Here is a 57,671-nt window from a genome sequence, read left to right as displayed (position 1 = left end):
CCGATATGCACCACCGTGGTATGCGGGTAATAAATCACTTTCCAACCAGCCTGTTTAACGCGTTTGCAGTGGTCAACTTCTTCGTAGTAAAGAAAGTAGCGCGGATCGAACAAGCCAATCTGGTCGATGACTTCACGGCGGATTAGGTAGTAGCACCCAGGCACCCAGTCGCACTCACGTACCGACTCATGATCCCAAGCCATGTCGTCGACCTTCTTCACCCCAGGAAAAAAGCGACCGAGTCCTGTTCGCGCAATGAAGACATTCAACGGAGTCGGAAAATACCGACAGGACGGTTGCAAGTCACCTTCTCGCCCAACTAACCGAACACCCAGGACACCGCAATCCGGATGCGCCTCCATGTATTCGAGGGTCATGCTCAAGGTGTCGGCAGCAATAAAGGCATCGGTATTAAGGAGTAACGCGTATTTACCTTGCAGGTGCTCGACTAATTGATTATTGGCCCGACCAAAGCCGATATTTTTATAATTGGCCACTTGCAATGCCTCTGGACAAATGTTTGCCAGGCATTCGAGAGAATTATCGGAAGAGGCATTGTCTACCACCAAATAGCGCGTGCGATCCGCACTGTTTGTTTGTCTTAACGCATTAAACATCGGCTTTAACAGAGCCGCTGTATTATAGTTAACGACTAGCACATCAAGGGAAACACTAACCATTGGATTGCCCACCCAAAACGTGCTGCACTCTCATTGCTATAAGCTTCGGCTCAACGTTTTGATCGTATACACCGCTGCGCTGCTTGATGAGGTCGATCCACGGATAAGTGGCACAACGCTCTTCGAAAACGACCAATTCCTTGAGCGCAGAACGGTCCCTTTTTAGACGGTTGGACGGGCCCTCAAACCAGAAATGCCCCGGCAGAGTGCTGACCATTGTTGCAACCAGACCTGAAGCCACCAGCGACCAGGTAGACCGGGTGAAGTAACCGAGGGCCAGCAAGACCAGAAGGTCTGCAAGCTTGGACGTAAAAAGGATGACACCGCGCACAATCTGCACGGTCCACACCGTATTAAGGAACACCGCATCGTCGTCATTTGGACTCTGGATGATGTTCTGGCGCAAGCCAACATCGGACAGAATGTGCAGAACCATCGAAACGGTGGCGGCGGCCATGATGCCAAGCATCAGCAGCCGTGCCATCGCCGGGTTGCCACCCAAATCAATGGCTTGAGACGTAACACGTGCGCCAAGATTCCACGCCCTAGCAGATATCGCTCGCTTGTGCAGGTTCAACGATGGCGATAAATCAACTGGCATTACAACTACCCCGGATTCAATGGCACGCACGAAAGGTACTATAGTCGCATTTGGCCATTGCGCTAGCCGCGCTACGCAGGCATGAGCCTTTCGGACGCATCGGGTCTGACAAGTTGTTAGCGGCCAGCCGGCTACTGATGAGCCTGAGTTATCTGCGCGAATCGGGAGTGCAGTATCCGGGATCAGTTAAGTGTTTTGGGGTCTGGACACCGTTAAAGCCATGCCGCGAACTGGACGCCTGACCCCGATTGCCGCAGAGCATTACCCAGTGCTGGCCAAGCGTGGTTCATGCACATCGGATTTTCATCGGGAACGCTTGCCCGACTTCACAATCAGTGCCACCACACTGCGCCACGAGCTGATGTCAAAAGGCATGTGCGTAAGTGCTCGGATTCCCAATGCTATGGCGTCCAATTTATTACCGCTTTGATGAGTGCGCCATGCAGATCCCATTAACATCCCCCCTATCTGTTTTGCTGCACTACTAGCACTGTCGGCGCTACTATCGGGAATTGTTGGCGGCTGATCGCGCTGAAGATCATCTTGGCCATACATCTTGCGCTGAACTTGAAACTTTCTGGCAATATCCTCGAAGAAAATACGCTTTGAATTGGTTTGTGTATGCGTTATCGACGCTTCATGTAATCTGTATTCGTAGGCTATCCGAGGTAAGTACATGACTCGACCGAAATTGGCTAAGCGCAGCTGGTAGTCGATATCCTCACCCGTTTCAAAATAGGGTCTGAATCCGCCGACCCGATCAATTGCACTTTTGCGAACAGCATAGGTACAAAAATGCGTTCTCGTGCACCCTAAATTGAGCTCCTCAGTGATATCTGAGCCGATTTCGCCGGTCTCTAGCTGGGTGACGAGTAGCCCTGATTCATCTAGTGCAGTAAATCCCCCACACACAGCCGCATAATCTTGATTGTTGTCAAGCCACGTTACTTGATGGTCGATTCGGCCAACCGGGTAAAGATCATCTGCATCGCAGCGCATGACTATGTCTCCCCGCGCCAAAGCCAGGCCGATATTTAAGGCTGCGGCAATGCCTTTGCCCGGGCCATCTACGACTTGGATTCGCTCATCCTTGATATTCAACACCAATTCCAATGAGCGGTCGGTAGACTTATCGTTGATGACAACCACTTCTAAGCTAATGGTAACTTCGCGCAATATTGACGCCAGCGCCTGAACAACGAACGGGGCTGCGTTGCGCATGGGGACAAGTACGCTAACCTTCGGGACAGTGTTAGTTTTCAAATTAGGTTCTTCCCCTGCGGCTCAAGTGATTTAAACATTGAAACAAGCAGCAGCTTCCACCCATCGATTGAATCGGCTGGAGCATGACAGCCTTCAATCCGTAGCAAAGTGCCGTCATATGCTGCCGACTATTCCATGCGCCCTGCCATATTGAACTCCAAATTGCTTTTGCAAGGCACGATCATTCCCCGGGCTTGAGTGTAGGCCAAATTCGATGTTTAGCCCCTCTAGGGATTCGCCGAAAAAATTCCCTTTTCGTGCTATATCGACGTTTTCAATCTGATGTTTACAACCCAATGGGCGCGCACTGCTATTCCGGGCCGCTTGCTGCAAGTACCTCTTGGCCAGCAACAGCTTGTCGACCCGCTCACACCCACTATGTTGGTCGCCGTGCCTTCCTTGGGTGGCAGACCACCACTGGCCAAATGGATGCATCCGGTGCTGACTCGCGACTGAGATCGATATCTTCTCTACCGGCCGTTATTCATGAAGAAGAGAGACCGTTTCCTCATCACCCAAACGCAATCCTGCAGGGCCTCCCGATAAAGGTCGACGTGTAACGATCGGCTTTGGGTGGGCTGTCTTCGTAGCTCCGGGGAATGAGCTCCAATGCATACGATGCGTAGAATCGGCAAGATCCTGGCGCTTGCCAGAGACTCATTGTGAACAGTACTTGCGCTTCGAGGCGCAGCTTTTCCATTTCCGTAGGGCTTCGTTCATCTGATTGACGGCTTGGATTTTGAGTTGTTCGGAGTAAAGCGGGTACTCAACGAAAAGTACGTGGTATTAAGAAAATTGAGAACAACAGTTATTAGCATAGTAGGCCAACACGTGAGGCTTGTTTTCAAAACCTACGCTAAGCGTCTAAAAGATAACAATAAAACTATTTGTGGCAGTGCTCATTTGCAGGTACCTGAATCCGGGGCTATTTCATGGGAAAACAGTCCATCCGCTGATAACGGAGTTATTTATTGTGTCGACATTTTGACGCCATCCGCCGTGTTTTTTATTTCTGCGTATTGTTGTGACGAGCTATTGACGTGATGGCTATGTGCTTATACGCTCAACTTAGCTTGGTGAAGATCTCCCCCGCCCGACAATTGAAATAACCTCTGTCAGGAAGGTTGTGCTATGCGTCCACTACTTTTCCTTAAGTCCTTTCTGGTAGTGATGCTCTTTAATGGTGTGGCTGTTTTTAATGCGCAGACGGCCAGTTTTTCCAATGAAAATAGTCACATAAGCAAATCTTGTGATGCTTTAAATTATCAGGTTGACAGGGTTCTCGAAGCACGTTCGGGTAGCGAGCTACTTACTTTTGGACGCAGCCTTTGCGTGCATTCGATGATCAGCGATCTCTACTTCGCCAGCACTCAATCTGCCAAACTCAGCAGTTTCATTCATCAGCCGGACTCAACCTGTGACGACTTAGTGGCGGCGATAACCAATGATCAGGTGATGGTTGATCAAAATGTCCAGGAGACAGGTTTGACCGGCACATCGAATCAGCCGAAGGCCGTAGCGCTTTCTGCTCTTGCATGGCTATTTTTTTCTGCGTTATTTGGTTTTGTTGCCGTAGCCAATCGACGAAAAGTGTAATTGACGTCTTCATGTTTTTGGCGATGCCAGTTGTTCTGGTGGTAATTTTTACTGTCGTTCGAATATATGAATTTCAAATGCTTTTACTTGATGTTCGATTGATTGAAGTTGACGTCGGCTGATTTTCTGACAAAAAGCGCGCGAAGGGGGTGGTTATAGTGGCTGTGGCTGGCGGTGTTTCAGTTGAGCGGAATTTTCGGACGACCATGATGCAGTTAATTTGACGTGGAAAAGCCAGGGGGGAGTATTTAGATTCAAGTCATTGTTAAATATTAAAATTTCGCTATCTGAGGCCATACTAAATGAAATTTACCGCCGACAAGCTTGATGCAGGTGCTGTCTTATGGTTTCTTTGGCATAAAATGGGAGTGAGTGAATTGACTCCGTTTTTGTGTGAGACTCCTTGCATGGCTGCTTAGGCGGAGGGATCCCAATGTTGCGTTTATTGTTATCTGCGCTCTGTGCGCTGGTTGTTTGGCCCAGCATTACCAGTGCCAACGAAAAAAACTCGGTTTACCTGCTAAATCGCGGGGATGTCATTGTTATTACCGTTTGGCGCGAGGAGACTCTAAAAGAGGAAGTGCATGTACTTCCCGATGGCAGCATCACTTTTCCGCTGGTGGGGCGAGTCGAGGTTGCGGGGCTTGATTCCACGGCAGTCGAAAAGGTAATTGCCAAAAAGCTCGAAGCGTTCATACCCGATCCGAACGTGAGCGTTGTCGTCAGGGACCCCAAGGGCAATATCGTCTACGCGCAGGGCAAAGTGCTGAAACCCGGTTCAGTGCAGTTGGCAGGTCCAACTGCAGTACTGCAAGTGTTGAGTATGGCAGGTGGGCTCGACAAATTCGCGGACAAAGACGCCATAAAAATTGTGCGCAACAAACAGGTACTGCCCGTCCATTACAGCGATTTGATCTCCGGACGTGATATGTCCACCAACTATGAACTCCAGGCCGGCGATACGCTGGTCGTGCCTTGATTTTGCGCGAGATATTAGGGTTTAGCTTGCTTGTACTACGAGGGGCCGGGGTTGCGACGGCGATCTTTGTTTTGCCGTGTTCGGGGGCGGCCTATGCTGCCACCTGGCAATCAGCAATCGCACTGCCAACGACTGTAGAACACGATAGCAATCCACTGCTTGTTGGGAACAACGAGAAGGCGGTGACACGGACGATTATTACTCCCGATGTGAGCTTCATGGGAACTTCCGACCAGGATCAGTTGAATATCGGTCTCGGATTGAACATCGTGCGCTCGTCTGATACATCCGTCGTTAGCAACCGTGAAGACCCAAAACTGCTTCTAGGGTGGCAACGTGAGACCGAAACAGGGGCGTATGGACTTACGGCGAGCTATGTCGAGAACTCGACGCTCTCCAGTGTGGTTCAGGAAACGGGTGTGATTGCCGCCGATGGTACGCAAAAGCAATATTCGTTGGGCGGCAATTGGCGCACCGCGCTTAGCGAACGAAGTACCTTGGTCAATAAGACTGAATACACAGACTTCAAATACGATATTAATTCTCTGACCAGCTATGACGAGCTTTCGAACCGCCTAAGCTTGAATTATGACTGGAGCGAACGCGTCGTACTCGTCACGGGTTTTTCCGCGAGTCGCTATGAGCCTGAGTCGGGCTCCGGGCTTGCATCCTCAAACAGCTACACCCCCACTGTAGGTTTGAACTTTAAAATCTCCGAGCAACTGGAGGGGGCCGTGTACGCTGGTGTCAACCAGGTCACGGGTACGGACAGCAATCCCACAGGTCAAGGCGGGTTCACTTTGCACTATGCCGGCGAGCGTTTTGACACAACGCTCGACGCCAGTCGCAGTACGATCGCCAACGGCGATGGCGGGTTCGTCGAGAGTAATAATCTGCGGGGGACATGGAGTTATTCCATCGACGAGCTCAGTCGTACCGGTCTGGATACCTCATGGCAAAAAAACAAAGGCGATACGTCCAATACCCTGCGAAATTTCAATGTCTGGGCCAGTCGAGAATTCTCACCTTTTTGGGTTGCGCGCCTATCCTTCACTTACAAACAACACCAGCAAGATGGCTTGCCGGATGCCAGCGCTAACGTCGTCGGGTTAACCCTGACCTATAGTTACCCCGAACTCTGAAATTCAACGTTGTGAGAACTATGGCCTCTGAATACGAAATGTCGGTCAACGACTACATCGCAATCATCAAGCATCGAGCCGTGTTGGTGGTCGTGAGTATCGCGGCAATACTCGCGGTGAGTGTCTTGGTCGCGATCTCCATCCCTCCCGTCTATGAGTCGTCCAGTACTATTCTGGTTGAGTCCCAGCAGATTTCGCCAGACCTGGTTGCGGCAAACAACAATACCTTTGCCGATGAGCGCATCGAAGTCATTCGCCAGCGCGTGATGACCCGCGAGCACCTGCAAGAGATCATCGACAAATACAATTTATTTTCTTCGCAAAGCCAGCAGTCGAGCGTCACCGAGAAGATCGATGAAATGCGCAATGCGATTGCCGTTTCCCTCGTCAGTGCTGCCGTCAAGGGGCGCGGAGAGGTGACAATTGCTTTCCGCGTTAGCTTTGAACACAGGCAACCAGAGATCGCCAACAAAGTAGCCAACGAGCTGGCGACACTGTTTCTGGATGAGAACATCAGGCAGCGCACCGAACGAGCCAGTGAGACGACGGAGTTCCTGACGCAGGAGGCAGACAAACTCAGGGTTGAACTGGAAACCCTGGAGAACCGGCTGGCGGACTTCAAGCAGGCTCACAGCAACGCGCTGCCTGAGCATCAGAAATTGCGTATGGATATGCTGTCGCGCGCCGAAACCGAGCTTAAGGAAGTCGACCGAGACTACAAGGCTGCCCGTGAGGAATTGCGCTTCAATGAGTTGGAAGTTTCCGCCGCCAGCGCCGGTGTCGCGAGCAAACCCGGGGCGTATGGTGCGGCAGCGGAGAAGCCGCAGGATCTGGGTAGCCTCAAGGCGGAGTACACCAGATTGCTGTCGATCTATACGCAAGCTCACCCTGATGTGCGCGCCGTCAAACGCAAAATTGCTGCACTTGAGGTTGCCCAGGGTACCGGAGCAGGTGCAGTGAGCCCGGTTAGTCTGGATGTTGCCAAGGCGCAGGCCCGGGTCGCGGCTTCAGAAGCGCGCATCAAGTCGCTGGCCGATCAGAAGCGGGAAATACTCGGCAAAATAGAGGCCTACGAGGCGCAGATTCTTGAGACGCCGCAAGTCGAGCGCGGCATGGTCACGCTGATGCGTGACCATGAAAACGCTCGTAAAAAATATGAGGAGATTCGCACCAAGGAGATGGGGGCGAAAATTTCAGAAAGCCTGGAACAGGAAAACAAGGCCGAGCGTTTTGTTCTTCTTGAGTCGCCACTGATGCCCGAGAAGCCAGTCAGGCCCAACCGTAAGAAAGTGGTTGCCATGGGCTTTTTGCTCGCCCCGGTAGGCACTGGAGCACTGGTCATGCTGCTGGAGATGCTGAATCAGCGCGTGCGTGGTGTTGAGGCTCTGGCCAGTGTGTTGGGTCGACGCGTATTGGGCACCATTCCCTACATTCACACCAAGGCGGAACTCGCACACCGCAAGCGGTTGCGAAGGTTTCTGATCCTCTGTGGATTCGTGTTGATCGCGTGCCTATTGATCCTCGTGCACTTCTTCTACATGCCGGTGGACCAGATGGTGTTCAAGGCTCTGGCGCGGTTTGAATAAGGAATATAGTCATGGAAATCATCAAGTCAGCGAGCGATATAGCCGAGCAACAGGCTTCGTCAGGTCTCGTGATCACATCGACAGAGCAGCCTCCAACGCTCAATGCCCTCAGTTATGTGCAAACCAAGGTTGTACCTTTGCGGGCAGACCACCTTGAGCGTCATCGCATTGTGGCTTACAACAAGAATTCGAGTATGAGCGGGGCTTTCGATTTGCTACGTACGCAGGTTTTGAAAGCCATGGAGGAAAATGGCTGGCGCACGCTTGCCATCACCTCACCGACCCCGGACTCAGGTAAAACGGTAGTGGCGATCAACCTGGCGATGAGCATCGCGCATCACACCACCAAGACGGCGTTGCTTGTGGACTTCGACTTGCGTCGTCCGAGGGTGGGGGGCTGCCTGGGTATTCCGATGGAAAAGTCGCTCAATGAGTTGCTCGCCAATGAAGCTGAACTGCAGGACGTGCTGATCAATCCGACCTTGCCGCGGTTTGTAGTCCTGCCGACACGAGAGCCGATTCCTCTCTCAGCAGAGGTGCTGTCATCACCCGCGGTGAGCCTTTTGATTAGCGATCTTCGTGAGCGCTACGACTCGCGTATTGTGATTTTCGACTTGCCACCGGTGTTGAGTTCGGACGAGGTGATTACGGTCTTGCCTAAATTCGATTGCGTCCTGCTTGTGGTCGCCAACGGCATGAACAGCAAGAAAGAGATCGAGGAAAGCCTGCATCACCTGGCGACAGCCAATCTGATCGGCACAGTGCTAAACAAAGCCGAGCCCAGAACCTCTTACTACTAGTAGTACTGCGTCCGCCAGAGGCGCTCGGTGTTTTCGCCAGCACCGACGTTCAATTCCAGGGATACTTCTGCTCCCAGATCCAGGCGTGCGCCACTATCTGTTCAAGTGAGGAAAATCGCGGTTGCCAGCCAAGCAATGTATTGGCCCTCCGGGAATCAGCCACCAGGCGAGGCGGATCCCCGGCCCGTCGCGGCGCTTCGCTCACGCAGATATTTTTCCCGGTCACGTAGCGCGCGGTGTCAATCACTTGCTGTACAGAGAAACCTTGGCCATTGCCGAGGTTGAACGCCGTGCTTGCACCTCCATCGCGCAGGTAATCCACTGCAAGCGCGTGAGCCGCAACGAGATCGACAACGTGGACATAGTCGCGAATGCAGGTACCGTCAGGCGTGTCGTAATCACGGCCATAGACGGTGATTGATGTGCGCCTGCCAGAGGCCGCTTGCAGGATCAGTGGCAGCAGGTGTGTTTCCGGTTCATGACGTTCACCCAGCTGTCCTTCAGGGTCTGCACCGGCGGCATTAAAGTAGCGCAGGCAGACAGATTTGAGCCCGTAGGCGCGGTCGAAGTCTTCAAGCACCTGCTCCACCATCCACTTGCTCCGACCATAGGGGTTGATCGCGGCCTTGGGATGCTTCTCATCGACAGGTACATACACCGGGTCGCCATAGACGGCGGCGCTCGAGGAAAAAATAAAGTTTTTAACTCTGGCGCGAACCATGGCTTTTACCAGCGTCAGGGTGGCGCAAACGTTATTTTGATAATACTTGGCAGGTTCAGTGACGGACTCGCCCACCTGTATAAAAGAGGCGAAGTGGAACACGGCATCAAAGTGGTGTTCCGCAAACAGGGCGTCCAGCGATTGCTCGTCGGCAATGTCCAGTTCGACCAGTTTCCCGCCCATCAACGCGCCGCGATGGCCTGTTGAAAAGTTGTCTGCCACCACCAGTTCGTGACAGGCGCCCAGTAGCTGCTTGACCATGTGAGAGCCGATATAACCCGCGCCACCAATAACCAAAAATTTCATCCCGACCTCCACTCCCCTGAGCAAGCACAGATTGAAACGTCAGTGCGATCCCGCTGACTATCGCGTTAAAAGATTAGTTGGCTATTGAGTCGCCGATGCGCTGGATGATGATTTGTTGACAGGGCTTGGCTGCTTGTTGCTTGAGGCTGTGGCTTGAGTGACGTCTTTTTTCAAAAACAACCAGTTCGACGCCTGTTGGCCGTCGAATTTGATTGTATAGCGGCCATCACGGTAGGTAGCAGGCAGTTTTTTCATTTGCCCAAGAGTGCCGTGGGTGAACAGTGTCAAGTATTGCGGTGCCTGTATGGTCAGCGTTCCTTCGAGGGGCTCTACATAAAAAGGTGTTTTACCCTCGTCCTGGGGGACGGCGCGGGTGCCCAGCGAAATCAGTAAATCCTGCGATAGGTTCACAGGCGCGGCGTCCAGGCTTTGCACTACCACACTGGCATAAGCCGTCTTCACTTGAACCTGGATGTCGCCAAGGCTGATCGACTCACCGCCGATCCAGCCGGTGGCGGCCTGGGTGCGCGGCGTATTGATGGTGTAGATGCCTTGTTTCCAGTTGCGTTTGAGCTCGCCCGTATCTGTCGTGGACTCGTTGGCATTGGCATCTAGTAGCGACTGGTCAGGGTCGTGATACTCCTGCGCATTGCCTGCGATAACGCTCTGTTGCAACCAGGGCAATTCTGGTGTCTGTGGCATGGCAATTTGCAGCTTGCCTTTCTCCATCGCAGTACGCAGCAGAGCAGAGTTAGTCGGTGTGATCAGTTGGTTGAACAGGGTGTCTGGCGTCGGTGCGAAGATATAGGTCGTGCTGGCTTCGCGAACATCAGCGCGGCGATAGAGCAAAGCGGCGGCAGGCATTGTGGCCAGCAGTGCGGGGTCGTTATAGGCGTGCCAGTTGCTGGCAGTCATCCATTCCCCGGATAGCGGTTCCTGACTGTAGGCATATTGCATCAATGCATCCCAGCCTTGGTGGCTGGCGGTGCCGGCGATATACAGTGGCAGCGAGTGGCGGTCGGGTGTCGGGAAGGGTTCATTGTTCCACTCGGTGACGGTCAGAGGTTTGCCCCTGACTTGGCCGGCAGCGATCCAGTTGATCAAGCCGTCGCTGTTGAGCGGGTTTTTCTCCAGCTGCCCAGGGCCACCGTAGCTGTGGGCGTCGATTACGTCGCCGGAAGTAAGGGCCGGCAGGGAGCTGAGGCCATCACCGCCCCAGGTACTGGTCGTGGCGATGGGGACCTTCACTCCCACATCACGCAGGTACTGAATCATGTCAACGTCGAAACGTCGTTCCAAATCATTGAGGAACAGTTTGGAGGGTCCATGCTCCCAGGAACGCCAGGTTTTGCTGGACGATAGATTGTGCTGGTTGGCAAACGCTGCGGCTTCGGCCATGTAAATCTTGTTGTGCTTTGGAACGTTCTTGTCGGGTAGCAGGGCATTTCCAAAGTGATGAGTAATGTCATTTTCGTTGCTAATCAATACTGCGGCGATCCCCGGATCGTCTTTGTAGGCGAGACCGGTATAGGTGTTTACATGGGTCAAATAGGCTTTGGCAAAACGCTTCATCGCCTGTTGAATGGTGATATTTACGTAGGCGTAGCCCTTGAGATCGGCGTGGTTACTGCTGTTTTTTGGCATCTCTTCGAAGCCATAAATGTTGTCTTTTGCAGTAAAGGCTCGCTCGACGTGCATATCGAGCCATACATAAATGCCCTCGTCTTTGAGACACTTGATCCACCAGTCAATTTTTTTCAGCGACTCCGGGCTTAGTTGCTGGGTGTTCCGCGTGAGGTCAGGGTCGCCAAAAATGTTGGGACTGACCCATGGTGAGTCATGGTGGTGTAGTCGCACGAGATTGAAACCAAGTGCGGACAGGCGTTTAGCCTGCTGCTTGATTTCATCGTCTGGCGTGCGGAACAGCGCATAAGACGTGATGTTGGTACCCCAGAAGCGCGCCGGGGTGTTGTCGGCGAATCGCAGTTGCTCGCCGGACGCTTTGACGAAGCCGCGCTTGCCTGCTGGTTTTTCATCAGCGTTGAGAAAGGACAGATCGACCGGTGAGGTTTTCCAATCGAGCTTGCCACTCGGCCAGCTCTTTGGGTCCGCCAGGCCGAAGCGCTCGGTAGTGGTGGGGCCAAGTGCCACATCGCCCGATATGCTTAAGGTAGCTTTGAAATTCTGATGACCGGGCTTGATCGTGTTTTTGTAGAAAAAAGCACGCACTTCAGATCGACTACCCGGTTCAAAGTACACACTCGCCAGTCCAGGCTCAAAACGCATCTCGATATGTCGCCCTTGTGCATTCCCCCATGACCAGCCTCTGTTGTCAGGGAGCAAAACCGGCTCGCCCATTTCTCCCGAGAAAAGGGCTGGGTCGAACTTGAAGACGACCCCCCCGCCCATCACGTCCAACTTCGTGCTATGTGCATCCAGGGTAAAATCCCAAGTCAGTTTCTGCTCGTTTTCCTTCTGGATTTTCGTACCCAGGTCGAAATCCAGTGCTTTGTTCTGGCCTGAGAGGGAGTATCTGTAGGGGGCGTCTATCTTGAACTCGGTTGGAAAACTCACCCAGCCCCAGTTGCCCTCAAAGAAGGTGAATGAAGAGGAAACAACGGGACTACCGCCGTGGATCAGAACTGGCAGGCCGCTTTGATCATCGACACTGGCGACCCAGGCTGACGCCCAGGTGCTAAACGGCCAAACAACAAAAGACAAAAGAACCGGAACCAGCAAACGGGTGTGGCGAAAAAATTTGGCCATGGGGTTACCGGAGTTGAAGGCTGGCACCGGCACTCGCAGTGGCGGCGGTCGAGGAGTGTTTGAGCCTGCGCACCATTTGAGCATAAGCGACGCCTAGTCCGGCCACCGACCAGTACACCACGGGGATCACTGTAATACTGCTAACGGTAATGATGGTGATCAATGCCCCGGCCAGGGTTGCCAGGAGCGCGCGTCCAAGTCGACGTGCTTCTTCGTCTTTGTTGGGGAACGTACGCATTGCCTTGCGGATGCTGAACAGTACAGTGACAAAAAAAGCCACGAACAGCGTCAATCCAATCAGTCCGAACGACAGCGCTACGCCGATATAGGTGTTAACGATATCGATGATTCCGTCTCCCTGAATCATGGATTGCATTTCTGGTGTGTTGCGGTAATCAAAGGAGCCCAGCCACAGGTTGCGCTGGATAACGATCAATGCGTTGTCAATCAAGCGCTGTCGGTATGTGATGTTTTCTACTTCTATCGTGCCGATGAACGGCAGCAGATCAAGCACTTTTTGCCCGCCAGGCACAATAGCCAGCAGGGAAAGGGTAAAGACTCCGGCGACCGCCAGTAGCATCAGGCGTTTGAAAGCGTTCCGGCCGGTGGCGATGAACACCATGATCATCGTGGCTGCGCCAATCCAAGGGCCTCGCGATAGGGGGGCAACCAGTCCACCTGCGAGCAGGAGCGCACCCAGGAGTTGCTGAAATCGGCTGCGTACACCCTTTTGCAAGAACAGGTAAAAACCCATCGCTACACTGATGACAAGTCCCAGCGCAATGGCTTGGCCGGTGGTGGCGCTGGCACGCAGTGAGCCTCCACGGCTCAAGTAGCTAGACATTTCCCAGTGTAGGCCCAAGGCATCGATCAGCGCGTTGTAGAGCAGCCAATTGCGGGAAAATTCGAAGAGACCAATCAGCGACAGCACCATGGCGGCGATTACAAAACCCAATAGGGCGTCCTTGAAGTCGCTGAGTTTCTTGAGGGCCCGACTGGCGACGTAGTAAGGCAAAAAAACATCGATGAAAAGATATAGCGTTTGGCGCAACGTGTCGGTGACCGTGGTTTCGCGCAGGTAAATCAGGCTCATCAGTAGCAGGTTGGCCGCTAACAACTTATCAGGCCAGGTGCGTCCGAAAGAGGCCGTGTCTGCTTGCCTGCGTAGCGCGAAAAAAGCTGGAAGCAACACGCACAATGCCAGCAGACGAATATGGTTAAGGGCAAAAAAATAGTTGATCAGGTCGAAGCCTGGAATTTCTGCCGGAGCCGGCGGGATTAGAAACAGCAGGATAAAAAACAGCGCCACGGGGTTGCGCTCGCTTTTTCGTGCGAAGGTCAAAACGATGGCGGCAATACCCGCATACACCCAGAAACTGTGCGAAACAAAGGCCAGTAGCGTCAACACGAACCAAAGATTGCGGCGACGAGTGAAGTCACGATCAGCCATCAGGTCGGCTGCTGATCGACGTGCGAGGGCAAAAACGATGCCGGCAATAACCAGAATGGCAATTAACGCGCGAAAGTGCTCAGGCATAGTTTTTTGGACTTAGTGATTGATGAGCGACTAGTGGAATGGCCAAATGCGACTATAGTACCTTTTGTGCCATTGAGTCCGGGGTAGTTGTAATGCCTTCAGTTGATTTATCGCCATCGTTGAGCCTGCGCAAGCGTGCGATATCTGCTGGGGCATGGAATCTGGGGGCACTTGTTACCTCTCAAGCCATTCGTTTGGGTGGCAACCTGGTGATGGCGCGGCTGCTGATGCCGGAAATGTTTGGCATCATGGCCATCGCCACCACCGTGTCGCTGGTTCTGCACTTGCTGTCCGATGTCGGCTTGCGCCAGAACATCATCCAGAGTCCAAATGGCGACGATCCGGTGTTCCTTAATACGGTGTGGACCGTGCAGATTGTGCGCGGAGTCATCCTTTTTGCGTCGACACTTCTCATCGCAGGCTTCGCCTGGTTGGCGCAAACCCTCAATCTGTGGTCGATCAACTCCACCTATGCCGCACCGGAGTTGCCTATGGTGTTGGCACTAACAGGTTTCTCGGCAATCTTCTATGGCTTTCAGTCGACGAAAGTGGACTTGGCAGTGCGTGCTTTCCAGCAAAAGAAAGTGGTGTTCGCCGATTTTGCGTCTCAGCTTGCAGGCCTTCTGGTCTTGCTGACCCTCGGTTACTTCACCCGGTCTATCTGGTCGCTGGTGGCTGCAGGTCTAGTAGCAGCGATGGTCAGCACTCTGCTGGGTCATTTCTGGTTTGAGGGCCCGTCCAACCGTCTACACTGGGACCGTTCTGCGCTCAAGGAGTTGGTCGTTTTCGGCCGTTGGATGCTGTTGTCTTCGGCAGTGGGCGTACTGGCCATGCAAGGTGATCGCATCTGGTTCGGCGGCAGCATGTCGGCCACCGAACTGGGTGTCTACTCCATTGCCGTGTTGATTTTGGGCGCTCTTCAAACTGGAATGCAAAGGTTGGTCGGGGCCGTGGCCCTGCCGGCATTCAGTGAAGCCTCAAGAACAAATGACACCGCACGGCTCCACGCTTTGTATTACCGCTTCAAATTGGGGTTCGATCTGGCCTCGCTGTTTTTCTGTGGACTGTTCTGGACCGGCAGTCCGCTGCTGATCAGCATCTTGTACGATCAGCGGTATGCCCAGGCCGGCCACATGCTGGCCATTCTTTCACTTTCTTTTTTCACAATGCGCTTCACAGTGGCGCATCAAGTCTGGCTTGCCTTGGGACTCACAAAGTACCAAGCCATGGACAACATTATTCGCGCAGTCTCCTTATGGGGGCTACTGCCCCTGATGCTGGCGATTGGCGGAGTCGAATATGCGATTTGGGGCGTCGCCTTGCATGCGTTTCCTACACTTATCCTGGTTTTTTATGTCAATTGCCGTTTGGGGTTGTTCAATCTCAAACGCGAACTTGTTGTGCTGCCAATGCTGGTGGTGGGGGCTTTGTGCGGGGAGTTGTTGTCGAGTCTCGCTAAAGCTTTGATTTGATCGATTTCTCTTGTTGTTTCCAAAGTTGTGGCTCGGCGCCGTTATTGGGGTATTGATGGAGGCCTGCAAAACTGTGGCCTTGATGCGTAGTTGAAATTTCCAACGCAATCTTGATGTCGTGGAGCTTTGAATCATGAGAGCACCTGATTTTAAAACATCTGTGATGGGGCGCAGAGGCTTCCTTCAGGCGTTTGCCCTGTTGAGCCTCGGGGGACTCATGTATGGAATTTCCAAAGCCGATGCTCGGCCTCCTGCGGTTAAGTCTGACTTTGTTGTCATCAATGGATGGGTGCTGCCTGCCCAGTATTTTCGGCAAACACAAGCATGATCAAAGACTACCAATCGCAGAAAGAACTCTGCGACTCCTATGATTTCTGCATTGTTGGGGGGGGGCCAGCCGGCATTACGCTGGCCTTGCGTTTGGCCGGCAATGGCCGGAGGGTGCTACTTGTCGAGGGGGGTGGACACGAATATTCACAGAACTCGCAGAGCCTCTACAAGTGCCCATCGTCAGGCCTTGACGTCTACGCCGAGGAAGCGCGCCTGCGGTATCTTGGCGGCACCTCCAATCACTGGGCCGGGCGATGCCGTCCCTTCGAGCGATCTGACTTTACCGTAGGCCCTCCGGTGCATTTACCCGGTTGGCCCATCGCGTTTTCCGAGATCGAGCGTTATCTGCCAGCGGCCATGGATATCCTGGATCTTCCGCCACACTCTGAATTCAAAGCCATCAATGCGACTTTGGATGACACCGAGTTTGAGGCTGATCGTTTCTTACTAAGCCCACCGACACGATTTGCACAAAAATATGCCAAGCAACTCAATGAGACCGAAGGGCTTGATGTGTTCATCAATTGCAACTGTGTCGATCTTGAGTTTGATAACAAGACCGGCAGCATTGCGGCGATAGTCGTGTCGGACTATGAGCTGCATCGGGAGCGAGTCATTGCAAAACAACTCATTCTGGCGACGGGCGCAATCGAGAATGCTAGGCACCTTCTCAATAGTGAGTCCCTGGTAAATGGCGGTATCGTAAGTAAGGATGGTTTCGTTGGTAGATGTTTCATGGAACACCTGAACGTCGAATTGGGTACCTTCATCTTGAAAGACGGGCAGAGTACAGATTCTCGCCAGTACTTCACGACAGATACATTCGTGATGGAACACAGCTCGGGCAAAGGGAACGTGAGTGCCTCGCTTGTATCTGAAGTGAAGTCCTATGGGCGAATGGCCGCAATCAAGGGCTTTTTCGAGAACCTCATCTGCGAAGCAGGAGAGGCGCAAAAGATTGAATTTATTACCAAATTCAATTGTCCCGGGGATGGAGTAATCGGTACGTTGATTGAACAGTTTCCCAACCCGAACAGCCGCATTACATTAATCGAGGATCGAGATGCGTTAGGGATGAGGAAGCCAACGGTTCATTGGGAACTAAGCCCTGCGGACCGGAGTACCATCAAGTCTATAGGGCTCGAAGTGGCGAAATGTTTTGCTAAAGGTGGACTAGGTTTTGTCAAGCTAGAAGCGTGCGTTTATGACGAGGACTTGCCACTGAAGGTAAGTCCCCATGCACATCATATGGGCACCACACGGATGGCAACTTCGCCTGAGTTTGGAGTTGTCGACGAGAACTGCAAAGTGTTTGGTGTAGCGAATCTTTACGTTGCAGGCAGCAGTGTTTTTTCTACAGGCGGTGCCAGCAACCCTACAATGCCGCTTTTGCAACTTACTCTAAGGCTAGCTGAACATTTGAATCGTATGAGTTAGAGCGTCTGAGGCGGAGTATTGGCTTTTGCCTGTTTGATGCTCGTCGAGAGGTAGCTCGATAGCACATCAATTGGCTGGGTGTGTGTTGGTTCTTGATAGACAGCCTCTGATTTTCAGGGGGGGGGGATGTTCTAATGAAAGTGGTTTTTGTATTGCCTGTAGCGAGCATGGCTGGCGGGATTCGCGTCGTTGCAACTTACGCCAAGGCATTATCTGACGCTGGGCATGATGTGACACTTGTTTCTTTGCCATTGCCTCCCATTCCGCTGCGCAGGAAAGTAAAGAGTTTCATCACGGGTAAGGGTTGGCCGATAAACGAGAAGATTCCATCTCATTTAGACGGCCTTGGCCTTGATCACCGAGTGATAGAAAAATATAGGCCGATTTTAGATTCGGATGTTCCAGATGCAGATGTTGTAATTGCGACGTGGTGGGAAACAGCTGAATGGGTGAATTCTCTAAGTCGCTCCAAGGGTGTAAAAGTGTATTTTGTGCAAGCGCATGAAATTTTCCCTTTCTGCCCGATTGATAGAGTTATGGCAACGTATAAAATGCCTTTACATAAAATAACCATTTCTAAATGGTTGGTAGATGTCATGCGTGTGGAGTATGGCGACTCTGATGTTTCTTTGGTGTTGAACGGTGTCGATCATCGGCAATTTTTTTCCGCGCCAAGGGGGAAGCAACATCGCCCAACAATCGGCTTTTTGTACCATGAGGCGCCATTAAAGGGCTTTGATGTTGCGCTCCAGATTGTATCTTTGCTAGAGGAAACATTCCCGACGCTTCGAGTTATAACTTTTGGAAGTTCTCCACCCGGTGATTCTTTTAAGTTGCCAGCGAGTCTTGAGTTTTATCTAGCCCCCGATCAAGAGCGTATTCGTGATCTTTATGCTCAATGTGATGTCTGGCTATCAGCAAGCCGGAGTGAAGGCTTTAACCTTATGGCGATGGAAGCAATGGCATGTAGGGTTCCGGTAGTTTCAACGCGTACGGGATGGCCGCTAGAGGCAATATCTTGTTTCGAAAACGGTGTGCTGGCAGATATTGATGATAGTGTTGCCTTGGCTCATGCTGTTGAGCAGCTTTTGATTTTGGATGAGTTGAAGTGGCGTACGATTTCAGAGAAGGCATATCAAACCGTGGCTTTAAGTTCTTGGGAGAACTCCGCAAAGTTATTTGAAACTGCTCTTTGCAATGCTTGCGTGAGCAGTTCGTCTTAGTGAGGCGCTTTCCGCTTTTAGGTCGAACTGACAACCTGATCGACATTAGTGGAAAGAAGAAGGAGAGGCAGGAATGAGTGTAATCACCACTGACGATAAGCATCGCCTTGCCCTAGTTGACGCGTTACGATGCTTTGCAGCACTTTGGGTGGTTCTGTTCCATTTATCTGAGGGAAAACATATTCCAACCCTTCTAGCGGCAATTCCGGACTGGTTGAAATATATAGTTTTTGACGCGGGTCACTTGGGCGTGCCTGTTTTTTTCGTATTAAGCGGCATCGTCATGGCGGTCACAACATTTTCAGTGCCGATGCACACTGCAAACGCTGCGAATTTTGTGGCGCGCCGTTTAGTGCGGCTTGCTCCGCCATACTATGCTGCCGTTGCACTTGGTGTGCTTGTGATTGTCGCAAAGCATATCTCAGGGCAAGGCGGGATTGAAATCCCTAGTGTCACGAACATTCTTGCGCACTTGACGTTTCTTCAAGGTATTCTTGGCATCGAAAACATCATAACGGTGTTTTGGACACTTTGTATTGAGGTGCAGTTTTATATCGCATTTGCCGCACTACTTTGGCTGTCCGAACAAGCCAGAGGCGGCAACGCTTTGCAGGCGCGAAATATTACGATTTGGGTCAGTGCATTGTTTGCGCTACTTTGGCCTGCCGGGCTTATTCATTCGATAGGTTGGCAAGGTGGATTTATCGCGTTCTGGTTCAGCTTCATGGCAGGGGTTCTATGTGCTCAGATACTTAGAGGCTCTAAGCGAAACCGATATATTGCCGTTGGGTACTGCACATTAGTCCTCTTCATCGGCGCGGCCGATCAAAACTCATTTACAATGGCTGTCGGATTGACTGGTCTTTTGTTTTGTTTTTTGGTTAATGGCACTGTGACTCTTGGTTTCTTGTCCAGCTATCCTGTACAAAAAATCAGCTTGATATCCTACAGCATCTATTTATTCCATCCACCGGTAATAGGAACGTTCATGCGCCTTTTCCGGCGTATCACGCCGACCGGCTTAGCTCCGGACATATTAGCGACTGTCCTTGCAGTGGCGACCTGCATCGTATTTGCAGCCACCACATACATACTTATCGAACGCCGCGCAATCGCATGGAGTAGGCGCATCAGGTTTAAACGCACTGAAGCCGCCGTGCTCAATTAGACGTAAGCTAACTTTTATTATGGCGCGTTCGCGCTCTTGCGTTTCCGAAATGAAAGCCTGTACAAGGCTTTCGCGCCGGGTGCAAAACCTCGTTTTGATACCGTCCTGAAGGTTATTCATGCCCTTGGAATTGATCTCTGCGCTCAGCCGGGTCATTCGGTAAATCACTCGGCTCACTGAGAGTTGCTTCTGGCTAAATTGTTTGCTTCACCACCAACGTAAAACACATCGGCAACTGCGCCGCCTGCCGCTCATACCGGTCATACAACTCCTCCCGGTTGGAGTGCGGGTATTCCTTGAAGTGGCTGATTTTCAATCCAGCGTCGAGGGCGCCGGTGAAGATGGCGCCCAGGGTGTGGACGAACCAGTAGGACGCAGCGGCCTGCTGTTCGACCTTGCCTTCGTAGACGATCGGTCGGTTCTGCACGAACGGCTCGGTGCGAAAATACGAGCTGTCCGGGCGATACGGATCAGCTGACTCGGGATCGAACATCTCCAGGAACGGGTGGGTTTCGTATATCACCAGCGCGCCGCCGGGCTTGAGGGTTTGCGCGACGTGACGCATGAATTCGCCGATGTCCGGCATCCAGTTCAAGACGCCGATGGTGATCAGGGCCACATCAAAACGATTGTGCATCGCGCTCGGCAAATGATGGATGTCCGCCTCGATGAACTCGGGAGCATAAGCCGAGTGCGACGCCAACTCCCGCGCCTGATCGAGAAACGCATCAGACTGATCGACGCCCACCACGCTGCGCGCGCCCAACGCAAACAGCGATAGACTCTCGCGCCCGTTATTACACCCCAATTGCACCACGTCCTTGCCATCAACGCCCACCTGCTCCAGCACGCCGGTCAACGTCGCATCCAGGCAGGAAAAATCCCTCTGACCCACGGCGCTCAAAATCTCGTGCCATTCGCGGGTGTTTTTGTGGTGTCGGGCGGAATCGTTCCACGCCTCGCGGTTGCTGGCGATGGCTGTTTCTTTTGTCGGCACTTCCATTGCACGCTCCAGAACACGGGTCTTGTTTGACCGGCACGAGTCTAGACCAGCCCGCAAAAAAAGCTTGTTGGAATCCTGTAATCCGGGCACGGCGAACGCGTCCCCCGTACGACAGCTATAGTTAATGGCCTTGGGGAATTGCGCGAAAAACGATTACACAGGTGTTGCCATGAAAAAAACCGACCTGACGCTGCTATTCACTGTTTGCCTGGTTGTTGCAAGCGCCGCCCACGCAGACGACCGCATGACGCCTACCACCGATTACAGCAGTGAATTCAACTATTACGGGGCCGACCAACCCTTCGCCCACCCCGTTCCACCCTCCATGAACATAATACCGCCGGGGTCATACATCCCGACCTCGCCCCAGGAGTTCATACCGATTTCAAGCGAGCACGTGTTCTACGATTCACGCTTGCCGACGCTTGCCGACGCCTCCGTTCGGGTGTTCATCCGCACGTACGATGCCGAGCATGGTGTGTACGTGAACGAGGAAGTCCTCGACCCGAGTTGCACACTCGAGTGCCTCAGTCGTCAGGGCCCGATGTTGCAATAAGCCTACCACTGGCGTTTATCCGGGCGTGCCAGGCCGAGTTTCTCGATCCGGTAGCGCAACATGTCGCGACTCAGGCCCAACAGCCGAGCGGACTTGGTGACGTTCCAGTCGGTCTTGTCGAGCATCTTGCGCACCATGTCGCGCTCGACTTCGGGCAGGTTCATCGACTCGGTGCCGATATAGACCGGGCGCAGCTCATGGTGTTGTGGCTCATGCTGATACATCGGCGGGTCATCCACCAGGCTCAGGCAAACGTTTAACTGGTGAACGGCGATGGTATCGCTCTGGGCCAGCAGCACCGTTTGCTCAAGCATGTTGCGTAACTCGCGCACGTTGCCCGGCCAGCTGTAGCTGAGCAGCAGTTCTTCAGCCTGATCGCTGAAATGCAGGTTCGGCTTGCCATAGCGTTTGCCGTGGACCGCCAGGAAATGCCGGGCCAACAGCAGAATGTCTTCGCCACGGGCATACAGGCGCGGCACCTTGATGGAAATGATCCGCAGACGGAAGAACAGGTCACGGCGAAACTTGCCCTGCTGGACCATTTGTTCAAGGTTGCAGTTGGTGGCGCTGATCACGCGCAGATCGACCTTGCGCTCCTTCACCGAACCGACTCGACGAATGGTCCGGTCTTCCAGCAACTTCAGTAGTTTGGCTTGCAACAGCAAGTCCATCTCACCGATTTCATCGAGAAACAGCGTACCGCCATCGGCCGCTTCCACCAGGCCGACACGGCGGTCCTTGGCGTCGGTAAAGGCGCCTTTTTCGTGGCCGAACAGTTCCGACTCCACGAGGTTGGAGGGGATCGACGCGCAGTTGAACTCAATGAACGGGCCTTTGCTGCGTGGGCCGTCAAAGTGTAGCGCCCGGGCCACCAGTTCTTTACCGGTGCCGGTTTCACCTTCTACCAGCACGGGCGGCAGGTCGGTGTTGGCCATGCGTCGCTCGGCGTCGAGCAATTGGGCGATGGTATTTTTCAGGTAGTGCATCGGCCCCGATTCGCCGATCAACGCCTGCACGCCAGACTTCTGCGCCTCACGTTCCTGATAAAACGACAACGTGCGCTCCATGCGATCGGTCGCCAGCGCCTTGTCCAGCAACAGCTTGAGTTCAGGCAACGCCACGGGTTTAGTGACGTAGTGAAACGCGCCCTCCTTCATCGCCACCACAGCATCTTCGACATTGCCATAGCCAGTCATCATGATCACTTTCAGGTCCGGCGCGCTGACGCGCAGCTTCTGGATCAGGTCGTGACCACTCATGCCCGGCAACGAGTTGTCGGTCAGCACCACGTCGGGGGCGAACGAACTTAATTGCACCAGTGCATCTTCAGCAGAGTGGCAGACTGTCACCTCGAAGTCTTTGCGCTCCAGGTAGGTCTGTATATTCTCGGCGAGGATTTCGTCATCCTCGACCAGCAATATGCTGCGCTCCATATTCCCCTCCCGTTGCCACTCTAAAATTGAGACAGACGCGGGTTCCTTCCTGCTCTTGGCTGGTCAGTTCGACCGAGCCTTCGAAACGTTCCATTATTCGTTTGACCAGGGCCAGGCCTACACCTAACCCTCCTTGTTTGGTGGTGAAAAACGGCTTGAAGACCATCTGTTGCTGCTGCTTGGTCATGCCTTTGCCGGTGTCACTGAGAATCATGCGCACATGGCCGGCGTGTGGCTGTTCGATATCAATCGTCAGGTGGCCGCCCTCGGGCATCGCTTCCAGGGCGTTGGAAAACAGGCTATTGAGTATTTGCGTCAGCAGCACCTGTTGGCTGACGACCGGTGGGCAAGTTTTAGGGGTGAAGTGCACTTCCACGTTCGAACGTTTGATCAGCGCCTCGAAAGCACTCAGGGTGTCATCGATGGCCAGCACCAGCTCGACCGTTTCGTAGTCGTCATTCATGGGTCGCAACGACACCAGCAACTCCCGAACCCAGCGTGACATGCGATCGACCTGATGGATGATGTCGCCGATGTTCTTCTGCGCACCCTGGCTGGCGATGTCCTGGGCCAGCTCGGCGCTGGAGCGAATAGTGGCCAGCGGATTGCGCAAACTGTGCGCGACCGCCGAGGACATTTCCCCCAGTGCGACGAAGGTTTCATTGGTAATCAATTGTTTTTGCTGACTCTTCAGCAACATTGAGGCCTGGCGCACAATCCAGAACAACCCCAGGTAAATGACCAGACCGCCGATCACAGTCGCCAGCCAGATGGCTTTGAAACCGCGCTGGATGCGCTCCACCAGGTCCACCGGCTCCTTATAGATCTCGACCATGGCGACCACTTTGCTTTTGTCCGCATTGAACATCGGGATGTAGTTCTCGATGAACAGGTATTCCGGCTCACGCAGCAGTCTCTGTTCGGGACGCGCATCGTCGATCTCGTGGTAGCTGGTGGACACCGCTTCTTTCATTTCAAATGATTCGTCCAGCTCTTTGTCGCCTTCGATGCGCGTGCCGATCAGCTCCGGGTTCGTCGACCAGACCACGGTGCGATCCAGCGCGTACACCGTCGCCAGCAAAATGTCCGGCAGATGCTCCACATGATCGAGAAATTCAACACGCGCAGCCGCACGGGTTGCCGGGGACACGTCGGGATAGGCGTTGTCCAGGCGCGGGTCGAGCATTTCGCCCATGGTTCTGTTCGGGCTGATCGAGGCATGACGAATTTCGCCTTCACCAATGGCCTGAATGAATTGCGCAGTTAGCATCGAATCGCGTTCGACGCTCTCGATAACGACGAACCGCGTAGAAATATAGCCAAGTCCCGACGCCACTACGGCGATGATGAAGAAGCTGCCCACGGAAAACCAACGCAGCAGATTGAACTGACTCCGCCGGATCTGGCCCTTTGTTGCCGGCGTGGCCGGCGCCGGTTCTTTTTGTTGTTCCAGTATCGGCATAGGGTTGTCCTGAATGCTCGCATCAAGCCTGTTCAGCCATGTCACGGATCAGTGTAGGTGGCATTGAACACGTCTGACTCTGAGCCGATGATAATAGTTAGCCGCTATTGCGCCTGCACCGCTTGCAACGGTTGCTGGCGGTCGGTTTCTTCCTGCAAAAATTGCATAATCGATTGCGCGGACTTCTCATCCAGACGCAGGTTGGGCATCGAGATTTTGTCGTAACGTTCAAACAGATCCATAGCAATCGGGTCTTTCTCCTTCAACATGATGTCCGGCTCGCGAATCCAGCGGTTGAGCCAGGCCGGGTCGCGTTGGCGGGTCACGCCGATCAGGTCCGGACCGATGCTGCGCATGCCGAGGCCCTGCCCGTCCATCGGGCCCAGGCTGTGGCACGACGCACAGCGGGTGCGAAACAGTTCTTCGCCATTGCTCGGCGGACGAATTTCCGGGGCGTTGGCGTAGCTTTCTCCCGTGCTGGGTTTTTTCCAGTTCTGCAAGGTGTTGGCCAGCTGATCGGCGAGAATCCACGGGTTCTCGAACGGTGAGGCTTTCATCCAGCGACCAGTGGTCTGGTTGCCGACGATCAGGCTCAGGTTGTGGTCCTTGTTGCGTCCGTTGTCGACGCCTTCAATGAACAGCCCGAGTTTCTTGCGCAACTCGGTGACATCCGCAAATTCCCCGGTGAGAAACTTCCAGCCCGGTCCGACCTTGAACCGTTGCGCATAGGCCTTGAGCACTTCGGGCGTGTCGCTCAACGGGTCAATGCTGATGGAGTAGAAAAAGATGTCCTGGCCAACCCGGTCGCCGAGCAGCTTTTGCACCTGACGCAACCGCGCGGTTTCCAGTGGGCAGGAGTCGCTGCACGTGGTGAAGATGAAGTTGATCACCACCACCTTGTCCTTGATCAAGTCATCGAAAAAACGCACCTGCTGACCGTCCTGATCGGTCAGCAGGGTGTTGGGGAAATAGTCGCCGCCCCACGGTGTCGCCGACTCCTGCTTCGGCGACTCCTGCGTCGGCGACAGCACACCTTCATGGGCCAGCAGCACCTGACTGGCCAGCAGACAGCTGACCAGTACCAATATCAGGTGCATGCCCAAGGCGCGGGAGCGCGGCGTTTTCATGCTCATGTTCATGTACATGTTCATGTTCATTTCGGCTCCCTCTCGGCGTTTCATTGTTTAACCGTCACTTTAGGGCCTACGCCGTCACCGGTTTTGTAGGTTGGCAGTGCGGCAGAGCTGACGTAGCGCACACCATCCCAGCTTGGCAGCGGAGTTGGCATCAACTGGAATTGCCCCGGTTTCTCAATGTCCCAACGCAGCAGCATCGAGTTGTCTTCATGCTGAGTGTTGTGACAGTGCTCCATGTAGGTCCCGGCGAATTCGCGGAAGTTGATGGCCATCTCGACGTTGTCCAGGCCATCTTTTTCCGAGCCTATGCGGTACACGTCCTTGCGCGCCCATTTTTCCCATTCCGGTGGTGCCTTGCCGCCGCGACTGAGGATGATCCCCTCCTCGAAGTGTACATGCACCGGGTGACTCCAGCCCGTACCGCCGGCCTTAATATTCCACACCTCCAGGGTGCCGAAACCGGCGGCCCCGGCATCGGTAGGACCGTTAGCCAACTGGGTCGCGGCGTTCAAACGACGTGGGTCCATGTGGAAGCCGAAGCCGCCATCGGTCTTGACCGTCCACGGTGCTTCATCGGTGCCGTCGGAACGGCCGAAGGTGAAGGTCCGGTGACGTGCCTGAGCCAGCCGCGCCTTGTCGGCCGCATTGTCGCGATGAATCTTCAGCGGGATCATCACCAGGCCTTCGGCTTTACCCGGTTTGGCTGGTTCATAGGCTGCAGGGTCCATGGCCAGGTCCTGACCGGTGTAGGGCTTGACGTTGAGTTGCAAGACTTTGCCCACCGCCGGGTCGCCCTTGTCCCACATCGGCCCTTTGCTGGTTTGCTTGATCACCGCTTTGTAATTTTCGGAGAGCACGTCGGCCAGCGACACCGGCTCTTTCGGGCCTTTACCGTCGTCATGCACCAGCAGGTTGACAAAGAACACCTTGTCACCCGGTTTGATGCCGTTTTTCGCGAAGTTGACGATGATGTCGAAGCGCTCGGCAATGCCCTGGGTTGGCAGGATTGCGTTGTGGTTCTGTTTGTCGCCGTCGGCGTCCAGGTCCATGGTGCCGTCGAATGGCACGCTGTGCTCCATGATGTTGCCGTCATTGGCAATCATGTGGAACGGCACGCGGGCATAGGACACACCCGAGCCTTTGGGCCCCTGAAACTCGCCACTGGTGCCTTTGATTTCACGCACCAGCGCCAGTTTGAAGTAGCGCGACACCGAACCGTTGAGCATGCGGAACCGATAGCTGCGGGCGCGTACATCCAGGGCCGGTTTCCACTGCCAGTTGACCAACACCTGGTCACCGAGGAAGCCGTCGGTGTTGAACGGGTTAAACCACAGCTGACCGTTCTGATCCCATGCCTTGTCGGCGAACACCAGGTTGACATCGTAGTCGCGGTTACCCCACGGCAACGCGCTGCCGCTAGGGAAACGCAGGTTGACGCCGTCGTTCACCGACTCGTTGCCACGGTCCAGGGCGCTGTAGTAGTTCATCATCGCCGCGTTGCCCTTGTAGACGTTCTGCGCAGTGAAATCGAGCATGTGGTCGTGGAACCAGTGGGTACTCATGGTTTCGCGCCAGTCGCCCCGGATCTTGATCGTGCCGTTCTCGCACGTCTTGCGGCTCGGGCTGACGTCATTGGTCCACAGGGTTTCACCCGGTGAGCAAGGGAACGCCGCGCGTGGATCATGAGCGTCGGTGTTAATAGTGTCGTAACCGGCCAGCTGGATCGGCCAGCGATAGTCGTAATACTGCCCTGGGAAGAAAAACGCGTTGGCATAACCATCGCTTTCCGCCGGTGCGTGACCGTTGTGTTCGTGGGTACTGATAGTGTGCAAACCAAAACCCATGTTGGCCGATGGGTCGATCGGCAAGCCGTTGTAGTGGCGCATCAATACTGGTTGGCCATAACGCACCATCAGCAATTTAGGCGGCAGGGTGCCATCGAAGGTCCAGACCGAGTTGTGATTCTGCACCGGCATGTTCGGGTGGAAGCGCGCATCAACGCCTTTGGAGGTGCCATCCGTTGCCGGCACGCCAGCGACGTTGTGATAAAGGCCGCCAGGGCCGAACTCGCCCACGGCGTAGTGGTGCATCTGAAGGCTGTCACGCCAACCGCTGTTGAGCCTCGCCCCGGTTTGCACGGTTTTGTAGGCCAATTGCGGGTAGAACTCGTTCCAGCGCTGATGCGACCAGCCCTTTCCTGGCGGACGACCTTCAGCCGACGAGCCGATATGGCGGTTGAGGAAGACTTCGATCTGCGCCTGCCAAGGGTTGCGGTCCACCACGTTGGAATACTGGCTGGGGAACGGTGTCAGCCCCGGTTGACGCATGAAGGCATCGAGTGCCGCGCTCGGAGGTGCACTGCGGGCGGCATTGGTCGGGTCCTGTTGTGGCAACGGGCCGACGGCTGCTGGTGGAAAACCCAAGGGCGCCGCTGGTGTCGTGGGGTCGAGTTTTTCCGGGCCGAACTCCTCAAACAGCACCAACTGCTGAGTGAAGGGCTGAGCGTTATACAGCGGGCTCGGCTTACCATTGGTGGGGTAGTTGAAGCTGGTCTGCACCGCTGGCGGCAAGGCGTTCTCTATACGCGTCTCGTCGCGGTTGCCTTTGTTGCCATCGGGCAAGTCGAAGGCGTCCTGGTTGGCCTCAGGCATGCTCAAAATGGCGTTCAACGCCGCAGGTTCGTCAGCTGGTTCGTCGTAGTAAGCCGAAGGGTCAGAGGGTTCAGGCTGTCGCTCGTCATCGATCGGGCTCGCGCGCAGAGTCGCTGTGCCCAGTGTCATCGTCAAAAGGACGCTCAGTGGCGTCAACAGACCAATCCACTTGAGGGAATAACGCGCGTTTCTATCCATCATCAACCGCCTCGAATGTGTGAAGGGGTGATGTGGGTTTTGCAAAGACCTCGCCAAATTTGTAACAGACTTACGCAAAAGTATTAACACTTGGCAAAACAATGGCTTATCAACATCAATGCGCCACATCCTGCTAAAAACAACTGGGGCTTGACACCCGCTAGCGGGGAAAGTTCACGCCCATTGTCAGGGAATTCTCTTGAACGACATACGGACGGTAGTGCCCTCGCCTTCGCGGCTGTCCAGGGTCACCGCCCCCCCAAAACGCTCCATGATGCGTTTCACCAACACCAGCCCGACGCCCAGCCCGCCTTGCTTGGTGGTGAAAAATGGGCGGAACGCCATGCTGCGCTGCTCCTCGTTCATGCCTTTGCCGGTATCACTGACGACCAAACAAATAACTGCAGGATCGATCGGTTCCAGCGCGAGGGTCAGCGTGCCCTCCTTATCCATGGCTTCCAGGGCATTGGCCATCAAACTGTTGAGGATCTGCGTCAACTGCACTTGCTGGCTCAGCACCATCGGCGTCTCCTTCGGCTCGAATACCACGTGAATTTTTTCCTTGGCGATCTGATATTCAAAGGCCAGGAGACTGTCATGCAAGCACGCGACCAGGTTCACCGGCTCCGCTTCGTCGTTGAGCGGTCGCAAGGATTGCAGCAACTCCCGGACCCATTTCGACATGCGATCGACCTGAGCGATGATGTCGTTGATGTTTTTGTGGGCCGCGCCACTGTCGAACTCAAGCGCCAGTTCGGCGCTGGAGCGAATGTTCGCTAACGGGTTGCGCAGACTATGGGCAACCGCCGAAGACATCTCCCCGAGGGCGACAAAGGTTTCGTTGGTGATCAGTTGTTTTTGTTGCGTTTCCAACAGAATCGCCGCCCGCCGCACGATCCAGTTCAGCCCCAGGTAGATCAGCCCTCCCCCGAGGGCCGTGGCCAACCAGATCATTGCCAGGCCGCGTTCCATGCGGTCGATCAAGTCCGTGGGTTCCTTGTAGACCTCGACCATCGCGGTGACGTTTTCGTGGTCGGCATCGAACAGCGGAATGTAATTCTCAATGAAGATGTGGTCCGGCGGCGTGATGAACTTCTGCTCCATGCGCGCCTTGTCTACGCTGTGATAGCTGGCGGACACCGTAGTCTTGGAGCCAAACGCGTGATCGAGGTCCTCGTCGGCATGGATCGTGGTGCCCATCAACTCCGGGTTGGTGGACCAGATCACCATGCGGTCCGGGGCGAAGATGTTGACCAGGATTACATCGGGCAAATGTTTGATATGGTCGAGAAATTCACCGCGGGCACTGGCACGGGCCATTGGATCGACATCGGGAAAATCCTTGTCTTTGCGCGGGTCGAGCAACTCGCCCATGGTCCGCACGTTGGGAATGGACACATGGCGTACCTCGGCGGCAGCAATCGCTTGAATGAACTGCGACGTCAGTAACGCATCGCGCTGCACGCTCTCGGTAATCACAAAACGCGTGGACACTGCGCCCAGCGCCACGGCCACCGTGCCGATCACCATCATGCTGATCAGCGAAAACCAGCGCAGCAGATTGAACGATTGTTTGTGCGACCTAAGGCGAATATCACCCTCTACCTTTTGAAGGGCTGATGCTTGGATATTCATGGACGTGGTTCCCCGACTTCCCATATAGGGTTATAGCCCACTGCTCGATGTTTGCCCCGTTTCCAGTGTTGCCCCCCCATCTTTCCCGGCCCACCTCACCGCCCCAATCTGACCCCAACACTGGGGGCAGTCGCCCGCTTCGGCGCCCGCCGCGATTTAGCCACAGCAGCGCCACAGGCCTTTTATTACGGGCCTGTGCAGACATTTTTCAAAGTTGGTATGGAAGTTGCCAAAGCCCTGTCAACTGACTCGCCCCCCAAGGAGCAGGTCTTCTGATAGAGGGAATACACATGCACCCTTTACTGTCCAAAACCACGATCGCTCTGGTCGTGACCGCTCTGGCCCAAGGCGCTGCCCAAGCGGCGCTGTTTGCTGTGGACCCTGGACCCTACCTGCCCGCTAACGGCAATTTCGCCGCCTGGTATCAGGATACCCACGGACGCACCCTCGATCTGTGCCTTTCCAAGGCTGTCAGTTCCAGGGTTGCCAGTGCACCGGGCGCCCCGACTTACATGTGCTCGTTGATCCCCGCACCAGGAGTTTTCGACGACACCAAACCGATGGTCTTCCCGACCAATTTCCCCGACGAAGCGTTCTGGGCGACCGGTGAAACCACCATCGTCGATGCGGCCCGGGGCATCGACCTGACGTATGTCTCTGCGGTTGAAGCAGCCTTCAGCGGCGGCGACCCCGTGGAAGGCGATCAGATCAGCTTTGCGCGCATCCGCATCCGCGTCGACGTGCCCACTGCCGGGACCTATGTCGTGACTCACCCCTACGGCGTCGAAGTGTTCACCGTCGATACCCCCGGGCGGCGCGCGATCAACATGACCCGCGACATCGGCATCGGCGCAGCGAAAACCTATGACGGCGCGCTCAAGGGCGATGTCGGACCGTTCCTGCGCAGCGTCAACGGCCCTTACACCGAGACCAACCCGGTCACCGGTTCCGCCGAACAATTCGTCGGCGACCCGAACCTCAACGAAGCCGTCACCGGCAGCCCGTTCAACACTAACTTCGTGCGCATCGAAGGTCCCAATGGCCTGGACTTGCGCACCAACCTCTTTGCCGTATCCGGCAAGCTGTCCAGCGTAGTCCGGCCAACCCCGGTCATCGCCCAGCGCAGCACCTATTCACGGCATGCCGGCGAGAGCGCACCGGTGGCCCAGCAGGACGTATTCGTCATGGCTCCGCCTCCACCCGCGAGCGTGACTCTGGACAGCAATAACCCGGTACTGAACTTGACCGAAGCGAACACCACCGGCCACTGGTACGCGCAGTCGCCGGCCAATCCGACGTTGCCGAGCACCCTACAAGTGACCGCCGACAACCATCTCGCCATCGCCAGCAGCACCCCGACGATCTTGCCCATGCCCCTGACTGACCTGGTGGTGATTTCCCGGGCCGAGTACAGCTTGAGCAACGGACAAATCACCATCGTCGCCTCGACCAGTGATGAAACCTCGCCACCCATACTCACCGCCACCTCCGGTACCGGGGTCGCCATCGGTGCTCTCAGTGGCGATGGCGCAGTGAAAAGCCTCGCCACCGGCATCACACCGATTCCGCCAGCCCAGGTTCGGGTGACGTCATCCAATGGCGGCAGCGATACCGAAGAAGTGGTCATCGTGCAATGAACGCTCACATGCCCAGATCCTCATCAGGAGGCATCATGAACAATTGGCCACGCCTGGCGCTCAACGCCTTGGGACTGACTCTTTCGCTGTCCGGCAGTGCTTTCGCGCAACTCGCTGCCGTCGACCCCGGCCCATATACCTTTGCCTCCGGGAAATTCCCGATCTGGTATCAGGACAACAATCTACTGTCGATGGAACTGTGCCAGTCCCGAGCCGCCAGCTCGCGGGTGGCGGCTTCTGTGCCACCGGCCTACATGTGCACCCTGCTGCCGACACCAGGCATTTTCGATGACACCCAGCCGATGGTGTTCCCGGATAACTGGCCAGACGAAGCGTTCTGGTTCCTCGCCGAAACCACCATTCCCGACAACGCTGCTGGCTACGGAATGGACGCCTACGTCGCCGGGATAGAGGCTGCATTTGCCGGCGGGACCCCGCTCGACGGTGATCAGATCAGCTTCGCGCGGATCCGTATGCGGATCAACATTCCCGTCGCAGGCACCTACACCATCACCCACCCTTACGGCGTCGAAACGGTCAACGTCACCTCCACCGGCCGTCGTGCGATCAACATCACCAGAGACGTCGGCGTCGGTGCGCCAGGGGTATTCAGCGGCGCGGTCAACGGTGCAATCGGGCCATTCCTGCGCAGCGTCAACGGCCCTTATACGGAAGTGAACCCGGACACCGGCGCCATCGAAACCTTCGTCGGCGATCCGAACCTCACCGAAGCCGTGACCGGTAGCCCCAACAACACCAACTTCGTACGCATCCAGGGGCCCGCCGGGACCATCCAGGCCAACCTTTTCACCCTGTCCGGCAAAGTGCTCGACAGCCGTGCGCAAACACCCGTGGAAATTGACCGCGCCACCTATCGCCGCACCCCATCGGTTACAGGCAACAGCACTCGGGTCGAAATCTTTGCCAAGTCGGATACCAGCTCAACCCTGTGCTTGCGCGAAAGCATCGCCCTCGTCCCCGGCCCTCCGCCTTCACCATGCCTGAGCAATCTGACAGGCGACAACCAAGGGCTGTTCTTCGCTCAGCATCAGTTCGATGGCAACGTGCCTCCGGTCGTGGTGGTCACCGCCACCAACCCGACGGGCTCTACCCGCCCTACAGCGGTGTCGCGCAAGCTCACTGACGTGGTGAAAATCCAGACTGCTCGCTACAACTGGAGCAATCACAGCCTGCTGATCGAAGCCTCCTCCAGCGACGAAGTGGCCGTGCCGGATATGGTCGCTCAGGGCTATGGACGTCTGTCGAAGTCCGGCACCCTGCAAAGCCTGACCGTCGCCGACCTGAACCAGCCACCCGCCACCGTGACGATCAAATCCGCTGCGGGCGGCAGTGACACCGAGCCGGTCGTGGTTGTCGGCATTGCACCGGATACCGGTGAGAACCAGGCGCCGCTTTCCGTCGCCGACACCGGCAGCACCAGCTTCGGCGTGCCGGTCACCCTTAACCTGCTGACCAACGACAGCGACCCGGACGGTAACACGCCACTGAGCATCACGGCGCTGACCCAACCGGCTGCCGAACAAGGTACCGTGGCAATGAGCGGCACCACAGCGGTGGTCTACACCCCGCCAGCCGTTGTCAACGCGCCGCTGACCACGACCTTCACTTACAAGGCTCAAGACATCAAAGGCCTGGCCTCGACCACGCCAGCGACGGTGACCATCACCGTGGCGCCTAACCGGCCACCGACTGCGGTCAACGATGCCGTTTCGACCCTGGGCGTGGCGATTCCCATCAACGTGCTGGCCAACGACACCGATCCGGAAGGCAACGTGCCGCTCAGCGCCGCCATCGTGACCCAACCGGCGACCGGTCGCGGCACCGTCAGCACTGACGGCACCGTCATCACCTACACCCCACCGGGCACGGTGACCACGGCCTTCACCACCACCTTCACCTACGTCGCCCGGGACAGCTTCGGCGCCCAGTCGACACCGGCGACGGTCACGGTGCAAGTCTCGCCAAGGCCTGCTGCGGAAACCTTCGCGGTGACAACGGCCACGGTGTCAGCTCGCTCCAACAACCGCTTCACCTGGAGCTTTGCGGGCACCTCATCGGTGACCACTGGCAACACCATCACCATCAAGGTGACCACCCCGACAGGGTTGGTAACCTTGGGCACCACCACGGTGCCGGGGAACGGTCGCTGGAAGCTGACGGTGAACAACATCACCACGGTGATTCCATCGGTTAACCCGACCGCTACCATCACCTCGTCCCAAGGCTCCGTACGTACGGTATCGGTGGTCTCGAACTGAGCCTTCGCCCCACCCACCAATCCGGTGGGTGGGGCGAGCTTCTTCGTAAAAGGCTGAACCATGAAAAACTCGACCGCCACCCCGCTCTGCCTGCTTCTGTTTTGCAGCAGTGCGGGCGTGCGCGCCGATGACTTAATGGAAAACGACGACCTGGGTCCCGGTGGCGACCTAGGAGAGTTACCCTCCCCCCGGTTGGCCAGCACATGCTGATCGACCAGAACAGCAATAACAACGACGCCAGCATCGACCAGGCTGGCACGGAGCTTTCCAGCGCCGTGACCCAGTCCGGGAACGGCATGAGCATATCGGTCAAACAATATCGCTAAAACACTGCACCATTTGATGGTTCCAGCCTATTCAAATTGCCCCCCTTACCGCTGCCCTCTTGGTCATGATCAGCGCCCAAGCGATGGCCGACGACAGCATGTCCATTCAGAACCTGTACGGCGATGCCAACATCGAATCCATCGAATCGGGCATCGTCCACAACGCGACGAACTTGCAGTACGGCAACATCAACCAGCTCGGGAACGGGAACGGGAACGGGAACGGGAACGGCATCAAAGTCTGGCAAGGCATTCAGCTCGCCAGTCAGGTCACCATCCACAACAACAATTGAGCAGCGTAGAAAAACCGCGACCTTTGGTGAAGGGGAGCGGTTTTTTTATGTGTGGTGGAAATGCGGGGGCAGTGAGGCTAATGCCGATCAGTTAAGGCGTTGAACGCCGCAATCCTTGTGGGAGCGAGCCTGCTCGCGATGACGGTGGCACAGTCAACACTTGCGTTGCCTGACAATCCGCCATCGCGAGCAGGCTCTCCCCCACAGGTTTTGCGCCTTAACTGATCGGCACTAGGCAGTGAGGCCGCCATCTGCGTGACGAAGGTCGTTCACGGAGTCCCTGGTTGAAATCCATCGGGCTGATGGCGCGCAGTCGTTCACTGAACGAGTAGTAAAAGTCGTGGCCAATGTGCGAGATCGTGTCATCGACGATGAAGCCGAGCATTTCGTCCTCTTCAGCGGCGCTGGCGAAGGACGCCACACACGCAAGGATCAGGGCCGCGAGCCAGCGCCTGTTCATGGCGATAGCGCCTGAGGCAGTGTGGACTGGCTTTTCGGCGGGCCCGACGTGCCGTCAAGGAAGGCCTTATCGGCCACGAACTGCCAGTCTTTGTAGCTCGCCATGCCATTGAAGTCCGACCACTGGCTGGGAAAGCCTGTCTGCTTGAGCGGCGTGTCCGTCGAGGGGCTGCTGATGCCAGTGATGCGCCCGTCGAAACCGAGCATCAATGTCCATTCCCCGCCGCCAATCGGGTCCGGATACAGCTGGCGCAGATGATGTTTTGGCGATGGAAAACGCTCGTCCTGAAGCAGGTCTGCCAGCTCTTTCGGGTACTGGGCCAAGCCTGGCGAACTGCGGTAATAGCTGCGCAGTGCCTGAGCGTATTGGGTGCCGACCCACAGCAACTGACGTTCCCGATCGCGGCGCGAAGCGGTGGCCCACAACTCACCGGCACTGGCCAGCCCCATGCCCATCACCACGATCAGAAACAGCACGCCCAGGTAGGTGAACCCCGCCTCGTCGGCAGGCTTACCACTCGGAAAAAAGGCTGCCATCACGCGCCCTCCCTGTGGCCCCACTTTTGATATCGGCCACCCCGCCCGCCACGCCATCCGGTGGCTTGACCAGCACCCAGGTGTCTTTACGCTCGGCAATCGGGTCCATCGGCGCGTTGCGCAGGTAACGCTGCTCGATCAGTTGATCGAGCGAATCGGGGTAACGTCCGGTGTCGCCGTAGTAGTGATCCAGTGCTTCGCGCATGGCCGACAGGCTCTGGCGCAGCGTGGTTTCTTTCGACGTTTCGAGGCTGTTGAAATAGCGTGGCAAGGCGATGGTCATCAACGTCGCGATGATTGCCATGACCACCATCAGTTCTAACAGGGTAAACCCTTTTTCCCGACGCATATGCTCACCACTCCCGGTATGCGATGCCGTTGAGCCCTTTGCCCCGAGCCTTGGAGTAGACGTCAAAGACGTCTTCACCGTCGCGCGGGTTTTGAGCCGTGCTGTCATATGAGCGCAAGCCCCAGCCACCTTCGTCGTCACGCTTGACCGTCGTCAGCGGGTCATGGGGTATGCGGCGCAAAAAGTAGAACTTGGCGCCCTTGGCGCTGCGCACATCGCGCACGCCCTCCACCAGGACTTGAAGATTGGGTGGATAACCGTTGCTGTTCAGCGACTTCTCGATATAACCGGCGTCAAAGGCGCGTTTGTAGTCGTCAATGGCGTCGCGAATCTGGTACAGCGCCGTGCGCAATTCCTGCTCTTTGCCCCGGCGCACGATGGTCTCGGTCAGCGGCGCGGCCATACTGGCCAGCAGGCCGATCAGGGCCAGCGTCACGACGACTTCGATCAAGGTAAAACCACGTTGCGAGGCGTTCATGATCAAGGCTTCTCGATGGTCACTTGGGTGGTGGCAGCCAGCGGCCGGCCGACGGTCACTTGGGTAGTGGCGGCCGTCGGCCGACCGACGCTCACTTGGGTGGAGGCGGCCGCCGGCCGACCGCCGCTCACTTGGGTAGTCACGCCAGCCACCGGCCGACCGCCGCTCACTTGGGTGGTCACGCCAGCCACCGGCCGACCGCCGCTCACTTGGGTGGTCACGCCAGCCACCTGCTGTTCGTTGCTCTGAGGCTCAATCGAAGTTTGCATCCCACGATCCGGCGCCTGGACGTGCATGCTGGTTTCGGTACCGGTCTGGAATTCCATGTCCGAAGGGCTTTGGTATGGCAGGTTGCGCACGATCCGTGGGGTGATCGACAGCACCAGCTCCGATTTGCCGACGGTGTCCTTGTTGCTGCCGAACAACCGGCCAAGGCCTGGAATGTCGCCAAGACCCGGGATCTTGTTACCCGTGCTGCCATGATCGTTACGCACCAGACCGGCCAGGATCTGGGTTTCGCCGTCATGCAGACGCAGCGTGGTCTGGGCGTTGCGGGTATCGACCTGAACCGGAATGGTGCCCTGGCGGGTCGGTTCCAGCGGCGTGGCGTTACTGACTTCCAGAGCGATCTTGATCGCCACTTCATTATTCAAGTGCACGATCGGTTGCACTTCGAGCTTCAGACCGACATCGAGGTAGGTGACGCTTTCGGTGATCACCGGCCCTTGAGTCGACGGCACCGAGGTCGCACTGATGATCGGCACGCGTTGACCAATGTGGATGCGCGCCTGTTCACGGTTGGTAACACGAATCACCGGGCTGGCCAGGGTGTTGATGTCGTTGTCTTGCGCGTTGATCTTGGCTTGCGGCGACGGCGAAATGGTGATCCGGCTGGAGTCGATGCCTTTGAGTTGATCGAGGATCGTCACAGGCGAACCGTCGGTGTTGATCACACCGAAGGTGTTGGGCCATTGCAGGCCGAGGTCGAGAATCCGTTGACGGGCCACTTCCATCACTTCGACTTCCAGCACCACTTCCGGGTTGGACTGATCCTGTGATTGCAGGAGCTTTTCCGCCATGCGGACGGCATCTTCGGAGTCGCGCATGGTCAAGGTGTTGAGGCGCTCGTCCACAAACACGTCGCGGGTCTTGAGCATGGTTTTGATCATGTTCAGCGCGGTGTTTGCATCGATGCTGGTCAGATAGAACGTGCGCATCACCAGCTCTTGGTAATCCTTGAGCTTCTGTGGCGAGTCCGGGTAGATCAGCAGGGTGTTTTCGTTCACCACTTTCTGGTGCAGCTGGTTCTGTTGCAGCAGCAGTTGCACGGCGTCCTCGATGCGCACGTCGCGCACGAAAATCGTGGCTTTCATGTCCGGGCGCAGGTCCTTGTCGAAGATGAAATTCAACCCGGCCACCTGGGACAGCACTTCGAAGATGGTTTTCAGGTTGGCGTCGCGAAATTCCAGGGTTACCGGACGGTCCAGCCGGGTGCGCAGTTGTGGATACGGGACTACGTTGCGACTCTGCACCAGGCGAATGCTGGCCTGCAGTTCCAGAGCGCCGTCATTCTGCGGGTCGAGTTCGAGGATCTGTTTGACCTGACGGTCGGCACCGTAGATGTCGCCACGACGCAAGTCGCCACGGGCCAGTTCGAGTTTTTCATCCATGCTGCGCAAGTAGTCGAGTTGGCGCAGCGCGTCCTGAGCGCGGCGGTTGTTCGGTTCGATGTTCAGCACTCGGCCGTAAGCCAGGCGCGCAGAGGGGAAATCGCGTTGTGCACGATCCATGTCGCCTTGGGTCAGTAACGATGTCACTGCCAGAGCCCGTCCGCTGGTGAGGGCTATGTGCAGCGAGGTATCGCGAGGGTTTTCGCGCAACCCTTCTTCGATACGCGCCAGGCCGGCTTCGTACTGCCCCGACTCGATCAGCTCGGTGCCTTCCTGGTTCGCGATCTGCGCCGAACTGCACGCGGCCAGCGCTGCAACGATGCAGACGCTCAGCAGTAAACGGGATCGGTTCATTGTTCGCTCCCCAAAGACAAAGTCTGGGACAAATGCAGAGGCAAGTAGACAAAGCTCAGTTCCACATCGGAAATCCGCTCGATCCGCCAGATGTCGTCGATCACATCCCCTTTGCGTACGACGTATATTTTTTCACCGCTCTGCAAAAACACTTGCAGATCGGAATGGTCATCAAGCTTGCCAATGAACTGGAAAGGCATCGGCGGTACGCTGGGGGCTTGGACTACCGGGGTTTGGTTGACGGGTTGTTCGGTGACCCTGGCCAGGGTCGGTGCCGGCTTCCAGCTGCTGGCGCCGAACAGGTCGCCGGACGGGCTCAGGTCCTTGATCACCGCCGGTTTGCCATTGGCAGATACCGCCGGCAGCGCGCCGCCGGTTTTTCCTTTGGCCGGGGTGGTCACGGCGCCAGTACCCTCACCCTCCTCCGCTTGCTGGAAGTATTGAGGCCCCCAAGCCAGCCCCCCGGCCACGCCGAAGAACGCCACCCAACTCATTACGCGCTTGGTATTCATCATGACCTCGACAGGTAAAGGGTCATGCGGATCCGCCCGGTCAGCTCGGTGTCGGCGATTTTTTTACGCTGAAACTCCATGTCTTCCACCACCACCGCCGGCAACTGGCCAAGCAAGGCGTGCAGGAAGCGCCGCAGTTGCGGATAGCTGCCGCGCACCGGCAGCAGAATCTGGTAACGGGCCAGGTGCGTCTTGGGGTCGATGCCTAGCGAATACTCACCACGGGACAGGGTGATGCGTTCCTGGGCGGCCAATGCGTAGATCTTGTCGATGGCCACGGTGGCCTGAGGTTGCGCCGGCAATTTGCTGCGGAAGTCATCGAGCTGACGTTGCGGCACTACCGGGGCAGCGACGCTGCCGTCTTCAACCTTGGCCAGGTACTCGCCGGCTTCACGGGTCTGCTGGCTTAGCTGTTGCAGCGCTTGCCAATCCGGCATCAAGCCGCCCAGGCCATACATCAAGGCTACCAGCAGCAGCGCCATGCCGGCCAGGCCGGGAATCCCCAGACCTTGCAGGTATTCGTGGATGATCAATTTAGGGACTCGCATCGCCGATCTCCCAACTGGCCGACAGGCTGAATTGCACCGGGTGTTCCGGCACGTTGGCGACGATTTCGTGGCTGAGCAACGACACGTCGGACAGCTCGTCGCTGGCTTCCAGGCGTTGGTGAAATTCAAGCATGGCTTCCAGATCCCGCGCCTCGGCGCTGATGCGCACCTGACCTTTGCGAGCGTCCGGGGTCAGCGTCAGCAAGGCGACGTTTTCCCGCGGCATGGCTTCGAGCATGGCGAACAAGCGTTCCCAAGGCCGACGCAGTTGCTGGGAGACTTTGCGCATTTCGGCCAGGTTCTGCGCCTGCTCGCGGATTTCGGCAGGGGTCAAGGTGACTTTGCTGCCGGTGTCGCCGGTGAGCGCACGCTGGGCGTGCTGCAAATGCCCTTGCAGTTGCGAGGCCTGTTCGTCGAGGTGCTGCTGGGCGAAGAAACACACCAGCGCCAGTACCACGCCACCGCCGAGCAAGCTCCAGCCCAATGGGCCGGAACGGCGGCGCGGCTGGAAGTCGAGCATCAGCGGGCGCATGTCAGGCCACCGCCCGAGACATGACGTACAAACTGTCGCGTACGGATGTCTGGTCTTCTTCAAGGGTGCGCAACTGCACACCGGGCACGTCAGGGTGTGAGTCGATGCGCGCCGGGGCATGCAGGTAGAGATTGAACGGCCGTTCGCTGGTGGAAGCCTGCAGTTGGCTTTCACGGCCGATCAGTGCGGTCAGTGCGGCATCGCTGTCACTGCTACCCACTGAACGCACCGCCACCCAACGCCCTTCCCGCGCCAGCAGCAACACACTGCGCACCGGCTCGGCAACCACAAACAGAAAGTCGCCACCGGCAAAGCTCTTATCGAAGTGGTTGAACGCGGCCATCAGGTACGGCTGCACCGAACGCAAGCGCAGGTCGCGACCGCTGACCAGGCTGCGCAGACGCGTCAGCAAGTCTTGCGGCAGCGCAGTGGCGATCCGGTCGTAACCCGCAGGCTCGGCCGACAGCACGATGCTCCAGGGTTGAGCCGGGACACCGTAAAGGTCTTCGAAGCACAGTTGGGCGAACCCGAGCAATTCGTCGGGGGTACTGATCTCTTCACTCCAGGGCACCAGGCAAAAACGGCTGAAGTGCCCGGAAATAACCACACTCAATTCCGCACCGGCCTGAGCGTGTTCGCCCAGCAAACGGTCGAGGGTTTCGAGGGCGACTGCCCAGGCATGGAAGCCTTCATCGATAAAGCCGACGCTACCCAGCCACAGGGTTTCGCTGCCCTTGCGCTGGCCCAGGCCGACACCACTGGCGCCGAGCACGGCGATATACCGATCACGAGACAAAAGTGACACGATTGATCTCCTCGAGCGTGGTCCGCCCCTGCTGCACCAGCTCCAGTGCCGACTCGCGCAGCAGGCGCAGGCCACGTTTGCACGCATGGGCCTTGATTTTCGAAATGGGTTGGCGCTCTACAATCATTTGCCGCAGCTCATCGTCCAGGTGCAGCAGCTCGGCGATTGCACTGCGCCCGCGATACCCGGTGCCCCGGCAGTGGCCGCAGCCCTTGCCATGCACAAAGTGGTAGTGCCCGACTTCTTTTGGATCGAGACCCGACGCCTGCAACTCGTCGTCGGTGGGCGTGACCGGCGCACTGCAACTGGCGCAGACCAGACGGATCAAGCGCTGCGCCAGCACCGCGTTAAGGGCCGACACCAGGCTGTAAGGGTCGATTTCCATTTGGGTGAAACGACCGATCACGTCGAACACGTTGTTGGCGTGGATGGTGGTAAACACCAAGTGCCCGGTGAGTGCCGATTGCACGGCAATTTGCGCGGTGTCCGGGTCGCGGATTTCACCAACCATGATCTTGTCCGGGTCATGGCGCAGGATCGAGCGCAAACCACGGGCAAAAGTCAGGCCTTTCTTTTCATTGACCGGGATTTGCAGCACGCCCGGCAGTTGATACTCCACGGGGTCTTCGATGGTGATGATCTTGTCCACGCCGTGGTTGATCTCGGTGATCATCGCGTACAGCGTGGTGGTTTTGCCGCTACCGGTCGGCCCGGTCACCAGCACCATGCCATAAGGTTCGGCTGCCAGGCGCCGCAACTGGCGCAGGGTTTCCTCTTCGAAGCCCAGCGCCTGCAATTGCACGCCGTTGACCTTGTCAGCCAGGTCTTGTTTGTCGAGGACCCGCAGCACCGCGTCTTCACCGAAAATGCTCGGCATGATCGACACCCGGAAGTCGATTTGCCGGCCGCTGATACCGATCTTGAAGCGACCGTCCTGGGGCACGCGTTTTTCGCCGATGTCCAGTTCGGCCATGACCTTGACCCGGGAAATGACCTGCTCGGCGAATTCGCTGCCCTGGATTTTACTGATGTTGTTCAGCACGCCATCGATCCGGTACTTGATCACCAGGCCACTGCCGGTAGTGCCCAGGTGGATATCACTGGCGTGCATTTTCAAGGCGTCGTAGAGGGTCGAGTTGACCAGTTTGACGACGACGCTGGCGTCTTCGCTGATGCTGGTCAGGGACAGGCTTTGCAGGTTATCGATTTCGACGCCGGTATCGGATTGGGCATTGAGCGACTCCACCGCGTGGAAGCTCTCTTCGTGACGCGCCAGGTAGGCTTTGAGGTCGTCGGCATGCACCAGGTACAGCGGAGCACCGTGCAGGCAGTCGTCGATCCAGGCCAGGCGCGCTGTATCAAAGGGGTCGGCAAACACGCCAATGACCGAATCCTCGTGACGCAGCAGGATGAATTCGCGCTTGAGGCATTGGGCCAGGGTGACCCGGTCGAATACCGGGATGGCCTTGAACAGGCTGTCGGTGTCGAGCACCGGATAGTGCAGGGTTGTGCCGAGGCACTGGATGAAGGGCATCGGGGCCAGTTCGCTCAACACCCCAAGGGCTTCCAGTACCCGTTCGCCGGAACTGGTGGCGCGAGCCCGGGCCTGGGCTAATTGCTCACTGGAAAAACGAGACGGTACGCATTCCAACAACGCCGGTTCGACGGCAAGGGATAGACGGTCCATGAAATGCTCTCCAACACCCGGGGCTTTAAGCCCAGTCGGCGCGGCGAGTCATTGCGGCGGGTGCCGGAACGGCTTGTCGCGCCAATTACTCCCCGGTGAGCAGTTGTTCGTCGTCTGGCGCCATGGAGGCCGAAGTTTTTTTTCGGCGATCCGCAAGCACCCAACTACCGTCGTACAACTGCAGCGGGAAACTCTCGTTCCTGCTCTGGCGTCGCTCGACGAATCCTTCGGAGGTGCTTACGCCCGTTCTGGGTTCGCGCTTCATCCCTAAAAGGTCACAGACTGCACGGGCCAATTCCGCCAAAGGAAATGGTTTGAACAGGATATGGCTGACTCCCAGTTGCCGGGCCCGCTCACATACTTCAGCGGTTGGGTGCCCGGTAATCAACACATAGTGGCACTTCCTGTTCTGGCGGACGGCATCGAGCACCTCAAAGCCTTCCATATCGGGCAAGCGGTAATCGAACACCATCACGTCGGGTGCAAATCTTTCGACTTCGCCGATAGCCTTCGCACCGTCGTTCGCTACCAGGACTTCCAGCCCTTGCGCCGCCAGATAATCCTGGAGGTTTTGTGCAAGCAGCTGTTCGTCTTCAACAACCAATATTTTGTTCAACAAGGTCGACTCCTTGTAACCACAGGTCCGATATTCGTGCCTGGGAGTACGTGCCCTAATTAGGCTAACGCACACTTCATGCCAGACTGAGAGCCGGTTTTCGACCGGAACATCTCTTTGATTCTCATGATAAAACTTTTTCGCTCACGAATTCCGTCCCCCAAAAACGGGGAAGCGTCAGGATTTGCAATGATGCTTTCCCCACTATTGGGGGGACAAGCGTTAATCATCATCAATCCGTTCGATTCGATTGCTTGATCGAAGCTGCGCCAAGACTTGCAGGCGAGCCTGAGCCTGTTCCTGCCGGGCAAGGTACGCCCGTACCATTTCAAGCCCCTGCGTTTCTGTGACATCGGCCGCATCCCAGTGGTTCTTTAGGTAAATCAAATGCCAACCCAGTGGCGTGCGCACCGGCTCACTGACGTCACCCGGCGCCAGAGCAAAAGCCGCTGCTTCGAACTCCGGCATCATGCGCCCACGAGGGAAAGTGCCCAAGTCCCCACCTTCGCTGGCAGTCGCGTCTTCGGAGCCGGCCTGGGCAACGCTGGCAAAGTCTTCGCCCTGGCTAATTTTCACGCGCATCTCTATCAAGCGTAGCCGTGCCGCTTCCACTGTGGCGGCATCGGCACCCTGGGGCACCTTGATCAGAATGTGCCGGGCCTGGATTTCTTCCGGCCGGCTTATGTCGGCGCGGTGTTCCTCGTAAAACGCCCTGACCTGTTTTTCATCCGGCTTGTCCACCTGAATCAGGTCGGCAAAGACCTGCTGGGCCGCCAACTCACGGCGGGTGTATTCGGTAAAACCGGCTTCATCGAAACCGGCGTCTTCGAGCCGGCGGGCAAACACCTCAGGCCCACCGATCGCTTGCCGGGTCTGGGCGACCTGGTTTTGCACGTCGGCGTCGCTGATCACCACGCCGCGCTTGACCGCTTCCTGCCACAACAACTCCTTGTCGATCAACGCATCCAGCGCCTTCTGACGCAGTTGCTTGTAGGCCTTGGGGTTACGAATGTTGCCCACAGCCCGGCCCTGATCTTCGAGGAATTCGGCGAAATAGCGCTCCAGGCGGAATTCGGAAATCTCTTCTCCATTGACCCGCGCAGCAGCCGGCCCGTTGCTGCAGAACGCCACCGAAGCCCACAGTGTCAGCAGTATCAGCACAGTGTTGAGTTTCATGATCGGCCTCCGTTCAAGGCATGACTCTAATGGGTTTGTAGGGGGCAACCAGGAAGAAGCGCTGGCCGGGCAGGTCCACCGTGACGACATGCGCTCCACTCAAGCCCTGGCGTCGACCCGGGCCAAAGCTGATCAGCGGGGTCAGCCCGGTATCGAAATCGTGCAGGCCTTCCAGGGCACTGATGAGCTTCTCGCGGCTGGCGTCGCGCCCGGCCTGCTTCATGCCTTCACTCAACAGTTGCATCGAACTGTAGGCGCCGACTTGCAGCACTGAGTGCTGACCGCCTAGTCCCTGTTTTTCGCGCAATTGCGTCAGCGCCAGGCGTCCGGCCAGCGTCCAGTCACTGGGCACGAACGGGTAGGCCAAAAACAACCGACGGGAAAATCCACTGGGCACATTCAATACCTCACCGGCCACCTGATTCGACGCGGCGAACAGATAAGGCACCTGCCCCGCCGTTTGCAAACGTTCGGCCAGACGACAGAAGCCGCTGCCGCTGCCCAGGTAAAACACCGACCGCGAGCCCAGCGGCAGTTCGTCTTGGGCCTCGTCCCAGGCTTGCAGGCGCACCTGTTTCCAGGCGTTATCTTGCAAGTACTGACCGAGGTTTTGCGCCGCCAACCGTTGGCTCGGTTCGTCCGGGTAGGTAATCAGCGTCGGCCCCTGGAGCACACGCAAACTGGCCGCAGCGTAGTTGGCCAGGGCGATCAGCTGTTCGCGCAGCCCCGGCAACGGTTCAAAGATTTGCCGACTGGCCTGCGCCGAGCCCTGCAACGAAAGCGGCCCGATCAGCGGAATTCCCACCTGTTCCAGACGCGCCGCCAGGTCCGCGTCCAGCGCCGGTGCCAGCGGTGCAATCAGGGCGAACACTTGCTCCTGCTCGATCAATTGGTCCAGCGCCCACTCGGCGCTCGCGCGGTCCAGGCCAGGATCGAGAATGGTCAGGCGCAATTGCCGACCATGGATGCCACCCGCCGCATTAATCCGGGCCACGCTGCCCTTGAGCACTGCCGCTACGGTGACGCCCTCGTCTGCCAAGGGTCCCTGACTGGGCAACAACGTACCCAAGTGCAAACTGTCGGCGGTCAAACCGGGGTCGCGGTCTTCGGCCACACGCTTGAGGTAGGCCGTGAGGTTGCGTTGATCTTTCATCGACAGCACGAACCGCGGCATCGCCGGGTCGAGTCGGTTGTTGGCTGAGTCGCGACCTTGCGCAATGGCGCGAGCCAGCGTGCCCTCGGTGTAAGACGGATAGTCGCGGCCGTTGATTTGCTCCTGGCCATAGCGGCTGGAGAGGCGCGACCAACTGATGTCCGGGGGACGTACCCCGCCTTCCGGCCGCCCCTGACCGTCAGCGCCATGACAGTTGGCGCACGGCAAGCTGCTGGCCGGCAGCAGCATATCGGCGGCACCGACCCGTGCCATGACCGGTTCACCACTCTCGGACACGCCTTCGCGGTACAGGCGTTTGCCCGCACTTTCGCTGGGGGTCAACGCTAATGCATGGGCGGCGAAAGGAATGCCGCCAAGCAGTAGAAGGCCGAGGACGAGGGAGGTTTTCATGGCGCGCACTCAGCGACCGGCCACGGGCATGGTCAGCAACTGCAAGCGCTGAGCAATGGCGGCGGCCGGGGCATCGGGGCGGATTTTGCTCCAGCGCTTGTTCGCCACATCACCGACGATCAACTGCGTTGAATGCTGTTCGGGGGTCGGCACAATCTGGCCGATACGCCCCAGGACAAGGTCCATTTGCGCCTTGTCGCCGGTAAGAAAAAGCCAGTGGGGCCCATCGACGCCCTGCTTCAAGGTATAGGCCTTGAGTACCGCCGGTGTATCACGCAGCGGATCACTGGTAAGGGAGATAAAGGTGATGCCATCCGCCTTGTCGCCCAGCAACTCACGCACTTCCTTGAGCTTGCGGGTGATCAGCGGGCAGGCATCGTTGCAACTGGTGAAAATCACGTTCAGCAGCACCACGCGGTTTTGCAGCACGTCACTGTAGAAACGCAAGGTCTCGCCGTTCTGATCCTGCAACGGCGTGTCGGTGAACCAGGTTTGTGCATCGTGCGTGCCGGTCGCCGGTTGCGCGGCAGCCACCGCTGGCGCGGCGTCTTCGTGCCCTTCGTGGGCAAATGCCGTCAAGCTGAACAGGCCAAAGCACATCGACATGAGGGTCAAGGCGAGCGCTCTCATGGCTGTTGCTCCATGGCAATGGCGGTGTGTTTGACGTGGGTATTGCGCTGGCCGCTAAGTTTCTCGACCTCACGAGTCAGCACCGCCGGGTCGGTGAACCCGTAGTAGCGTGTCCAGTGACGGCTGTTGCCGTCGCCGACGAGGATCAATGGCTGATGGTTCTTGAAGTCACCACTGAACGAGCCCAGGCCTTTGAGGGTTTCATTGATCGACTCCGAACTGCCGGTCAGCCAACTCCAGCCCGGGCCATTCTGGAAGTTGCGGGCGTAGTCGTTCAGGCGTTTGGCGTCGTCGCGCTGCGGGTCGACGCTGATCGACACCAGTTGCACCTCGCCGCCGACCCGCGCACCCAGTTGTTTTTGCACCTTGCCCATGATCGAGGACACCACCGGGCACACCGTGGTGCAACTGGTGTAGATGAAGCTCATGACCACGATTTTGTTGCTGATCAGGTCCTTTTCCAGGCGCACCGGTTTACCGTCCTGGTCCACCAGTGCCACATCGGCGAATTTGACCTGGGCACTTTCGGAACTGGCGCTTTGGGCCGGCATGTCGTGCCCGGCATGCTCATCCGCCGAGTGCGCCAGGGCTAGACCGATACCGGCAGTCAACAGGCAGAACGTCAGCAATCCACGATGTGCGAAACGGTTCATGTCAGTGTCCTCTTCAGTTCATATTGCCGGGCAGAACCCGCACGCTGGCAAAAGTCTTGTCGTCAAAATTCGCACCCAGCGACACCGCACGGACGTGCAAGTACCACGCACCGTTCTGGTCCAGGGTCACTGGAGCCTCATAGATGCCGTTGCCCACGTCGAGGGCGGCGACTTCCTGAACCCGTGAAGTCGGGGCGAGGAAGTAGCGCACCTGTACATCCTTGACCCCGCTGCGCCGGGCCTTCTGCTGGCCCTCGACGATGCGAAAGCGCACCACGTAAGGGCTGCCGATGGCGGTCGTGGCCTTGTCGAGCATGAACTCCACTTTGGGCACGCCAGCGTGCTGGACGAGTTGTTTGTCGGGCTCAACCAATGCCGTGAAGCAATGGATGATGTTCGGTTGGTTGAGCAGAAACGCCACGTCGAAACGCCCGGCCGAGGGCAGCTTGATCCGCGCGCTGTACAGCCCCGGTTCGACCTCGCGCAGGCTACGGTCGATAACCATCGCCGCCCGTGCCACTTGCCCGCGATTGGGGTAGCCGGACATCGGCGCATTCATGCCTTCGGCGTAGAAATAGGTGGTGTTGTCGACCGGATTGACCACAAACACCGCGTTGTCGTCCCGCGACACCGCCAGGCTCGACGCCAGCGGCAGATCACCGGCCAGCCGTGGCGGCTGCGGCCCGGCTTCGAAACCCTGGCTGATCGGCGTGCGACCCTGGCCCAGCGACGACAGGTTGATCATCGTGACTTTGGCCGACGCCAGTCCGCGTACATAGGCATACGCTTTGGTGAACACCACTTGATACGGCTCGGCCGACACGTCTACTTCATGGATCAGCGAGTCGGTGGCGGCGTCGATTACCGAGGCCTGGTTCTCCAGCGTGTTGAGCACAATGCCGAATCGACCGTCATCGCTGAACCCTATCGGCCCAAGGCCCTGCTTTACCTTGATCACCCGGCGCACCGCCAGGCTGGCGCTGTCGACCACGGTCACGGTGCCGTCCTGGCCATCAGCGACATACACCGCCTGGGACAGTGGCGAGTACGCCACCGATAGCGGGTGCGAGCCGCTCTTAAGTTGTTTGCTCACGGTCAGGCTGGCGATGTCGATGATGCTCAATGTGCCGTCGTCGCGGTTGGTGACGAAGGCAAAGCGGCTGTCCTTGCTAAAGGCGATTTCGTGATGCCCGGCCCCGGTGGCCAGGTGTTTGAGGGTCTTGAGGCTGTGGGTGTCGATCACCGTGACGCCGGACTCGTCGGCTTTCGACGCATTGTTGCCGACCCACAGCAGACGCTCATCCGGTTGCAGGGCCACACGCACCGGGTTGCTGCCGGCAGTCACCGACTCCAGCAACTTGAATTGCTCGCTGTCGATCACCGCCACTTCCCCGGCCGTCGGCATCGACACAAACACCCGTTTGTTGTCCTTCGGGGTCACCCAATCCATCGGCGGCTGTTTGAGGTTGATCCGTGCCATGGTGCTGGTGATGCCCCCCACAGATACCGACGGGTCGACCACCGAAACGCTAGCATCGCGATTCATCACCAGCAGAAAATAGCTGTTGAGGTCCAGTAACGGCCGCGCGCCAATGCTGGATTTGAGGAACACCCCGACCCGCGACTTGCAGCTTTGCTCACGGCCCTGGGCCTGGTCGGCGGCGACGGTTTCGGGGTCGAGCCAGGCGCCGGGATTGACGCCCGACAACGGCTGGCCCGAGGCACTGTCGTTGACCCGGAACTGCACGTCGGCGAACTCACCTTCGCGCAGCACGCCGCCCCCGGCTAACGGCTTGACCTCGAGCGCCACCGAAATACCGTCACGGGAGAGACTCTGGCTGCTCCAGGTGTCCGGCAGGGCGACCTTGCTCGGCATGTCGGGCGGTGCGGTGCGCCAGACGCCGAGGCTGATCAGCACGGCCCCGACTGCCATCACACAACCGCTGATTTTGATGGTCCTGTTCATCCCTCTCCCCTCCTCAATTCTCTTCCTGCCGCCGCGCACCCCTGTGGGAGCGAGCCTGCTCGCGATATCGTCATTTGCCTCACCCCCGTGACACCGAGGTGACTTCATCGCGAGCAGGCTCGCTCCCACAGGGACGGTGCCACTCCCATCTCATGGTCTACGGCGCCGGCGCCGGCGCCGGTTCAGGTTCGTTGGTCACCCGCAGCAAACCCCAAAGCCCTGCGGTATTGCCGTACGCCGCGTAATCACGAAACAGGTAGTCGCCCGGTATCGCATTGCTGCCCCCGGCGCTCGGGTGCATGAAGCTGAAGTGCGCCGCCGGCAGGATGCTTTCGTGGGCGCCGATGTACATCGACATCGGGTTGTAGCCGAACCGCACCGAACCCACGCCAGGCGTCCACATCGGGTAACCGCCGGTGTCGCTCTTCTCCGACTGGAACGGGTTGACCGACCAGACGTGACCGTCAAGCTGGAAGGTCGAACCGCGGCTGCCACCGGTCGGCATCAGGATGTGGGTGCGGAACGGTTGCCCCGGCTTCGCATACAGCACCGGCGTTTGCGGATCGCCTCCCACCAGCGCGTTGCTAAAGGCCATGTGCGCGTTGGGCACGTCGCCGTAACCAAAACCGTTGGCGTGACCGAAAGGCGCATCCGGCGGCAGGCCGAAGCGGTACCACATCGGTTCGGTTTTATAGTTGATCGCCATGCTCGAGTTGTCCTGCGGATCAGTCGGCACACCCGCTTCCGAGGCAATGCCTTCCACCGGACGACCATTGGCCCAGCGCATGTTCAACGCCTTCTGCCAGACCATCGCAAAGTCGCGGTAGCTGGTCTGCCCAGGCGCGGTGACCGTAGCATTGACTTTGCGCGTGTCTTCAACCCAGGTCGCGCCGACCGGCAGGATGCTCATCGCACCACCGAGGCCTTTTTGTGGCTGCTTGATCACGTCCGCCGGGGTGAAATTCAACCCGCCAAACTCCACCGGCGTGGCGTTGATGTGGTCGACATTGCGGCCCCCTTGCATGTTCGGCTTGCCTTCGCGCTCCAGGTGCCCGGCGTAGTACTGATAAGTACGAGTCGGGTACGCTCCACTGTTGCCAACGCGTGGCGGTACGGTCTGGATCGGGTTGACGCCGACGTTGGTGCCGTCGGATTTGGTGATGTCATATGCCAGCAGTTGCGCGTGCAGACCAACGTGACTGGACGGCCGCATCAGGTTGTTGCTGAAGGTGGTCGAGCCTTCGCCACCGTTGCGGTCACGCTTGACCATGCCCATCACCGACGCCGTCTGGGTCAGGTCCGGCATCACGCTCGGCAGGCGATTTTCCAGGGTGATGTTGATGCAGTCACCGGCCGCCGCGCGCAGCACCAGCGGTTCGACAGGTACACCGGGTTTCAGCTTGCCGGTGGCCGGATCGAGGTCGGCCTTGCGCACGTACAGAATCGCGGTCGGGTCATGCAATGGGCCGCTTTGCCCGCCGATGGTGAAGGTCGTCCCGTCCTCAGGGTCGTTCACCGTGACCTGAGGAATGCTTACTGCACGGGAGTTGTACACCAACGTACCGCCCGCCGGATTTAACGCCCCGCCGACATGCTGGCCAAGCCCCGCCGGATCCGCCATGGACAGGTTCAGCGGATTGCCGAGGATGTCGTTGGCCAGTGCCGCGACTATTTCAAAGTTGCGTTGCACGGTGGGGCGATTGCCATTGCCGTTCGGATTGGCGCCAACCCGTGGGCAAGTGCCATCGAATGCCGCGGTGTTGCGCGCGCCGATCGGTTTCGGGTTGTTTGGCAGCACGAACAGATCGTTGCGTTGCGCGGTGTAGTTGCGCATCACGCCCCAGATTCCGCTCCAGTAACCTTCCAGGGACGCATCCATCGAGTACAGATAATCCCCGGTGGTCGCCGCCGAACTGGACAGCATCGAGACCGGCGCAATGAAGCCCATCTGCTCGGAGATCCCGATCATTTGCGACGCGCGCCAGCCGGAGTTGGAGCTGTTGCCGAAGCCTGAACCGCTTTGCAGCCACTTCACCCCATGCAGGGTCACGTTGTGCTCTTCTTCGTGACCGCCGGCATGCACCCGCAGCCGCACATTGTCACCGGTGTAGGTACGCAGCATCGGCGTGAACGGGTCACCCGGCTCCGCACCGCCACGGTTGATGTGTGGCGGAAACAGCGTGGTGCCGCCGGTTGGGCCGGTGGCGGCGGTGACCTGGTTTGGCGCCAGGTTCATCGCCGGGATCGCCCGGTCGGTACGGCTTTGCATGGCGTACGCGAGGTCGCCGCCGAGGCCGTCGGCCTGCATGCCGCGCTTGCCGTCAGGGCCGATCTTATTCGGGTCGTACACCCGCAGGGCCAGCGGTTCGTTGCGGTAATTGACCACGAACATCCCCGGATCATCCACCGAGATGGCTTGCGGGCAAGGCCGGCTTGGGCAGCCAGGCGACAGTCCACCGCGCGCTTCGACCACCTGTTCAAGCAGGGTTGCGGCCTCCTTGCGCACCGGCGGGTTGATCGCGTAGCGGAAGCTGTCGGCGGTGGCCGGGAAGGCTTGCGCATCCGGCACGCCATTGGGGCCGGCGCCGACGTACACACCAGCTTCATAAGCGTGCTGGAAGTCGCTGTATTCGAGGAAGAACTCACGGAAGCTGTCGTTCTTGCCGTCGCCATCCAGATCACCGGTAGACACCACCGCTTGCCACGAGGTCGGCCCGCCATCCTGCCGCGCGCCGCTGTACAACGGCTCGCCGGTTTCGGCGTGGAACCAGGTGGAACCGGCCGGTTCTGCCAGCACCGTGGCGTACAGTCCGATCTGTTGGTGCGTCGATGGGCCTAAGTGGTCGTGGGTGAAAATGGTCCCCAGGCCACGGTCGACGCCCTTGGTGTTGACCACCGGATCGACAAACCAGCGCTGCATCGCCGTGCGCGCGCCCACCCAGTCAGCCCGGCCATATTGGCCAAAGAACGGATGATTTTTGGCTTTAGGGCAGACCGGCGTGCCGTCACGCGGGTCGGTGCCTTCGCACTGGTTGAATAGACGAATGGCGTGGATGCGCTCTTGCACGGCACCGGGGGAAAGCACGCCGTCTTCATAGTTCCAGCCGTTGGCCGAGCCATCAGCGGCGGTCAGGTCCCATTTGGGCAGGTGAATGTGCTGGCCGATCACGTCGGTCGGTGTGCGCACCTGATAGTCGTCCATCTCGTAGATGGCCGGCACCAGGTTGGTTTGCTGGTACTGCACGCAGTCGAAGGTGTTCATGCGCAACACCAGAGGCTCCGGCGGACGCTGTTTGGTGATCACCGGCCAGGCGTCTTCCCACAGCGCCAGAATGCGCGCTTGCGGGAAGTGGTAGCCGACCTTGTTGTACACCGCATCAAACTGGATGTTTGCCGCTTTGTAGATGCGTGGGCGGTCGGCGGTGAAGGTCGACGAACCGGTGAACGACAGGCCGTCGATCCGTTCGCCGCTGTTGAATTCGCCCGTGCCGGCGCTGGCGGTCAGGCGTTTTTGCCGATCGTCCATGCACGGTTCGTAGTACGGCGCACCCGCCGTCGGCAAGGCACCGTTGGTGCGGAAGTTGCGCGCCACCACTTGATTGCCCGGCAGTACGGCGTAGCTCGCGTGTTCTTTTTTGGCGTGGAACGCCATGGCCGCCTGTTCAACTTCGGTGCCCTCTTCGGGCATGTAAATCGGCTTGGCCCGGGTCACTTCCTTGGAGAAATCCAGCGAAGTGGTCACGGTGTGCGCCTCACCACCCGAGGAGAAACCATCCAGCGAGTGGCGCCCCAAACCGCCATCCCAGCCACCGGACTGCGCCGGGTCGAGGTTAGCCCACAAGGCATTGCCGCTGGTTTTCAGGGATTGCGCCTTGGCAGCGTCAAGCATGTCCAGCGGCGGGGTTGGCGGACGTTGGCCGACCGATGTTTCCATGCCGCCGATCCAGAACGGATAGCCAGGGTTTTTCAGGCTGCCGTCGGCATTGCGGTTGGCTTCGCTGCGGTCGACCAGGGCCAGGGAGCCGATGGCTTGAGCACCACCGCTGCCACCGTGATGTTCGCCGTCGTCATCGCCCTCCTCATCGTCATCGCCATTACCGGCCACCAGGGTTTCGCTGATCTTCGGCACGACTGCCACTTTCCCCGGCATCGGCGCCATGGCTTTGCCTGGCAGCGGCACCACTGCTGGAATCGGCGTGCCGGCAATGATCTCGCCATCAGGCAAGGCCCGTGCACCCGCCGCCGGTTTACCGCTGCGCAGGGCGTAAGGTTCGCTGTGATAGCCGTCGTTACCTTGTTGGGAAACTTCGAGTTTGGTGCCTTCTTCAAACACATCGTGTACTCGCCACATCGCCCACATGCCTTGGGCAAAGTGCGGATAGAAGTGGCAGTGATAGATCGCATCGCCCGCCACGCGGTTGCGGTTGCCCGAACCACCGTTGGCGATTTCGTAGGTGTAACCGGCGCCCGGCCCAATGCCCTGGGCGTCTACATAGTCGGAGTTATCGTCGTTGGGGTTGAACAGCCATTGATGGCCGTGCAGGTGGAAGATGTGCTGTTCGTGGCCGTTGTGCGTGTTGCGGAATTTGACGAAGTCACCGATGTAGCTGTGGTTGACGTTCGACGGCTCGGACGGATACAGCGCCATGGTCGCCTTGACCCCGACCTGATCGGCGCGTGGCGTCTCACCCGGACGAATGTTTTCCAGGCCGACATTGGCCGGTACGTCCACCAGCATCGCCACGTCCCCCACGGTGTGGGAACTGAGGAAGAATTCTTCATAGGCGCAGGACAGGCAATCGTGCATCGGCCCGACGCCCAAACGGTTGGCCACCACCTCGGCGCCCATACCGCCGGAACCGTAATTGATCATGAACGAGTCGCGGGTCGGCTCCAGCACGTGGGCCATCACCGGGTCAGCCCAATACGCCGGGAATGCCTGGGTCACGGCGGTTTCATCCTGGAACTGCGAAGCGAAATCGCGGAACGGTTCCAGCCGGTTTGGCAGCGCCGGGTTGCGTTTGCCGATGGATTCCAGAGGATAGGTCGAGGGCGCAAAGCTGCCGTCGGCGTTGCTGCCCATCACGATCGCGTCGCTCTCGCTGGAGATGATTTCATTGCCGTCGACCATGTTGATGATCGGCGTGCCGGCCTTGCCTTCACGGATCCACGGCTCACGCTGCGGGTAGCGCGCCTGGTAATCGACAATCGGCTGGCCGGCCGGAGTACGGCCAGCGCTGGCCAGGCGCATCTCTTCTTCAGTCACCGTGTTGCGATAGGTACGGCCGCCCTTGGGTACCACCACCACTTCGCCGAACAGACCGTTGGCCACGTTGCCCGCATCGCCTTCACCACCGAAGGTGGCGCCACGGTTGCTGGCGGCAAATGCGCCTTCGCGCTCGGCGTACAAGGTGTAGGAACGGGTGGCGCCTGGCGGGATCAGCGTGTTGGCGTTGCGCCCGGTGAAGGAGGCGATGTCGTCAATGCTGTTGACCGCTTGCAGGCCGTTGACCTGGAAGCCGACGTGACGGTCGGTGACTTGCTCATCGACCTTGAATTCGTCGGCATTGCCGGTTGCTCCCCCTTCTTCACCCTCGACTTCGGTCTCTTCGTGTTTGCCAGGGTTGGCCTGATACGCCAGCAGGTTTTGCAGGTTGATCGTCAGGCAATCACCGGCGGCCACACGCAGCACCAATGGGCGCGGACGCTTGTCGGGGCGCAGCGAGACTTTGCCCGGCACCGCCGCCCCGCCCCGGGCCAAAGACATATTGTTGTCATCGACCACGTCGCGGCGCAGGGCGAACATCATGCCATTAGCGTTCTGTGCACCCAGGCGGTTGAACATCAGCGGCTGATCCAGCGCCACGACGTTCGCCACCAGATTACGCTCGCAACGCACGGCAGCTTCGGCCAGCTCGATGCCGAGCATCGACGCCACCAACAGCAGCAGATGAAACAACGTCGGAGCGTAAGGTATGCCGGTCATGACCACGGGCCTCGCGGTGGGTGCTCACAGGAGTAATTCTCGACAAGTGCGGCAAAGCAATCCCCATGCCACAAATATTTTTGTTATTTTTCAGCTAGTTATATTGATAATTTGATAAATCGGGGGGGTATTCCCCACTTATTCCCCCACTTTTCTGCCGGGGCAAAAATTCCCCACTATTGGGGGTTGTCGGCACGCCGTTTTCGATTACAACGGCGCATCCACGGCCAGGCCCTGCAGGCGGCGGTATTGGCGTAAAACATCCGGTACGTAACGCTGGGTTTCGGCGAACGGCGGGATCACTCCGCCACGGCTGAGCACCGCTTGCGGCCCGGCGTTGTAGGCTGCTACCGCAAGGGCAATGTCGTTATCGAACAGGGTCAACAGACGCTTGAGGTATTTGGCGCCGCCCTGGATGTTGGCCTTGGGATCGTAGACATCCTTCACGCCCATCTCCCGCGCGGTGTCGGGCATCAATTGCATCAGCCCGCCAGCGCCCTTGGGGGACCTTGCATCGGCGTTGTAACGGGACTCGGCGCGGATCACCGCATGCAACAGCGCAGCCGGCACTTCATTGGCCGTGGCGGCCGCCGAGACCAGCTCGGCATAGGGTTGCGCGGCGATCATCTGGGGCTGCTGATCGAGGCTGACGACCGCAGCGGCAGGCTCGCGAATGATCCGTTCATAGGTGCGGCCGGGACGGTGAACGTTGGACAGCACGTAGCTGCCCTTGGCGTCCACGGAAACGAATACGTCGGCCTGTGCAACGCTGGTCAGCAGCAAATATCCGAGTAATCCAGTGGTGAGTGTTTTCATTGTTCTACCTCCCCTGGCCGGCCCCGAAAATTGGGGGTATTGCCCCAGTGGCCGATCGTGAATCAGCCATATGCAAGCTCTGCGCCGTAAGCGCGAAGGCCCATGGCACGGGGAGTCCAGAAGGTTGCCCAAAGCTGAGCATGGCTATTGCATAAGCCTTTATTGCGACCCTTCTGCCGATTGTGTGAGGTCATCATGAAACAACGTCTATTTCGTGCCCGGCGTACTCAACGCGGGTTCACCCTGCTCGAACTGCTGGTGGTGCTGGTGGTGCTGGGGCTGTTGGCCGGTATCGTCGCGCCGAAGTATTTCGCCCAACTGGGCCGTTCCGAAGTCAAAGTCGCCAAGGCGCAAATCGAAGGCCTGGGCAAGGCACTGGATTTGTATCGCCTGGAGGTCGGCCATTACCCGTCGACCGAACAGGGCTTGCAGGCGCTGGTCACTGCGCCAAGCGACGAAACCCACTGGACCGGCCCTTACCTGCAGAAAAAATTGCCCCAGGACCCATGGGGCCGTAACTACACTTACCGCTATCCTGGCGAAAACGGTGAGTACGATTTACTGTCCATGGGCAAGGACGGGCAGCCCGGCGGCGAAGGCGAAAACGCCGAAGTCACCAGCTGGCAATGACGAGGGGAGACCATGCGCTTTCATCTCAAAGCCGTGGGCAAGGCCGGTGTGGTCTCGATGACCGTCGAGGCCCCCGGCCACAGCGAAGCCCGGCGAATTGTCGAAGACCAGGGCATGCGGGTGGTCAGCCTGCACGCCGAGCGGCATTGGCGCGCCTTGCGTCTTCAAAAACGGGAGACCTTCAACCTGGTTTTATTCAGCCAGGAACTGACCACATTGCTCAATGCGGGCCTACCGTTGATCGATGCGCTGGAAAGCCTGGCCGAAAAAGAATCCGCGCCACAAGCCCGTAAAACCTTGAGTGAGCTGGTGCGCTTGCTTTATGAGGGCAAATCGTTTTCCCAGGCATTGGGCCAGTTGTCGGGGGTTTTCCCGCCGTTGTACGTTGCGCTGGTACAGTCCAGTGAAAAGACCGGTGCCGTGGGCGAAGCCCTGGGCCGATATGTCAGCTATCGCCAGCGCATGGACGAGGTTCGCCAGAAAATCGTCAGCGCGTCGATCTACCCCATGCTGTTGCTGGTGGTGGGAGGTGGCGTGGTTTTGTTTTTGATGGGTTACGTGGTTCCGCGCTTCAGCCTGGTGTTCGAAGGTCTGGGGTCGAACCTGCCGTGGCTATCGCAAGTCCTGATGACCAGCGGGATGTTCCTCCACGCGCATCAGGGCGAATTTTTCGGCGGGTTGCTGGCGCTCATCGCCGCCCTCGCCTTCCTCCAGCGCCAACCGGCCTTTCGTCGGGGCGTAGACCGTCTGATCGAAAAACTCCCGGCGATCCATCAACGCATCTTCATGTATGAACTGGCGCGCTTCTACCGCTCGCTGGGGATTTTGCTGCAAGGCGGCATTCCCCTCGTCACGGCCATGGGCATGGTGCGTGGTCTGCTCACCGTGGCCTCCCGCGCACGCCTGGACGAAGCCTGCGAACGGGTGCGCGAGGGTCAATCGCTGTCGGCTGCGCTTGAGCTCAATCACCTCGTGACCCCGGTATCCCTGCGCTTGCTGCGCGCTGGCGAGCAGTCCGGCAACCTCGGGCAAATGATGGAGCGCAGCGCCGACTTCTACGACGAAGAAATCAGTCGCTGGCTCGAATGGTTTGTGCGGCTGTTTGAACCTCTGCTCATGACCTTCATTGGCCTGTTGATCGGGGTCATCGTGATCCTGATGTACATGCCGATTTTCGAGCTGGCTTCAAGCATTCACTGACCCTCTGGAACAGGGTCGAACGGTACATTGCATTTTTTATCGACGTTACATCTGAATAAATCAGAACACTGAGGTGTTCTTCTACTGAATCGAGCAGCACGTTGCATTGTTCATCAACGCTCCAACCCTGAACAAGAAGACGGAGAACGACATGCACATCAACAAGCTTTTACTTGCAGTAGCTATTGGCGCGGTCTTGTCGGCGTCCACCGTATTGATACCGGACAGTTTGTCCAGTATGTCAACCGCTCAGGCCAAGGATGGTAGTGGTGGCGGCGGGGGTGGTG

The 57,671-nt window shown here is 57.6% G+C and carries 46 protein-coding genes and 3 pseudogenes (1 of these 49 running past the window's edge); 19 read left to right on the top strand and 30 right to left on the bottom strand.

What is annotated here, in order from left to right:
• The 3 genes from KGB06_RS06340 to KGB06_RS06330 all read right to left on the bottom strand — a co-directional run.
• On the bottom strand, positions 1 to 680 hold the 5' portion of the coding sequence (locus KGB06_RS06340; RefSeq protein WP_223512805.1) for a glycosyltransferase family 2 protein. Its footprint begins 277 nt before the window's first position; the window shows 680 of its 957 coding nt (coding positions 1–680); the start codon lies at positions 678 to 680; its stop codon lies beyond the left edge, outside the window.
• On the bottom strand, positions 673 to 1,281 hold the full coding sequence (locus KGB06_RS06335; RefSeq protein WP_317849344.1) for an oligosaccharide flippase family protein: 609 nt from the start codon (positions 1,279 to 1,281) through the stop codon (positions 673 to 675). Before KGB06_RS06335 ends, KGB06_RS06340 begins: the two co-directional genes overlap by 8 nt.
• 303 nt (positions 1,282 to 1,584) lie before the next feature.
• The gene (locus tag KGB06_RS06330) at positions 1,585 to 2,544 is read right to left on the bottom strand and encodes a glycosyltransferase family 2 protein (RefSeq protein WP_223512802.1); all 960 of its coding nucleotides are present in this window, start codon (positions 2,542 to 2,544) and stop codon (positions 1,585 to 1,587) included.
• Between the two features lie 282 nt (positions 2,545 to 2,826).
• Between KGB06_RS06330 and KGB06_RS06325 the strand changes: the two genes are divergently transcribed.
• The 6 genes from KGB06_RS06325 (at position 2,827) to KGB06_RS06300 (ending at position 8,647) form a co-directional block, all read left to right on the top strand.
• A complete protein-coding gene (locus tag KGB06_RS06325; protein WP_223512800.1) occupies positions 2,827 to 3,000 on the top strand; it encodes a hypothetical protein in 174 nt (57 codons plus the stop codon).
• Positions 3,001 to 3,675: 675 nt separating this feature from the next.
• Positions 3,676 to 4,140, top strand: coding sequence for a hypothetical protein (locus KGB06_RS06320; RefSeq protein WP_223512797.1), 465 nt, complete (start codon positions 3,676 to 3,678; stop codon positions 4,138 to 4,140).
• A 433-nt stretch (positions 4,141 to 4,573) separates the two neighbouring features.
• Positions 4,574 to 5,119, top strand: coding sequence for a polysaccharide biosynthesis/export family protein (locus tag KGB06_RS06315; protein ID WP_223512796.1), 546 nt, complete (start codon positions 4,574 to 4,576; stop codon positions 5,117 to 5,119).
• A 26-nt stretch (positions 5,120 to 5,145) separates the two neighbouring features.
• A complete protein-coding gene (locus KGB06_RS06310; RefSeq protein ID WP_223512964.1) occupies positions 5,146 to 6,261 on the top strand; it encodes a hypothetical protein in 1,116 nt (371 codons plus the stop codon).
• A 20-nt stretch (positions 6,262 to 6,281) separates the two neighbouring features.
• Positions 6,282 to 7,847 (top strand): GumC family protein, encoded by a 1,566-nt coding sequence (locus KGB06_RS06305; protein ID WP_223512793.1) that lies wholly within the window; start codon positions 6,282 to 6,284, stop codon positions 7,845 to 7,847.
• Between the two features lie 11 nt (positions 7,848 to 7,858).
• Positions 7,859 to 8,647, top strand: coding sequence for a CpsD/CapB family tyrosine-protein kinase (locus KGB06_RS06300; protein ID WP_223512791.1), 789 nt, complete (start codon positions 7,859 to 7,861; stop codon positions 8,645 to 8,647).
• Between the two features lie 49 nt (positions 8,648 to 8,696).
• On the opposite strand, the gene galE is transcribed toward KGB06_RS06300, so the two are convergent.
• The 3 genes from galE to KGB06_RS06285 form a co-directional block, all read right to left on the bottom strand.
• A complete protein-coding gene (gene galE / locus KGB06_RS06295; RefSeq protein WP_223512786.1) occupies positions 8,697 to 9,674 on the bottom strand; it encodes a UDP-glucose 4-epimerase GalE in 978 nt (325 codons plus the stop codon).
• Between the two features lie 81 nt (positions 9,675 to 9,755).
• Positions 9,756 to 12,440: a cellulase family glycosylhydrolase gene (locus KGB06_RS06290; RefSeq protein ID WP_223512785.1), complete on the bottom strand. Its 2,685-nt coding sequence runs from the start codon at positions 12,438 to 12,440 to the stop codon at positions 9,756 to 9,758.
• Positions 12,441 to 12,444: 4 nt separating this feature from the next.
• Positions 12,445 to 13,977 carry an O-antigen ligase family protein gene (locus KGB06_RS06285; protein WP_223512779.1) on the bottom strand — a complete coding sequence of 511 codons (1,533 nt, stop codon included), beginning with the start codon at positions 13,975 to 13,977 and terminating at the stop codon, positions 12,445 to 12,447.
• Positions 13,978 to 14,069: 92 nt separating this feature from the next.
• Here KGB06_RS06285 and KGB06_RS06280 point away from each other — a divergent pair, with 92 nt between their 5' ends.
• The 6 genes and pseudogenes from KGB06_RS06280 to KGB06_RS06255 form a co-directional block, all read left to right on the top strand.
• Positions 14,070 to 15,449, top strand: coding sequence for an oligosaccharide flippase family protein (locus KGB06_RS06280; protein ID WP_223512777.1), 1,380 nt, complete (start codon positions 14,070 to 14,072; stop codon positions 15,447 to 15,449).
• Between the two features lie 133 nt (positions 15,450 to 15,582).
• Positions 15,583 to 15,777, top strand: coding sequence for a hypothetical protein (locus KGB06_RS06275; RefSeq protein ID WP_223512775.1), 195 nt, complete (start codon positions 15,583 to 15,585; stop codon positions 15,775 to 15,777).
• On the top strand, positions 15,774 to 17,216 hold the full coding sequence (locus tag KGB06_RS06270; RefSeq protein ID WP_223512773.1) for an FAD-dependent oxidoreductase: 1,443 nt from the start codon (positions 15,774 to 15,776) through the stop codon (positions 17,214 to 17,216). The genes KGB06_RS06275 and KGB06_RS06270 overlap by 4 nt, the downstream gene beginning before the upstream one ends.
• A gap of 134 nt (positions 17,217 to 17,350) precedes the next feature.
• A complete protein-coding gene (locus KGB06_RS06265) occupies positions 17,351 to 18,439 on the top strand; it encodes a glycosyltransferase family 4 protein (protein ID WP_223512771.1) in 1,089 nt (362 codons plus the stop codon).
• 73 nt (positions 18,440 to 18,512) lie between these two features.
• Complete coding sequence (locus KGB06_RS06260) at positions 18,513 to 19,607, top strand: acyltransferase family protein (protein ID WP_223512769.1); 1,095 nt, start codon at positions 18,513 to 18,515, stop codon at positions 19,605 to 19,607.
• Between the two features lie 51 nt (positions 19,608 to 19,658).
• Positions 19,659 to 19,787, top strand: a pseudogene (locus KGB06_RS06255) (DNA-binding protein); the annotation flags it as partial.
• Between the two features lie 13 nt (positions 19,788 to 19,800).
• On the opposite strand, the gene KGB06_RS06250 reads toward KGB06_RS06255, so the two are convergent.
• Entirely contained in the window at positions 19,801 to 20,610 is an 810-nt protein-coding gene (locus KGB06_RS06250) for a class I SAM-dependent methyltransferase (protein WP_223512767.1), read from the bottom strand.
• Between the two features lie 169 nt (positions 20,611 to 20,779).
• On the opposite strand from KGB06_RS06250, the gene KGB06_RS06245 reads away from it, so the two are divergent.
• Positions 20,780 to 21,166, top strand: coding sequence for a hypothetical protein (locus KGB06_RS06245; protein ID WP_223512765.1), 387 nt, complete (start codon positions 20,780 to 20,782; stop codon positions 21,164 to 21,166).
• Positions 21,167 to 21,168: 2 nt separating this feature from the next.
• On the opposite strand, the gene KGB06_RS06240 is transcribed toward KGB06_RS06245, so the two are convergent.
• The 5 genes from KGB06_RS06240 to KGB06_RS06220 all read right to left on the bottom strand — a co-directional run bounded on the left by KGB06_RS06240 (position 21,169) and on the right by KGB06_RS06220 (position 29,681).
• Entirely contained in the window at positions 21,169 to 22,599 is a 1,431-nt protein-coding gene (locus KGB06_RS06240; protein ID WP_223512763.1) for a sigma-54-dependent transcriptional regulator, read from the bottom strand.
• Positions 22,568 to 24,061, bottom strand: coding sequence for a sensor histidine kinase (locus KGB06_RS06235; protein ID WP_223512760.1), 1,494 nt, complete (start codon positions 24,059 to 24,061; stop codon positions 22,568 to 22,570). The genes KGB06_RS06240 and KGB06_RS06235 overlap by 32 nt, the downstream gene beginning before the upstream one ends.
• A gap of 104 nt (positions 24,062 to 24,165) precedes the next feature.
• Positions 24,166 to 25,194, bottom strand: coding sequence for an SCO family protein (locus KGB06_RS06230; protein ID WP_223512961.1), 1,029 nt, complete (start codon positions 25,192 to 25,194; stop codon positions 24,166 to 24,168).
• Between the two features lie 44 nt (positions 25,195 to 25,238).
• The gene (locus tag KGB06_RS06225) at positions 25,239 to 28,046 is read right to left on the bottom strand and encodes a multicopper oxidase domain-containing protein (protein ID WP_223512958.1); all 2,808 of its coding nucleotides are present in this window, start codon (positions 28,044 to 28,046) and stop codon (positions 25,239 to 25,241) included.
• Between the two features lie 186 nt (positions 28,047 to 28,232).
• The gene (locus tag KGB06_RS06220; protein WP_223512757.1) at positions 28,233 to 29,681 is read right to left on the bottom strand and encodes a sensor histidine kinase; all 1,449 of its coding nucleotides are present in this window, start codon (positions 29,679 to 29,681) and stop codon (positions 28,233 to 28,235) included.
• Positions 29,682 to 29,971: 290 nt separating this feature from the next.
• Here KGB06_RS06220 and KGB06_RS06215 point away from each other — a divergent pair, with 290 nt between their 5' ends.
• The 4 genes and pseudogenes from KGB06_RS06215 to KGB06_RS06200 all read left to right on the top strand — a co-directional run bounded on the left by KGB06_RS06215 (position 29,972) and on the right by KGB06_RS06200 (position 34,216).
• On the top strand, positions 29,972 to 31,318 hold the full coding sequence (locus tag KGB06_RS06215) for a hypothetical protein (RefSeq protein ID WP_223512754.1): 1,347 nt from the start codon (positions 29,972 to 29,974) through the stop codon (positions 31,316 to 31,318).
• A 35-nt stretch (positions 31,319 to 31,353) separates the two neighbouring features.
• Complete coding sequence (locus KGB06_RS06210) at positions 31,354 to 33,597, top strand: Ig-like domain-containing protein (RefSeq protein ID WP_223512752.1); 2,244 nt, start codon at positions 31,354 to 31,356, stop codon at positions 33,595 to 33,597.
• A 60-nt stretch (positions 33,598 to 33,657) separates the two neighbouring features.
• Positions 33,658 to 33,923 (top strand): annotated as a pseudogene (locus KGB06_RS29985) (curlin repeat-containing protein).
• 65 nt (positions 33,924 to 33,988) lie between these two features.
• Positions 33,989 to 34,216, top strand: coding sequence for a hypothetical protein (locus KGB06_RS06200; RefSeq protein ID WP_223512746.1), 228 nt, complete (start codon positions 33,989 to 33,991; stop codon positions 34,214 to 34,216).
• 253 nt (positions 34,217 to 34,469) lie between these two features.
• Here KGB06_RS06200 and KGB06_RS06195 read toward each other — a convergent pair.
• From KGB06_RS06195 to KGB06_RS06110, 18 genes and pseudogenes are all read right to left on the bottom strand, one after another.
• Positions 34,470 to 34,676: pseudogene (locus KGB06_RS06195) on the bottom strand (CsgE family curli-type amyloid fiber assembly protein); the annotation flags it as partial.
• Positions 34,673 to 35,212, bottom strand: coding sequence for a type II secretion system GspH family protein (locus KGB06_RS06190; protein ID WP_223512743.1), 540 nt, complete (start codon positions 35,210 to 35,212; stop codon positions 34,673 to 34,675). The pseudogene KGB06_RS06195 and the gene KGB06_RS06190, both read right to left, overlap by 4 nt.
• Complete coding sequence (locus tag KGB06_RS06185) at positions 35,187 to 35,561, bottom strand: type II secretion system protein (protein WP_223512738.1); 375 nt, start codon at positions 35,559 to 35,561, stop codon at positions 35,187 to 35,189. Before KGB06_RS06185 ends, KGB06_RS06190 begins: the two co-directional genes overlap by 26 nt.
• 4 nt (positions 35,562 to 35,565) lie before the next feature.
• Entirely contained in the window at positions 35,566 to 36,039 is a 474-nt protein-coding gene (locus tag KGB06_RS06180) for a type II secretion system protein (protein WP_223512735.1), read from the bottom strand.
• Positions 36,040 to 36,041: 2 nt separating this feature from the next.
• Positions 36,042 to 38,063, bottom strand: a complete 2,022-nt coding sequence (locus KGB06_RS06175; protein WP_223512732.1) for a secretin N-terminal domain-containing protein — start codon at positions 38,061 to 38,063, stop codon at positions 36,042 to 36,044.
• A complete protein-coding gene (locus KGB06_RS06170; protein ID WP_223512729.1) occupies positions 38,060 to 38,575 on the bottom strand; it encodes a hypothetical protein in 516 nt (171 codons plus the stop codon). The genes KGB06_RS06175 and KGB06_RS06170 overlap by 4 nt, the downstream gene beginning before the upstream one ends.
• Complete coding sequence (locus KGB06_RS06165; protein ID WP_223512726.1) at positions 38,575 to 39,123, bottom strand: GspMb/PilO family protein; 549 nt, start codon at positions 39,121 to 39,123, stop codon at positions 38,575 to 38,577. Before KGB06_RS06165 ends, KGB06_RS06170 begins: the two co-directional genes overlap by 1 nt.
• The gene (locus KGB06_RS06160) at positions 39,110 to 39,655 is read right to left on the bottom strand and encodes a PilN domain-containing protein (RefSeq protein WP_223512724.1); all 546 of its coding nucleotides are present in this window, start codon (positions 39,653 to 39,655) and stop codon (positions 39,110 to 39,112) included. Before KGB06_RS06160 ends, KGB06_RS06165 begins: the two co-directional genes overlap by 14 nt.
• A gap of 1 nt (position 39,656) precedes the next feature.
• Positions 39,657 to 40,460: a hypothetical protein gene (locus KGB06_RS06155; protein ID WP_223512722.1), complete on the bottom strand. Its 804-nt coding sequence runs from the start codon at positions 40,458 to 40,460 to the stop codon at positions 39,657 to 39,659.
• Positions 40,441 to 42,147: a GspE/PulE family protein gene (locus KGB06_RS06150; RefSeq protein WP_223512720.1), complete on the bottom strand. Its 1,707-nt coding sequence runs from the start codon at positions 42,145 to 42,147 to the stop codon at positions 40,441 to 40,443. Before KGB06_RS06150 ends, KGB06_RS06155 begins: the two co-directional genes overlap by 20 nt.
• 85 nt (positions 42,148 to 42,232) lie before the next feature.
• Complete coding sequence (locus KGB06_RS06145; protein WP_223512719.1) at positions 42,233 to 42,766, bottom strand: response regulator; 534 nt, start codon at positions 42,764 to 42,766, stop codon at positions 42,233 to 42,235.
• 219 nt (positions 42,767 to 42,985) lie between these two features.
• Positions 42,986 to 43,939 carry a peptidylprolyl isomerase gene (locus KGB06_RS06140; RefSeq protein ID WP_223512718.1) on the bottom strand — a complete coding sequence of 318 codons (954 nt, stop codon included), beginning with the start codon at positions 43,937 to 43,939 and terminating at the stop codon, positions 42,986 to 42,988.
• A 13-nt stretch (positions 43,940 to 43,952) separates the two neighbouring features.
• Positions 43,953 to 45,503, bottom strand: coding sequence for an ABC transporter substrate-binding protein (locus tag KGB06_RS06135; RefSeq protein WP_223512717.1), 1,551 nt, complete (start codon positions 45,501 to 45,503; stop codon positions 43,953 to 43,955).
• Positions 45,504 to 45,512: 9 nt separating this feature from the next.
• On the bottom strand, positions 45,513 to 46,133 hold the full coding sequence (locus tag KGB06_RS06130) for an SCO family protein (protein WP_223512715.1): 621 nt from the start codon (positions 46,131 to 46,133) through the stop codon (positions 45,513 to 45,515).
• The gene (locus KGB06_RS06125; protein WP_223512713.1) at positions 46,130 to 46,786 is read right to left on the bottom strand and encodes an SCO family protein; all 657 of its coding nucleotides are present in this window, start codon (positions 46,784 to 46,786) and stop codon (positions 46,130 to 46,132) included. The genes KGB06_RS06130 and KGB06_RS06125 overlap by 4 nt, the downstream gene beginning before the upstream one ends.
• 13 nt (positions 46,787 to 46,799) lie before the next feature.
• A complete protein-coding gene (locus tag KGB06_RS06120; protein ID WP_223512711.1) occupies positions 46,800 to 48,752 on the bottom strand; it encodes a YncE family protein in 1,953 nt (650 codons plus the stop codon).
• Between the two features lie 157 nt (positions 48,753 to 48,909).
• Complete coding sequence (gene mnxG, locus KGB06_RS06115) at positions 48,910 to 54,738, bottom strand: manganese-oxidizing multicopper oxidase MnxG (protein WP_223512709.1); 5,829 nt, start codon at positions 54,736 to 54,738, stop codon at positions 48,910 to 48,912.
• A 207-nt stretch (positions 54,739 to 54,945) separates the two neighbouring features.
• Entirely contained in the window at positions 54,946 to 55,554 is a 609-nt protein-coding gene (locus tag KGB06_RS06110) for a lytic transglycosylase domain-containing protein (protein WP_223512707.1), read from the bottom strand.
• A 195-nt stretch (positions 55,555 to 55,749) separates the two neighbouring features.
• On the opposite strand from KGB06_RS06110, the gene gspG reads away from it, so the two are divergent.
• A complete protein-coding gene (gspG, locus tag KGB06_RS06105; RefSeq protein ID WP_223512704.1) occupies positions 55,750 to 56,184 on the top strand; it encodes a type II secretion system major pseudopilin GspG in 435 nt (144 codons plus the stop codon).
• 12 nt (positions 56,185 to 56,196) lie between these two features.
• A complete protein-coding gene (locus tag KGB06_RS06100; protein ID WP_223512701.1) occupies positions 56,197 to 57,384 on the top strand; it encodes a type II secretion system F family protein in 1,188 nt (395 codons plus the stop codon).
• Positions 57,385 to 57,671: the final 287 nt, after the last annotated feature.

This window comes from Pseudomonas sp. GL-B-19 (assembly GCF_019956415.1).
GTDB lineage: Bacteria > Pseudomonadota > Gammaproteobacteria > Pseudomonadales > Pseudomonadaceae > Aquipseudomonas.
Note: the sequence above shows the minus strand (reverse complement) of the source record. Positions and strands in the feature narration are given on the sequence as shown.

Bases quoted from the DNA above. Each gene is read 5' to 3' on its own strand.
- KGB06_RS06150 (WP_223512720.1), bottom strand. From the start codon at position 42,147: ATGGACCGTCTATCCCTTGCCGTCGAACCGGCGTTGTTGGAATGCGTA.
- KGB06_RS06130 (WP_223512715.1), bottom strand. From the start codon at position 46,133: ATGAGAGCGCTCGCCTTGACCCTCATGTCGATGTGCTTTGGCCTGTTC.
- KGB06_RS06160 (WP_223512724.1), bottom strand. From the start codon at position 39,655: ATGCGCCCGCTGATGCTCGACTTCCAGCCGCGCCGCCGTTCCGGCCCA.
- gspG (WP_223512704.1), top strand. From the start codon at position 55,750: ATGAAACAACGTCTATTTCGTGCCCGGCGTACTCAACGCGGGTTCACC.
- KGB06_RS06225 (WP_223512958.1), bottom strand. From the start codon at position 28,046: ATGGATAGAAACGCGCGTTATTCCCTCAAGTGGATTGGTCTGTTGACG.
- KGB06_RS06215 (WP_223512754.1), top strand. From the start codon at position 29,972: ATGCACCCTTTACTGTCCAAAACCACGATCGCTCTGGTCGTGACCGCT.
- KGB06_RS06100 (WP_223512701.1), top strand. From the start codon at position 56,197: ATGCGCTTTCATCTCAAAGCCGTGGGCAAGGCCGGTGTGGTCTCGATG.
- KGB06_RS06335 (WP_317849344.1), bottom strand. From the start codon at position 1,281: ATGCCAGTTGATTTATCGCCATCGTTGAACCTGCACAAGCGAGCGATA.
- KGB06_RS06140 (WP_223512718.1), bottom strand. From the start codon at position 43,939: ATGAAACTCAACACTGTGCTGATACTGCTGACACTGTGGGCTTCGGTG.
- KGB06_RS06210 (WP_223512752.1), top strand. From the start codon at position 31,354: ATGAACAATTGGCCACGCCTGGCGCTCAACGCCTTGGGACTGACTCTT.
- KGB06_RS06190 (WP_223512743.1), bottom strand. From the start codon at position 35,212: ATGGCAGCCTTTTTTCCGAGTGGTAAGCCTGCCGACGAGGCGGGGTTC.
- KGB06_RS06285 (WP_223512779.1), bottom strand. From the start codon at position 13,977: ATGCCTGAGCACTTTCGCGCGTTAATTGCCATTCTGGTTATTGCCGGC.
- KGB06_RS06125 (WP_223512713.1), bottom strand. From the start codon at position 46,786: ATGAACCGTTTCGCACATCGTGGATTGCTGACGTTCTGCCTGTTGACT.
- KGB06_RS06305 (WP_223512793.1), top strand. From the start codon at position 6,282: ATGGCCTCTGAATACGAAATGTCGGTCAACGACTACATCGCAATCATC.
- KGB06_RS06270 (WP_223512773.1), top strand. From the start codon at position 15,774: ATGATCAAAGACTACCAATCGCAGAAAGAACTCTGCGACTCCTATGAT.
- KGB06_RS06245 (WP_223512765.1), top strand. From the start codon at position 20,780: ATGAAAAAAACCGACCTGACGCTGCTATTCACTGTTTGCCTGGTTGTT.
- mnxG (WP_223512709.1), bottom strand. From the start codon at position 54,738: ATGACCGGCATACCTTACGCTCCGACGTTGTTTCATCTGCTGCTGTTG.
- KGB06_RS06165 (WP_223512726.1), bottom strand. From the start codon at position 39,123: ATGCGAGTCCCTAAATTGATCATCCACGAATACCTGCAAGGTCTGGGG.
- KGB06_RS06180 (WP_223512735.1), bottom strand. From the start codon at position 36,039: ATGAACGCCTCGCAACGTGGTTTTACCTTGATCGAAGTCGTCGTGACG.
- KGB06_RS06175 (WP_223512732.1), bottom strand. From the start codon at position 38,063: ATGAACCGATCCCGTTTACTGCTGAGCGTCTGCATCGTTGCAGCGCTG.
- KGB06_RS06260 (WP_223512769.1), top strand. From the start codon at position 18,513: ATGAGTGTAATCACCACTGACGATAAGCATCGCCTTGCCCTAGTTGAC.
- KGB06_RS06135 (WP_223512717.1), bottom strand. From the start codon at position 45,503: ATGAAAACCTCCCTCGTCCTCGGCCTTCTACTGCTTGGCGGCATTCCT.
- KGB06_RS06185 (WP_223512738.1), bottom strand. From the start codon at position 35,561: ATGCGTCGGGAAAAAGGGTTTACCCTGTTAGAACTGATGGTGGTCATG.
- KGB06_RS06250 (WP_223512767.1), bottom strand. From the start codon at position 20,610: ATGGAAGTGCCGACAAAAGAAACAGCCATCGCCAGCAACCGCGAGGCG.
- KGB06_RS06280 (WP_223512777.1), top strand. From the start codon at position 14,070: ATGCCTTCAGTTGATTTATCGCCATCGTTGAGCCTGCGCAAGCGTGCG.
- KGB06_RS06315 (WP_223512796.1), top strand. From the start codon at position 4,574: ATGTTGCGTTTATTGTTATCTGCGCTCTGTGCGCTGGTTGTTTGGCCC.
- galE (WP_223512786.1), bottom strand. From the start codon at position 9,674: ATGAAATTTTTGGTTATTGGTGGCGCGGGTTATATCGGCTCTCACATG.
- KGB06_RS06275 (WP_223512775.1), top strand. From the start codon at position 15,583: ATGAGAGCACCTGATTTTAAAACATCTGTGATGGGGCGCAGAGGCTTC.
- KGB06_RS06290 (WP_223512785.1), bottom strand. From the start codon at position 12,440: ATGGCCAAATTTTTTCGCCACACCCGTTTGCTGGTTCCGGTTCTTTTG.
- KGB06_RS06320 (WP_223512797.1), top strand. From the start codon at position 3,676: ATGCGTCCACTACTTTTCCTTAAGTCCTTTCTGGTAGTGATGCTCTTT.
- KGB06_RS06300 (WP_223512791.1), top strand. From the start codon at position 7,859: ATGGAAATCATCAAGTCAGCGAGCGATATAGCCGAGCAACAGGCTTCG.
- KGB06_RS06110 (WP_223512707.1), bottom strand. From the start codon at position 55,554: ATGAAAACACTCACCACTGGATTACTCGGATATTTGCTGCTGACCAGC.
- KGB06_RS06235 (WP_223512760.1), bottom strand. From the start codon at position 24,061: ATGCCGATACTGGAACAACAAAAAGAACCGGCGCCGGCCACGCCGGCA.
- KGB06_RS06170 (WP_223512729.1), bottom strand. From the start codon at position 38,575: ATGAATACCAAGCGCGTAATGAGTTGGGTGGCGTTCTTCGGCGTGGCC.
- KGB06_RS06240 (WP_223512763.1), bottom strand. From the start codon at position 22,599: ATGGAGCGCAGCATATTGCTGGTCGAGGATGACGAAATCCTCGCCGAG.
- KGB06_RS06120 (WP_223512711.1), bottom strand. From the start codon at position 48,752: ATGAACAGGACCATCAAAATCAGCGGTTGTGTGATGGCAGTCGGGGCC.
- KGB06_RS06200 (WP_223512746.1), top strand. From the start codon at position 33,989: ATGATCAGCGCCCAAGCGATGGCCGACGACAGCATGTCCATTCAGAAC.
- KGB06_RS06265 (WP_223512771.1), top strand. From the start codon at position 17,351: ATGAAAGTGGTTTTTGTATTGCCTGTAGCGAGCATGGCTGGCGGGATT.
- KGB06_RS06230 (WP_223512961.1), bottom strand. From the start codon at position 25,194: ATGAGCATGAAAACGCCGCGCTCCCGCGCCTTGGGCATGCACCTGATA.
- KGB06_RS06220 (WP_223512757.1), bottom strand. From the start codon at position 29,681: ATGAATATCCAAGCATCAGCCCTTCAAAAGGTAGAGGGTGATATTCGC.
- KGB06_RS06325 (WP_223512800.1), top strand. From the start codon at position 2,827: ATGTTTACAACCCAATGGGCGCGCACTGCTATTCCGGGCCGCTTGCTG.